A 56,999-nucleotide genomic window follows, 5' to 3' on the forward strand; every position below is an offset into this window, starting at 1 on the left:
CGTCTTGAGCGTCAACCAGCAGCAGAACGGAGTCGACCATCGACATTACGCGTTCAACTTCGCCGCCGAAGTCGGCGTGGCCCGGGGTGTCCACGATGTTGATGTGGTAGCCGTTCCAGTTGATGGCGGTGTTTTTCGCCAGAATGGTAATACCGCGCTCTTTTTCCTGGTCGTTGGAGTCCATCACGCGCTCGTCGTTGAGCTCGTTGCGCTCCAGGGTGCCGGATTGACGCAGGAGTTTGTCTACCAGGGTGGTTTTACCATGGTCAACGTGGGCAATGATGGCGATGTTACGTAGATTTTCGATCACTTGTGTATCTCGATCAGAGGATTCGGTGTGCTGACAAGTCTTGGCAGCGATTAACAGTAGCGTCCGTGAAAGCCGTTACAGCTTGACGGTGGCATCGGGGGGCCGGTGACGCAGGCCACAGGCAAACAGCCCCGGGCACTTAGCTCGGTCGATAAACGCGCACATTGGCATGCCCCTCACTGAGCAAATGGTGGGCATGCAGGCGACTCATCACGCCTTTGTCGCAATACAGCAGGTACTGGCGAGTAGGGTCCAGTTCCTTGAAACGAGCGTTCAGTGCATAAAACGGCATCGTTTGTACCTCGATGCCAGCAAGGTCCAGCGGGTCATCTTCAGCGGCATCCGGGTGACGGATGTCGATGACGATCTGACCGGCCAGCGCTTCGCTGACTTCTTCAACCTGCAGGTCCTGGCCCAATTCGTCGATCACCCGATCGATCGGCACCAGTCTGGCGTTTTCGAGCGCACGCTCGAGCACCGCCATATCGAATTCTTTCTCTTCGTGCTCGACACGGTAGCGCTTGGCGGCCGTCTTCGGATTGACCGAGATGACGCCGCAGTACTCCGGCATGTGCCGGGCGAAATCGGCGGTGCCGATCTCGTTGGCCGTATCGATGATGTCCTGTTTGTGGCTGGCGATCAGCGGGCGCAAGACCAGTTTGTCGGTCACGCAATCAATCACCGACAGGTTCGGCAATGTCTGGCTCGACACCTGGGAGATCGCCTCACCGGTGACCAGTGCCTCGATGTGCAGTCGATCGGCAATTTGGGACGAAGCGCGCAACATCATACGCTTCAATACTACGCCCATATGACTGTTATCGACTTTGCCGAGAATTTCGCCCAGCACTTCTTCGAACGGCACACTGACAAATAACACGCGCTGGGAGCTGCCGTACTTCTTCCAGATGAAATGCGCGACTTCCATGACGCCCAGTTCATGGGCACGTCCACCCAGGTTGAAGAAGCAGAAATGCGCCATCAGGCCGCGGCGCATGATCTGGTAAGCCGCCACGGTGGAATCGAAGCCGCCGGACATCAGCACCAGTGTTTGCTCCAGCGCGCCCAGCGGATAACCGCCAATGCCGTTATGCTGGCTATGGATCACAAACAACCGTTTGTCGCGAATTTCGATACGGACTTCGATTTCCGGGTTTTTCAGGTCAATCCCGGCGGCGCCGCACTGGCGACGCAGCTGGCTGCCGACGTATTTTTCGACATCCATGGAGCTGAACGGGTGCTTGCCCGCACGCTTGCAGCGCACCGAAAAAATCTTGCCGGCCAGCGCATCGCCGTAGTGCAGTTTGCACTTTTCAAGCACGTCGTCGAAGTCGACGTACGGGTATTCATCGACCTGCAGGAAATGCGCGATGCCCGGCATGCAGCTCAGGCGTTCGCCCATCTCTTTCAGGGCTTTGGGCTCGGTGACGCGGGTTTCCAGCTCGAGGTTGTCCCACACGCCGTTCACCACCACGGCCGGGTCCAGATCGCGGAGCACGGCACGGATGTTCTTGGCCAATTGACGGATGAAACGCATCCGTACCGGGCGGCTCTTGATGGTGATCTCGGGGAAGACTTTTACGATTAATTTCATGGAAACAGCGCGCGCAGGGCCTGCCGAAAAAGGGGGGCGCGGATTATAGCGGAAATTGCTCAAGGTTTAACCAGTTAATGTGCAGAAGGTTTTGCGCGCACCAAAACAGGTCATTTATTGAATTTAGCGCCACATTACAGGGCGAGAATTTCTGCTTTAAAGCGCAAAATACCCTCACAAGCGTGTTTTTGGGGCAAAAAACCCATGGTGGGGCACTGGCATGCAATTTGCTCCCTTGTGAGGCAGGTTGCCTTGGCAGAGTATTCGCGCCGGCATCACCCACATTTAAGGGCATCCATTACTAGCCCGAAGCCACCCGGAGGACACTATGTCGAAGTCGGTTCAACTCATCAAAGATCATGACGTCAAGTGGATTGATCTGCGCTTCACGGACACCAAAGGCACTCAGCACCACGTGACCATGCCGGCTCGCGATGCGCTGGATGACGACTTCTTCGAAGTCGGCAAAATGTTCGACGGTTCCTCCATCGCTGGCTGGAAAGGCATCGAAGCCTCCGACATGATCCTGATGCCGGACGACTCCACCGCCGTTCTGGATCCGTTCACCGAAGAACCGACCCTGATCCTGGTCTGCGACATCATCGAACCTTCGAGCATGCAAGGCTACGATCGCGACCCACGTGCGATCGCCAAGCGCGCCGAAGAACATCTGAAGGCCACCGGTATCGGTGACACCGTATTCGCCGGTCCGGAGCCAGAGTTCTTCATCTTCGACCAGGTCAAGTTCAAGTCCGACATTTCCGGCTCCATGTTCAAGATCTACTCTGAACAAGGTTCGTGGATGTCCGACCAGGACATCGAAGGCGGCAACAAAGGCCACCGTCCAGGCGTCAAAGGCGGCTACTTCCCGGTTCCACCGTTCGACCACGACCACGAAATCCGTACCTCCATGTGCAACGCACTGGAAGAAATGGGCCTGACCGTCGAAGTTCACCACCACGAAGTGGCGACTGCCGGCCAGAACGAAATCGGCGTCAAGTTCAACACCCTGGTGAAGAAAGCCGACGAAACCCAAACCCTGAAGTACGTCGTGCACAACGTAGCCGATGCCTACGGCCGCACCGCGACCTTCATGCCTAAGCCTCTGTACGGCGACAACGGCTCGGGCATGCACGTACACATGTCGATCTGGAAAGATGGCAAGAACACCTTCGCAGGCGAAGGCTATGCCGGCCTGTCCGACACCGCCCTGTACTTCATCGGCGGCATCATCAAGCACGGTAAGGCCCTGAACGGCTTCACCAACCCGGCAACCAACTCCTACAAGCGTCTGGTTCCAGGCTTCGAAGCTCCAGTGATGCTGGCCTACTCGGCTCGCAACCGTTCCGCTTCGATCCGTATTCCTTACGTGTCGAGCCCGAAAGCCCGCCGTATCGAAGCGCGCTTCCCGGATCCGGCTGCCAACCCGTACCTGTGCTTCGCCGCACTGTTGATGGCTGGCCTGGACGGCATCCAGAACAAGATCCACCCTGGCGACGCTGCTGACAAAAACCTGTACGACCTGCCGCCTGAAGAGGCGAAAGAGATTCCACAAGTTTGCGGCAGCCTGAAGGAAGCCCTGGAAGAGCTGGACAAAGGTCGTGCGTTCCTGACCAAAGGCGGCGTTTTCAGCGACGACTTCATCGACGCTTACATCGCCCTGAAAAGCGAAGAAGAAATCAAGGTACGTACCTTCGTACACCCACTGGAATACGAGCTGTACTACAGCTGCTGATCCGGTAGCGCTGCGGCACGCGGCGTGACAAAAAGAGGCCTCCTTCGGGAGGCCTTTTTTATTGCCAGCAATTCAACGGACGATAGAGAACCCTGTGGGAGCGGGCTTGCCCGCGAAGACGTCAGTACACTCAACATCTGCTTATCAGACAGATCGCTTTCGCGAGCAAGCCCGCTCCCACAGGGATTTGTGGCGCCTGGAATATCTCGCAAACCATACCCAAATGTTTAGCGGCTTGGTTCAAACACACGGCCTGACCTATGCTGCAACCCAACGCTTTCGCTTCCGGTCGATTCCATGGGTCGTGGTTTTCTGTTCATCCTGCTGCTGATCGCCCTGCCCGCCATGGCGCAGATCTACAAATACACAGACGCCAACGGCGCCACCGCGTACAGCAACCAGCCGCCTGACGGCGTCAGCGCCCAACCGGTCGTCTTGCCACCCCTCAACAGCATTGAGCGCCAGCCTCCCGGCGAAGCCGCGCCTGTTGCTGAAGCCGTCCGGAATGAGCACCCCCAAAAGCCCTATGAAGTGCTGGAGCTGACAGGCCTGCCGACCACCGAAGCCCTGCGTGCCAACAACGGCACGTTCACCGTTAACGTACAGATCAAGCCACGCCTGCAAAGCCCGCATCTGCTGCGGCTGCTGCTGGACGATCAACCCTACGGCCAGCCAGGCAATGTGCCGATCCTGCAACTGGTGAACATCGATCGCGGCGAACACCGCCTCGCCGTGCAAGTGATCGATGACGAAAACGTTGTGCAGCAGAGCCCCACCGTGACCTTCACTGTGCAACGAGTGCACACGCCTTGAAGGCCTGGTTGCTGATCGCCTGCTTCATCGCGCTGCCCGCCGCGGCGGAGGTCTTTACGTACGTCGACCACCAAGGCAATCGGGTTTTCACCGATCAACCCAAAACCGGCTACGCCAGGCGTGTACCGCTGACAAAGACCAATCGAATAGCGGCCAGCCCCACCAGCGCAGCGCCGTTGATTGCCGAGAGCAATCCCGAAGAACAAGCGCTGTTCCACTATGACGTGCTGCGCATCCTGGTCCCGGAACCCGACGCGACCATCCACAGCGGCGCCGGCGAAGTCATCGTCAGCACCACCAACGAACCCGCCCTGCAACCCGGTCACCACTACCGGTTGCTGCTCGACGGCCAGCCCACCGCCGAACCCGGCCCGAGCCCGGTGTTCCCGTTGAGCAACATCGATCGCGGCAGTCACACCCTGTCCGTGGAAATCCTCGACGAACAGGGGCGCATTGTCGAACGTACTGCCAGCCAACCCTTCCATATGCAGCGCACGTCTCTTGCCCAGAAGCGCAAGATCAAACCCTGCTCCCTCGAAGACTACGGTCAGCGACCGGAATGTCCGCCCGGCGACAAACCCGCCGAAGAAAAAAATCCTTTCCTGCGACTTTTCTAACCTCGTTCAGGTTTGCGCACTATATTGGTGCAATTACTTGCACCGTACTCACATTCCAACCCATTTTGGTTCGAAAGTACCCGTGAAAGCCGGCAGAACGCCACGCAAACGAGCGTCAAACGCCTGTTTCAGGCGCTGAACGCTTCTTTTCGGAGCCTTGGTTTGGTTTTTGCATTTTGCCCGTACCAGCGCTTTTTTCTTGCGCATGCTCTGCTCTAAAAGAGGTCCCGATGACCATTAGCGACGCACTCCACCGTTTGCTACTCGACAACCTCACCACCGCCACCATCCTGCTCGACGCCGGACTGCGCCTCGAGTACATGAACCCGGCGGCGGAGATGCTGCTGGCCATCAGCGGTCAGCGCAGCCACGGGCAGTTCATCAGCGAATTGTTTACCGAATCGGCCGAAGCGCTGAACTCGTTGCGCCAGGCTGTCGAACAGGCCCACCCGTTCACCAAGCGCGAAGCCATGCTCACCGCCCTGACCGGCCAGACCCTGACCGTCGACTACGCGGTAACGCCGATTCTGAGCAACGGCGACACGATGCTGCTGCTCGAAGTCCACCCCCGTGACCGCTTGCTGCGGATCACCAAGGAAGAAGCGCAGCTGTCGAAGCAGGAAACCAGCAAGATGCTGGTGCGCGGCCTCGCCCATGAAATCAAGAACCCGTTGGGCGGGATTCGCGGCGCGGCACAGTTGCTGGCCCGGGAACTGCCGGAAGAAAGCCTGCGCGACTACACCAACGTCATCATCGAAGAAGCCGACCGCCTGCGTAACCTGGTGGATCGCATGCTCGGCTCCAACAAGTTGCCGTCACTGGCGCCGTGCAATGTCCACGAAGTGCTGGAGCGCGTCTGCCATCTCGTAGAGGCCGAAAGCCAAGGCTGCATCACCTTGGTGCGTGACTACGATCCAAGCATCCCCGACGTGCTGATCGACCGCGAGCAAATGATCCAGGCGGTCCTGAACATCGTGCGCAACGCCATGCAGGCCATCAGCAGCCAGAACGAGCTGCGCCTGGGGCGCATCAGCCTGCGCACCCGCACCATGCGCCAGTTCACCATCGGCCATGTGCGCCATCGTCTGGTGACCAAGATCGAGATCATCGACAACGGCCCGGGCATTCCTGCGGAACTTCAGGAAACCATCTTCTTTCCCATGGTCAGCGGTCGTCCGGACGGTACCGGGCTGGGCCTGGCCATTACCCAGAACATCATCAGCCAGCACCAGGGCCTGATCGAATGTGACAGCCACCCCGGCCACACCACTTTCTCGATCTTTCTGCCACTGGAACAAGGAGCCACATCGACATGAGCCGTAGTGAAACCGTGTGGATCGTCGATGACGACCGTTCTATCCGTTGGGTCCTGGAAAAAGCCCTGCAGCAGGAAGGCATGACCACGCAAAGCTTCGACAGCGCCGATGGCGTGATGAGCCGCCTGGCGCGCCAGCAGCCGGACGTGATCATTTCCGACATCCGCATGCCCGGCGCCAGCGGCCTGGACCTTCTGGCGCGGATTCGCGAGCAGCATCCACGGTTGCCGGTCATCATCATGACCGCTCACTCCGATCTGGACAGCGCTGTCGCGTCCTATCAGGGCGGCGCCTTCGAGTACCTGCCGAAGCCGTTCGATGTCGATGAAGCCGTCTCCCTGGTCAAACGCGCCAACCAGCACGCTCAGGAGCAGCAAGGCCTGGAAGTCGCCCCGACACTGACCCGCACGCCGGAAATCATTGGTGAAGCGCCGGCGATGCAGGAGGTGTTTCGCGCCATCGGCCGCCTGAGCCACTCCAACATCACCGTGCTGATCAACGGCGAATCCGGTACCGGTAAAGAACTGGTGGCCCACGCCCTGCACCGGCACAGCCCGCGCGCCGCTTCGCCGTTCATCGCGCTGAACATGGCGGCGATTCCAAAAGACCTGATGGAGTCTGAACTGTTCGGCCACGAGAAAGGCGCGTTCACCGGCGCGGCCAATCTGCGTCGCGGGCGTTTTGAACAGGCCGACGGCGGCACGCTGTTCCTCGATGAAATCGGCGACATGCCCGCCGACACCCAGACCCGTTTGCTGCGGGTACTGGCCGATGGCGAGTTCTACCGCGTCGGCGGCCATGTGCCGGTGAAGGTCGATGTGCGCATCATTGCTGCGACCCACCAGAACCTGGAAACCCTGGTGCATGCCGGGAAATTCCGTGAGGACTTGTTCCATCGCCTGAATGTGATCCGCATCCACATCCCGCGCCTGTCGGACCGTCGCGAAGACATCCCGACCCTGGCCAAGCACTTCCTCGGCCGCGCCGCGCAAGAACTGGCCGTCGAGCCAAAACTGCTGAAAAACGAAACCGAGGAATACCTGAAGAACCTGCCGTGGCCCGGCAACGTGCGGCAACTGGAGAACACTTGCCGCTGGATCACGGTGATGGCGTCGGGTCGCGAAGTGCACATCGGCGACCTGCCACCGGAGCTACTGAGCCTGCCGCAGGATTCGGCCCCCGTGACCAACTGGGAACAGGCCCTGCGCCAGTGGGCAGACCAGGCGCTGGCCCGCGGCCAGTCGAGCCTGCTCGACAGTGCCGTGCCGGCCTTCGAGCGGATCATGATCGAGACCGCCCTCAAACACACCGCCGGTCGCCGCCGCGACGCCGCCGTCTTGCTGGGTTGGGGGCGTAACACACTGACGCGCAAGATCAAGGAATTGGGGATGAAGGTGGATGGTGGGGATGATGACGAGGGCGACGAAGCCTGAGTAATCACTGATTACTCACTGAGCACACGACCCTGTGGGAGCGGGCTTGCTCGCGAAAGCGGTGTGTCAGTCGAAATTGATATGGCTGAACTGACGCCTTCGCGAGCAAGCCCGCTCCCACATTCAAAGCTGCGTGCACCGCCTGAATGCACCGTGAACCGCAATCGCGCACAAAAACAGCTTCGAATCTCCACCTGCTTTCACAATCGAATCCCTTTCGAAAAAACACGAAAGCCCCGAATCTCGGGGCTTTCAGCGTTTCAAACCGGTTTTTTGTTTCTCATTGTGAAAACTGGCACGCCCCCTGCAATAACCCTTTCAAGTGAATCAGTTCACCTACCCGGTTTCGGGGACCTTGGTACAGGCAGGCCGGGGATTCCCCTCTTTAACACCGGGCTCACACCGCAGCTGCGACGAGCCCGACCGTTTTGGGGCCCTTGATACAGGCAGGTCAGGGGTTCCTTCTTTACACCAGGCTCAAACCGCACTCGCGACGAGCCTCCCGTTTCGGGAACCTTGGTACAGGCAGGCCGGGGATTCCCTCTTTTATTGCTCCCGGAGATGGATCTCCAGCCGCCAGCGGTCATCGACCTCGCTACCTGCCCACTCGCCCTGCAGGGGCCGGGCCGCCACCAGGGTCAGCAGCAACCCCCCATCACTCAAACGTACCCGCCAGTTCACGTCCTTGCCGCCGAGCTTGAGCTGGCCTTTCTGCGCCTTGCCCTCGGCGCCAAACAGCAGCGCGACACTGCCGTCCACCATTTCGCCGTGGGTCTCGGGTTCGTTGTTGAACCACACCACCAGTCCATCGCTCGTCACTTCAACCTGCTGCAACTGACTGGGGTCTGGCGCGGTCAGGCGACCGATCATCATCCCGACCATCATCCCGACAATCGCCAGCGAGCCCATCACCCGCAGGAATAGTTTCGAACGCACGCCGGCTTGCGGCGTAGAATGCGCGTCATCTTTACCTTCGGAGCCGTGCATGTTTCACGTCATCCTTTTCCAACCAGAAATTCCGCCGAATACCGGCAACGTTATCAGGCTGTGCGCCAACAGTGGCTGCCACCTGCACTTGATCGAACCGCTGGGCTTCGAGATGGACGACAAGCGCCTGCGCCGGGCCGGTCTCGACTACCACGAGTATGCCACTCTGCAACGCCATGCGGACCTGGCCAGCTGCCTGGAAAGCCTCGGTCACCCGCGGGTGTTCGCGTTCACCACCAAAGGCTCGCGGCCGTTCCATGATGCCAGCTTCGCCCCGGGCGACGCGTTCCTGTTCGGCCCGGAAAGCCGTGGCCTGCCGGCCGAGGTGCTCGATGCCCTGCCCGCCGACCAACGCCTGCGTCTGCCGATGCGCGAGGGCTGCCGTAGCCTGAACCTTTCGAACACTGTCGCAGTGGCGGTCTACGAAGCCTGGCGCCAAAACGGCTTCAAGTAACACCGCATAACAAATGTGGGAGCGGGCTTGCTCGCGAAGGCGTCGTGTCAGTCAACATTGTTGTTGAATGATCAACCGCTTTCGCGAGCAAGCCCGCTCCCACATTGGACTTGCCTCGACGTTCAGGAATGTTTACTGAACGGTCGGCGTCTCGCCGGCAGCCTGCATGCGTTGCAGCTCTTGTGCGTACAGCGCATCGAAGTTCACCGGGGCCAGCATCAGTGCCGGGAACGAACCGCGGGTCACCAGGCTGTCCAGGGTTTCGCGAGCGTACGGGAACAGGATGTTCGGGCAGAACGCACCCAGGGTGTGGCTCATCGAAGCGTCATCCAGGTTCTTGATCAGGAAGATACCGGCCTGCTGCACTTCGGCGATGAACGCCACTTCGTCACCGTTTTTCACGGTAACCGACAGGGTCAGCACGACTTCGTGGAAGTCAGCTTCCAGCGTCTTTTGACGGGTGTTCAGATCCAGGGCGACGCTCGGCTCCCACTGCTGGCGGAAGATCGCCGGGCTTTTCGGAGCTTCGAAGGACAGGTCACGCACATAAATGCGCTGCAAGGAGAATTGCGGTGCAGTTTCTTCTTCGTTCGCAGCAGTGTTCTGTTGGTCAGTCATCGCAGATCCTTCTTGATCCAGGGTTCTTTTAGGTTTGCTTGTTTGGGGTATAACCGTCAGGCCTCGAGCAGCGCGTCGAGTTTGCCGGCGCGCTCCAGGGCGAACAAATCATCACAACCGCCCACGTGGGTGCTGCCGATCCAGATTTGCGGCACGGACGTACGTCCGGCCTTCTGGGCCATTGCAGCGCGCACCTGCGGCTTGCCATCGACCTTGATCTCCTCGAAGGCCACGCCTTTGTTCTCGAGCAGGTACTTGGCTCGCGAGCAGTAAGGGCAGTAATCGCTGGAATAGACGACGACGCTACTCATATCACTTCACCAGCGGCAGATTGTCGGCTTTCCAGCTGGAGATACCGCCGGACAGCTTGGCGGCAGTGAAGCCGGATTTCATTAATTCGCGGGCGTGGGTGCCGGCGGTCTGGCCCATGGCGTCGACCAGGATGATGGTCTTGGCCTTGTGCTTTTCCAGTTCGCCAACACGGGCGGCCAGTTTGTCCTGGGGAATGTTCACCGCACCGACAATGTGACCGGCGGCGAAATCCTTGCTCGGACGGATATCGACTACGACGCCAGCGTCCTTGTTGACCAGGCCGGTCAGTTCGCCGGTGCTCAGGCTACGGCCGCCGCCCTGCATTTGATAGGCAATCAGCAACGCCAGCAGTACGACGAAGATACCGACGAGAATGTAGTGGTTAGTGGCGAATTCAATCAGGTGAGCAACCATCGAAGGAGGTTCCAGGGCGTTAAAATGTCGGCCAGTATACACAGCCACTATGGTGGGCCAAACCCCGTCCGGCGGTGACGCGGCCGGAACTTCGCTTTAAACTGCGACTCCCTTTTCCATCGCCCCTTTTTAACCAGCCAGAGCGGATTCCATGACTACCACGCCTAAACCTTTGGTCCTGATGATTCTCGACGGCTTCGGTCACAGCGACAACCCCGAATCCAATGCCATTTTCGCGGCGAAGAAGCCTGTACTGGATCGTCTGTGGGCCACCGTGCCAAACGGCCTGATCTCGGGCAGCGGTATGGACGTCGGTCTGCCGGATGGCCAGATGGGCAACTCCGAAGTCGGCCACATGAACCTGGGCGCCGGCCGCGTGGTGTATCAGGACTTCACTCGCGTCACCAAATCGATCCGTGACGGTGAGTTCTTCGAGAACCCGACCATCTGCGCCGCCGTGGATAAAGCCGTCGCCGCCGGCAAAGCCGTGCATTTCATGGGCCTGTTGTCCGATGGCGGCGTGCATAGCCACCAGGATCACCTGGTCGCCATGGCCGAACTGGCCTTCAAGCGCGGCGCTCAAAACATCTACCTGCACGCCTTCCTCGACGGCCGCGACACTCCGCCGAAAAGCGCGCAGTCGTCGATCGAACTGCTCGACGCGACTTTTCAGGCCCTGGGCAAAGGCCGGATCGCCAGCCTGATTGGCCGTTACTACGCCATGGACCGCGACAACCGTTGGGACCGCGTGTCCCAGGCCTACAACCTGATTGTCGATGGCCAGGGCGAATTCAACGCCGCCACCGCTCAGGAAGGCCTGCAAGCGGCATACGAGCGTGGCGAGAGCGACGAGTTCGTCAAGGCCACCTCCATCGGTGAGCCGGTGAAAGTCGAAGACGGCGATGCCGTGGTGTTCATGAACTTCCGCGCCGACCGCGCCCGCGAGCTGACCCGCGTGTTCGTCGAAGACAACTTCAGTGAGTTCGAACGTGCCCGCCAGCCGAAACTGGCCGGTTTCGTCATGCTGACCCAATACGCCGCCAGCATTCCTGCGCCGTCGGCTTTCGCTGCCGGCAGCCTGGAAAACGTGCTGGGCGACTACCTGGCGAAAAACGGCAAGACCCAGCTGCGTATTGCCGAAACCGAAAAATATGCCCACGTGACCTTCTTCTTCTCCGGCGGTCGCGAAGAACCGTTCCCGGGCGAAGAACGCATCCTGATTCCGTCGCCGAAAGTCGCTACTTATGACTTGCAGCCGGAAATGAGCGCACCGGAAGTCACCGACCGCATCGTCGACGCCATCGAAAACCAGCGTTACGACGTGATCGTGGTGAACTACGCCAACGGCGACATGGTCGGTCACAGCGGCGTGTTCGAAGCGGCGGTCAAGGCTGTTGAATGCCTCGACCTGTGCGTGGGCCGCATCGTCGATGCCCTGGAAAAAGTCGGCGGCGAAGCCTTGATCACCGCCGACCACGGCAACGTCGAGCAAATGTCCGATGAAACCACTGGCCAGGCGCACACTGCGCACACCTCCGAGCCGGTGCCGTTCATCTATGTCGGCAAGCGCGACTTGAAAGTCCGCGAAGGTGGCGTGCTGGCGGACGTGGCGCCAACCATGCTGAAGTTGCTGGGCCTTGAGCAACCGGCAGAAATGACCGGGAGTTCGATTCTGGTCTGATCGGATTTCCAAAACGCCACAAAACCTGTGGGAGCGAGCTTGCTCGCGATAGCAATCTGACAGCCAACATCTATGTTGAATGATCGGACGCCATCGCGAGCAAGCTCGCTCCCACAGTGGTTTTTGGAGTTTTCGAAATGGAATTCAGTCTGTCGCTTGCTCCAGTTATCACACAGTCAGAAATGGGCATTTTTTTTGCCGCCCATGGCGGGCATACTAGGCCGTCCCTTTCCCTGGTGCCGCCCGCCCCTATGCTTCGCGTCCTGATAGCCCTAGCCCTGACATGCCTGCTCCAACCGGCCTTTGCCGACGAGCGCGCAGACACCCAACAACAGTTGGACGCCACGCGTCAGGACATTGCCGAGCTGAAGAAACTGCTGGGCAAGCTGCAGGAAGAAAAGTCCGGTGTGCAGAAAGAGCTCAAAGGCACCGAAACCGAAATGGGCAAGCTCGAGAAGCAGGTCGAAGCCCTGCAGAAAGAGCTGAAGAAAAGCGAAGCCGAGCTGCAGCGGCTCGATGCGGAGAAAAAAAAACTCCAGAGCGCGCGTACTGAACAGCAACGACTGATCGCCATTCAGGCCCGGGCGGCCTACCAGAACGGTCGCCAGGAATACCTCAAGCTGCTGCTCAACCAGCAGAATCCGGAAAGATTCGCCCGTACCCTCACCTATTACGACTACCTGAGCCAGGCTCGCCTGGAGCAGTTGAAGAACTTCAACGAAACCCTGCGCCAACTGTCCAATGTCGAGAAAGACATCGCCATGCAGCAGGCCCAACTGCTGGTGCAGCAAAGCAGCCTCGACACCCAACGTGACGAGCTCGAGAAAGTCCGCAAGGAGCGCCAGCAAGTCCTGGCCAAACTCAATGACGACGTAAAGGCCCGCGATCAGAAGCTGGCGGCACGCGAGCAGGATCAGGCAGACCTGTCTAAAGTTCTTAAAACCCATTGAGGAAACCCTGGCCCGCCAGGCCCGTGAGGCAGAAGAAGCGCGGCAAAAAGCGCTGATTGCCCAGCAGGAAGCCGAAAAAAAGCGTTTACGTGAGGCCCAGGCGCAGGCAGATGCCAGCGACGACGCCCCGCGCAAACCGGTCAAGTCGACACCTGGCGCACTGGTTTCCAGCTCCGGCGAGACCTTTGGCGGTCCGTTTGTATCAGCCCGCGGCAAACTTCCCTGGCCTGTCGATGGTCGACTGTTGGCGCGCTTCGGTGAAAACCGTGGCGACGATGCCCGGACCAAGTGGGATGGCGTGATGATCGGCGCGTCTGCCGGCAGTGCGGTGCATGCCGTGCACGGTGGCCGCGTGGTGTTCGCCGACTGGTTGCGTGGCGCCGGGCTGCTGGTGATTCTCGACCACGGCAATGGCTATTTGAGCCTGTACGGTCACAACCAGACGCTGCTCAAGTCTGCGGGTGACGTTGTAAAAGCCGGTGAACCTATTTCCACTGTCGGTAACAGTGGCGGGCAGGACACACCAGCGCTGTATTTCGCAATTCGTCAGCAGGGTCACCCGAGTGACCCTGCGCAATGGTGCCACGCGCAAGGATAAGCGCGTCGCCTAATTCAGGAGTTCGTTCGACATGCTGCATTTGTCCCGCCTTACCTCGCTGGCCCTGACGATCGCCCTGGTGATCGGCGCGCCTCTGGCGTTTGCCGCTCAACCAGCCCCGGCGGTTGCGCCTGCAGGCACTGCTGCGACCACCAAGGCGCCACTGCCGCTGGACGAGTTGCGCACCTTTGCCGAGGTGATGGACCGGATCAAAGCCGCTTATGTCGAACCGGTGGACGACAAGACCCTGCTGGAAAACGCCATCAAGGGCATGCTCAGCAACCTCGACCCACACTCCGCCTACCTGGGCCCTGAAGATTTCGCCGAGTTGCAGGAAAGCACCAGCGGTGAATTCGGCGGCCTGGGCATCGAAGTCGGCGCCGAAGACGGCTTCATCAAAGTGGTGTCGCCGATTGACGACACCCCGGCTTCCAAGGCCGGCATCCAGGCCGGCGACTTCATCGTCAAGATCAACGGCCAGCCCACCCGTGGCCAGAGCATGACCGAAGCCGTGGACAAAATGCGCGGCAAGATCGGCCAGAAAATCACCCTGACCCTGGTGCGCGACGGCGGCACGCCGTTCGACGTGACCCTGTCTCGCGCCGTCATCCAGGTGAAGAGCGTGAAGAGCCAGTTGCTGGAATCCGGCTACGGCTACATCCGCATTACCCAGTTCCAGGTCAAGACCGGCGAAGAGGTTTCCAAGGCCCTGGCCAAGCTGCGCAAGGACAACGGCAAAAAGCTCAAAGGCATCATCCTCGACCTGCGCAACAACCCGGGTGGCGTGTTGCAGGCAGCGGTGGAAGTGGTCGATCACTTCATCACCAAGGGCCTGATCGTCTACACCAAGGGCCGCATCGCCAACTCCGAGCTGCGTTTCTCGGCCACCGGCAAGGACGAAAGCGAAGCCGTGCCAATGGTCGTGCTGATCAACGGCGGCAGCGCCTCGGCTTCGGAAATTGTCGCCGGCGCCCTGCAGGATCAGAAACGCGCCGTACTGATGGGCACCACCAGTTTCGGCAAGGGCTCGGTGCAAACCGTGCTGCCGCTGAACAATGAACGCGCCTTGAAGATCACCACGGCGTTGTACTACACGCCGAACGGCCGCTCGATCCAGGCCCAGGGCATCGTCCCGGACATCGAAGTACGCAAGGCCAAGATTACCAGCGAGCAGGACAGCGACTACTTCAAGGAAGCCGACTTGCAGGGTCACCTGGGCAATGGCAACGGCGGTGCGGACAAACCGACCGGCTCCAGCAAGGCCAAGCCGATGCCACAGGACGATGATTACCAACTGGCCCAGGCCCTGAGCCTGCTCAAAGGGCTGAGCATCACGTCCGGCCGCTGAGATGCTTCTGCGGTTGTTGATCGGTCTGTTGTGTTGCCTGGCGGGTGTTGCTCACGCAGAACCCGCCGAATCAACGCCCCACAAAGCCTACCTGAGTCTGATCATCGATGACCTGGGACAGAACCTGCCCCGGGACCGTCGCGTGCTGGCCCTGCCCGGCCCGGTGACCACGGCGATCATGCCCGACACGCCCCACGCGACCGAATTCGCCCGGGAAGCCCATCGCGCCGGCAAGATCGTCATTCTGCACATGCCCATGGATCCGGCCACCGGACCGTTCGCCTGGCATCCCGAGCTGTCGGTCAATGAGCTGGAAAAGCGCCTGAACGCCGCGTTCAAAATGGTCCCGTACACCAGCGGCATCAACAATCACATGGGCAGCCGCATGACCGCGCAACCAGCGGCGATGGCCTGGTTGATGGCGGAATTGCAGCGTCGGCACAAGTTCTTCGTCGACAGCCGCACCAGTGCGCAAACCGTGGCGGCCGCCGAGGCGCAGAAGATTGGTTTGGCGAGCGTTTCGCGGGATGTGTTCCTGGATGACGAGCCCACTGAAACGGCGATTTTCACTCAATTACAGACCGCGATCAGCCTTGCCCGCAAGCAGGGTTCGGCGGTGATGATCGGGCATCCGTATCCGCAGACGCTTGCGGTGCTGGAGCGTGAGTTGCCCAAGCTCAAGGCGCAGGGGATTGACTGGATCGACATCAAATTGATGATCAGCGTGCGCGGCAATCGTGCGACGGCGGCGCATGGCTCGGATGGCCAGTACCGCCTCCCGAGCGCCCGGTAATTCCTCTCAGCCCACTCCCTTTCGCGATAACTATTTATACCTGTCGGCACACAGACGCGTGCCACGATAGCGCTCACCCCGAATTTCATCACCAAGGAATGGACATGAAATATCTCAGCTTCTTTTGCTTCACCGGCCTGATTGGCCTGTTGGCTATTTCCGCCGCGCAGGCCCGCGACCTGGGCGAAGGCGCCGTCAACGATTCACCATCAAGAGCCCTGCAAAACAGTGAGCATTTTTATGAAATCTGGAGCGGCGTGGGACGGCTCAGCCTCCAATCGGGCGAGACCTGCAGCGCCGTGCTGCTGGACACGCGCAACAGACAAGGCCAAGCAACTGGCCCTGCTTACCTGCTCACCAGCGGCCATTGCGTGTTCTTTGAGTACGGTTCGGCGCGGACCAATCTGCCTTTGAAAGCCAGCGTCACCTTCCACTACTTTCATGACGTGCCACAGCGTAAGCGCCAATACGCCATCCGAACGGCCCGATGGAGCAGTCTGGTCGGGACCGATCTTGCAGTATTGGAGATCGACGCGACATTGGCGTCGCTGATACAGGCCGGGGTCAACCCGCTCAAACTGGCCTCCCATCAAACCTACGAGAGTCAGGATGCACTTAACGTTGGCGCGCCGGCCGGCTTTACCGAAGACGGGCTTCGATTGAGTGCCTGCGCTGAACAAACCGCCGGAACGTTCATCGATCACCCCGGGGTGTTCCCTTTGGCCATGAAAAACAGCTGCGATCTTTACGCTGGCAGCTCCGGTAGCCCGATGCTGAATCGCCGCACCAATGAAATCACCGGCATCGTCAGTAAAATCGCGATATGGCGCAATATCCCGGTGCCGCCCGATTGTGAGTATTCGACGTCTTGCACGGCTGCGCGTTTCAACTACAGCTACTCGGCTAACTTCCTGCACAAGTGCTTTATTGACGGCGTCTTCACCCGCGATGGGGCGGACTGTTCGTTGGAGCCGGTCGAGCTGACTGTCATGGAGCCCTGGAAACTCAAGTCATACGTTCATAGAACGCAAAACACGGTTGGGCAGATCGTATTGCCTACGTGGGACTTCAGATTCTCCCTCGAGGCGCCCTTCTATCGCTATAAAACGGTCCATAACGCTCGGGATTGTCTGGTGCCAGGTAACTTTAGCGCCGCGATCAGCACTGAAGATGCTTACATCAATACTGAGATCGGCCCACAAAGCGGCGCATCTGCGCTCTGCATTATTGGTGTCACCTCAGGGGAACAGCAGCTGACAAGGGCGACGTTGAACAACGTGTTTACAAGTGCCGTGTACTTGAGCACGACACCGGACACTCCATCTCAGGCTGTATCGAAGCGATGATTACAGATACCGCGCCATGATGTCTTCCACCACGCCTTCCTTACGCATCTGATCCAGTGCCGCTTGCAGCTTGGCCACGACCTCATCCGGCACATCTTTATTCAACGCCAGGTACAACTCGGCACTGTTGAAGCGCAGTACGGTTTTCAACCCGTTAACTCCTTCCTGACGCGCCAGATAGCGCCCGGCCGGGTCACCGGTGGCCCACAGGTCGATTTGACCGTTGACCAGTTTTTTCGCGTTGTCCTGATCGCGCAGTACAACAATCGGATTGAGCCCCTGCTTGGCCAGCGTCTCGGCAATCGCATCGCCCTTGTAGGCGCCGATCTTGTATTTGCGCGCGTCATTCAAGGTTTCGAGGGTGATCTTGCTGTCCGCCTTGGCCAGCATGATCCAGTCGTCCGGGCCAATTGGGCCGACCCATTTGAATAGCTTCTCGCGGTCCGGCAGCCGCGCCATGACGAATACGCCGTAACCGGGCTTTTCCAGGGTGAGTTTGTAGATTCGCTCCCAAGGGAAACGCAGCGTCAGGCTGTAGGTAATGTCGGCGCGCTTGAACATCTCGCGGACGATATCGGTGGCAATGCCATTGATGTTCTCGTCCTGAGCGAAGTTCTTGCCGTTCTTCGCCATGTTGTACGGCGGGAAGTTTTCCGTCAGTAACACCAGGTCTGTATCGGGGCTGTCTTTAGCGTGTGCTCCGTTGATCAACAACAGAGAAGCGCTGGCAAGGACGAGAAGAAAGCGTCTGAGCATGTCTGGCTACCGAAATCCATGGCGTACCCAAGAGTGCCTTGGGCCCGCCATGGTGTCCACTGGCCTGTATCGTTTTTGGCGTTTAGCGCATCACAATTCCGCGATGGGCCATGTAAGCCTTGGCTTCCTGCACCGTGTATTCGCCGAAGTGGAAAATACTCGCCGCCAGTACAGCGCTGGCGTGGCCTTCGATAATGCCGTCAGCCAGGTGCTGCAGATTGCCAACGCCGCCAGAAGCAATCACTGGAATGCCCAGCGCATCACTGATCGCTCGGGTAACGCCCAGGTCGAAACCGTTTTTCATGCCGTCCTGGTCCATGCTGGTCAGCAGGATCTCACCGGCGCCCAGACCCTCCATTTTCTTCGCCCACTCGACCGCATCGAGGCCGGTCGGCTTGCGCCCGCCGTGGGTGAAGATCTCCCAGCGCGGGGGTTCGCCCGGACCGGATACCTTCTTCGCGTCGATGGCAACCACGATGCATTGCGAACCGAAATGCTGCGCCGCTTCGCCGACGAATTCCGGGTTGAACACCGCGGCGGTGTTGATCGAGACCTTGTCCGCACCGGCATTGAGCAGGTTGCGGATGTCCTGCACGGTACGCACGCCACCGCCCACGGTCAGCGGGATGAACACCTGGCTGGCCATGCGCTCGACGGTGTGCAGCGTGGTGTCGCGGCCGTCGACGCTGGCAGTGATGTCGAGAAAGGTAATCTCGTCGGCGCCCTGTTCGTCGTAACGACGGGCAATTTCCACCGGGTCGCCGGCGTCGCGGATGTTTTCGAATTTCACACCCTTGACCACCCGGCCGTTGTCTACGTCCAGGCAAGGGATGATGCGTTTGGCCAGCGCCATGATCAGTCCTCAGCCTTTGTACGAATCGCAGAAAGCTTGCGCTTCGGCGACATCGAGGGTGCCTTCGTAAATCGCACGCCCGGTAATGGCGCCGATGATGCCCGGCGCCTTCGCGTCGAGCAGGGTCTTGATGTCGCCCAGGTTGTGGATGCCGCCGGAAGCGATCACCGGGATCTTCGTTGCAGCAGCCAGCGCAGCGGTGAACGGAACGTTGCAGCCCTGCATCATGCCGTCTTTGGCGATGTCGGTATAAACGATGGCGGAGACACCGTCGGCTTCGAACTGCTTCGCCAGGTCGATCACCTGGATGGTGCTGATTTCAGCCCAGCCGTCGGTGGCAACGAAACCGTCCTTGGCGTCCAGGCCGACGATCACCTTGCCTGGAAACGCACGGCAGGCTTCGGCAACGAAGGCCGGATCTTTCACAGCCTTGGTGCCGATGATCACATAGCTCACGCCCGCTTTCACGTAGTGCTCGATGGTTTCCAGGGAACGGATACCGCCGCCGATCTGGATCGGCAGGTTCGGGTAGCGTTTGGCAATGGCGGTGACCACTTCGCCGTTGACCGGCTGGCCTTCGAATGCGCCGTTCAGGTCGACCAGATGCAGACGGCGGCAACCGCCCTCCACCCACTTGGCAGCCATGCTCACCGGGTCATCGGAGAACACCGTGGAATCTTCCATGCGGCCCTGGCGCAGACGAACACAGGCACCGTCTTTAAGATCGATAGCGGGAATAATCAGCATCTGGCAAACCTTCAGAATTGAATGTTCAGCTTGGCTCGGAAATCAGTTTTTCTCGAGCGCCCACAGGTCGCTTTCGATGCTTTCGAACCTCTCTTTGAGGTGCGCCTGCACATCGAAAATCGCCCTGTTGTAATAGTACGGAGCAATTTCACGGGTAAACAGCTCAAGAATCTCAGCCGCCTCGAACGAGCCGAGGTCCAGCTCGAAGCGGTCTTCCATGAACCGCTTGATCTTGCTGTTCGCCTCGTTTTCCTGCTCAGGCGTGAGGGTCAGGATCGGCGGCTTCTTCTTGACGGCCATTTACCAGCGACCGTCCCACGCAGCGAAGTTCTGCAGCAACTGCAGGCCATGGGTATGGCTTTTCTCCGGGTGGAACTGCACGGCGAAACGCGAGCCTTCGGCCAGCGCCGCGGCGAAATCGACACCGTAGTGACCGCCACCCACGACCTGACGCGCGTTGGCGGCAGCGATGTAGTAGCTGTGCACGAAGTAGAATCGCGCCAGGTCCGGAATGTCGTGCCACAGCGGGTGACTCACCTTCTGCTTCACTTCGTTCCAGCCCATGTGCGGGACTTTCAGGTGCTCACCGTCCTCGACCAGATCCTTGCCGAAGAACTTCACCTGGCCCGGGAACAGGCCGATGCAGTCGACGCCGTCGTTCTCTTCGCTGGTGTCGAGCAAGGCTTGCATGCCGACACAGATGCCGAGGAATGGACGGTCCTGGCTGACTTCACGCACCAGCGAATCGAAACCGAGGCGACGGATCTCCGCCATGCAATCGCGAATGGCGCCGACACCGGGGAAAACCACCCGGTCGGCTTCGCGAATCACGTTGGCATCGCTGGTGATCAGCACCTTGCCGGCACCCACGTGCTCGAGGGCCTTGGCCACCGAGTGCAGGTTGCCCATGCCGTAATCGATAACCGCGACTGTCTGCATTACAGGACGCCCTTGGTCGAAGGCATTTGCCCGGCCATGCGGTCATCGAGCTCGACGGCCATGCGCAGGGCGCGGCCGAAAGCCTTGAACACGGTTTCGATCTGGTGGTGGGTGTTGTGCCCACGCAGATTGTCGATGTGCAAGGTGACGTTGGCGTGGTTGACGAAGCCCTGGAAGAATTCCTGGAACAGGTCAACGTCGAAGCCGCCGACGGTGGCACGGGTGTACGGAACATGCATCTGCAGGCCGGGACGGCCGGAGAAATCGATCACCACGCGCGACAGCGCTTCATCGAGCGGCACGTAGGCATGACCGTAGCGACGGATGCCTTTCTTGTCGCCGATGGCTTTGGTGAAGGCCTGACCGAGGGTGATACCGACGTCTTCCACGGTGTGGTGGTCATCGATATGCAGGTCGCCCTTGCTGACAATATCCAGGTCGATCAGCCCGTGACGGGCGATCTGGTCCAGCATGTGCTCAAGAAAAGGTACACCGATATCGAATCGGGCCTTTCCGGTGCCATCGAGGTTGATCGAGGCTTTGATCTGGGTTTCCAGAGTGTCGCGCTCGACAGACGCCTTACGTTCGGCCATCACCAGCTCCGCAAAATCATTGGGCGAAAAAGGCAGCCATTATAGGCTTGCGGGCGCCAAACAGAAACACGGGAGGTGATATCCCTGACGGAGTGAATCAAGCACAGCCGAGGGTGTACATGTCAGTACAAGCTATTTGAGGTCACACAGAACAAATGTGGGAGCGGGCTTGCTCGCGAAAGCGGTGGGTCAGCCCACACTTATGTCGACTGATACCCCCTCTTCGCGAGCAAGCCCGCTCCCACAGGGACCTGCGTTAGTGGAACAGTACCGCAGTTTTCTGCAGGGTCACCCACACCCCCCACGCCAGCGGAATGCCCACCACCAGCCACGCGGCAATCGCCAGCGGCTTGGTGCCCGGCGCGGCTTTCCACTCCAGCACGGTGCTGCTGTCAGCACCTTTGTCATGGCCCAGCGCCTGTTCGGCGGCCAGTTCGGCGTCGGTCATGAAGTATTTGTCCGCCACCGGACGCACCAGCAGGTTGCACAGGAAACCCAATACCAGCAGGCCGGCGAGGATGTACAGGGTGATGTCGTAAGCCGCCGCACGCTCGACACCGATGCTCAACTGATATTCACGCAGGTAGTTCACCAGCACCGGACCGAGCACACCGGCAGCAGCCCACGCCGTCAGCAGACGACCGTGAATCGCACCGACCATTTGCGTACCGAACAGGTCCGCCAGATAGGCCGGGACCGTCGCGAAACCACCGCCGTACATCGATAGGATGACGCAGAACGCCGCCACGAACAGCGCAACACTGCCCAGGTGACCGAGGTTTGGAATAAGTCCGTACAGCGCAAAACCAAGGGCGAAGAACACGAAATAGGTGTTTTTACGGCCCAGATAATCCGAGAACGAAGCCCAGAAGAATCGGCCACCGATGTTGAACAGACTGAGCAAACCGGTGAAACCGGCAGCGATGGCGGCAATCGAAGCCAGTTGCGAAGCATCGAGTTGGCCGAACGCCAGGTCATTGCCCAGCAACTTGCCAGCGAACACTTCCTGCAACAGCGGTGACGCCATGCCGAGGATGCCGATACCGGCCGATACGTTCAGGCACAGCACCAGCCACACCAGACGGAACTGCGGCGTTTTCCAGGCCACATTCACGTGAACATGGCGATGGGTGATCATCGCGTTCGAGGCTTTTTTCGCCGGTGCCGTCCAGCCTTCCGGCTGCCAGCCGGTTGGCGGAACGCGGTAGGACAACGCGCCACCGATCATGAATACGAAGTAGATCGCGGCCATCACCAGGAAGCTCTGCCAGACACCGACGCTGGTTGACGAGGCAAAATGCCCCATCAGCGCCGCCGCCAGCGGAGCGCCGACCATTGCGCCACCGCCGAAGCCCATGATCGCCATGCCGGTGGCCATGCCGCGCTTGTCCGGGAACCACTTGATCAGGGTCGACACCGGCGAGATATAGCCCAGGCCCAGGCCGATACCGCCAATGACCCCGGAGCCGATCCACATCAGCCAGATCTGGTGGGTATACACCCCCAGCGCCGAAATCAGCAGGCCGCCGCACCAGCACAATGCCGACACTACGCCAGCCTTGCGCGGCCCGGCATGTTCCAGCCAGCCGCCCCAGATGGCGGCCGAGCAACCCAGGAAGATGAAGAACAGCGTGTAGATCCAGCCGAGCATCGAGATCGGCCAGTCACACTGGGACGAAAAGACTTGTGCGACAAAACTCATGTCTGGCGCGCAGGCCACTGGAGCCGTGATGCCCAACGCCTTTGACAGCGGCAACCAGAACACCGAAAAGCCGTAGGCCATGCCGATGCACAAGTGGATGGCCAACGCGGCCGGTGGCACCAGCCAACGGTTGAAACCAGGCTTGGCGATGATCCGCTCCTTGGACAGGAACGCAGGCTGGTCGGCGCCGAAGCCGTCCGCCGTGATGCTCGTGGTCATTGTGTATCCCCCAATTATCAGTATGGTTCGCCAGCCACAGTTCACTCCCGGCCTTTATGCACGCAGACATGACCCTTTTTTCGGTGGAGCACCTTGTTGTGCGACAACAGGTCGCAGAAAGACGGACGAACGGGCAAAGGTTACCATCTGCAAGTGACAGAAAAACCAAACTGACATCACCTTTTGTACGTCATCTGATCTCCCTCGCCTCATGACCTCACAGGAATCACCATGCCGATCATTGTCGAGCCGCTGAACCAAGCCACTTCCCAGGATCGGCAGGATCTGCAGAAGATCTACTGCGATGCCCCGGACTGGCTGTTCGCCCCTTTTTCCGGGGCCGCGCAGTTAATCGAAGACTGTTTGCGCGACGGCACACTGATCGCCGGACGCTTCAATGATCGCCTGCTGGGCGCCGCCCGCTTGCAACGGCACCAAGACGCCTGGCATTTGTCACAAATTTGTGTGCGAAAAATTACCCGTCGCCGTGGTGTTGCCGAGCGACTGGTTGCCGAAGCCCAAAAAATGGCCACGCAGTCGGGCACGACCTTGCGTTTGCTCGCGCCTGCCGGGCATCTGGAGGCTCAGGCACTGGCCGCCAAGCTGAAACTGCCGCTGGATGTACTGCCGGCGTGATCACTGACCGGTCGTCCGCTCCGGAGCGCTATACTCCTCGGCTAAATTTTGAATTCGATTAATTACAAGGACTCGCCCATGAAAGCGTTCGGCAAAATCCTGGGTCTGGTACTTCTCGGGCTGTTGCTGATCATAGTGGCGCTGGGCTTTGCCCTGACCCACCTCTTCGATCCCAACGACTACAAAGACGAGATTCGCCAGATTGCCCGCGACAAGGCCCACATCGAGCTGACGCTCAATGGCGATATCGGCTGGAGCCTGTTCCCGTGGCTGGGCCTGGAGCTGCACGACGCCAGTGTGGCGACCCTGATCAAGCCGACCGAACCGTTTGCCGACTTGCAGATGCTCGGCCTGTCGGTGCGCGTAATACCGCTGCTGCGCCGTGAAGTGCAGATGAGCGACGTGCGCGTCGAAGGCCTGAACCTGCGCCTTAACCGCGACAAGGACGGCCACGGCAATTGGGAAGACGTCGGCAAGCTGCCGGCACCGGCCAACTCCGGCGCGACCAGCACTCCGCCCGCTGCGGCTGAACCTGCACCCGCAGCCAGCGTCGCGGCGGAAAAACCGCCTCAACCGATCCGTCTGGACATCGACAGCCTGACCGTGAACAACGCACGGGTCGAATACACCGACGAACGAACCGGCAAGAGCTTCAGCGCCGAAAGTATTCAATTGAGCACCGGTGCGGTTCACGACTCCGTCAACATCCCGCTCAAGCTCACGGCTTTCCTGTCCGCCAACCAGCCGGCATTGCGGGTTCGTACCGAGCTCAATGGTGAGCTGCGCATCGCACGTGCCCTGCAGCGCTATCAGTTCGAAGACATGAGATTTTCAGGTGAAGTGACCGGCGACCCATTGCAAGGCAAGACCATGACCTTCTCCGCCCAGGGCCAACTGGTGCTGGACAAGGCCGCCAATGTCGCCGAGTGGACCGGCATCAAGATCTCCGCCAACCAACTGCGGGCACTGGGTGAACTGAAGGTCAACGACCTCGACAAGACCCCACAAGTCAGCGGCGGTATCTCGATTGCCCAGTTCGACCTGGCGAAATTCGTCGAAAGCATTGGCCAGAAGCTCCCGGCCATGGCCGAAGGCAGCCTGAGCAAGGTCGAGCTGGTCAGCCGACTGGCGGGCACACCGACCAGCCTGGCGCTCGACGACATCAGCCTGAAGGTCGACGACAGCACTTTCAGCGGGCGCATTGCCATCGAAGACTTCGCCAGGCAATCGCTACGCGCAGTACTCAAGGCCGACACCTTCAACGTCGACCGTTACCTGCCGCCGAAATCCGCCGAGGCCAATAGCGCGACGCAAGTGCGTCAGGCCGAAGTCGCCAGCACCGAAGCCGATGCCATGGTCGGCGCCGGCAACTCGCCGTTGCCACCCGCGCCGACCAAGGACGCGTGGAGTAGCGAGCGCCTGTTGCCAGTGGAACGCTTGAGCAAGCTCGATGTGGACGCCGACCTGACCTTCGGCCAATTGACCCTGCAAAAACTGCCGATCCATAACGCTGCGCTCAAGGCTACCGGCCAGGGCGGCCTGCTGACGCTGGCCAACCTGCGCGGCGACCTGTACGAGGGCAACTTCGAAACCACCGGCACACTCGACGTACGCCAGCCAGTGCCAGCGCTGAACCTGCAGACGAAGATCACCCGCGTGCCGGTGGAAAAAATCCTCGAAAGCCAGGGCAAGAATCCGCCGGTCAAAGGCCTGGTCACGCTCAACAGCAGCCTGACCGGCAACGGCAACAGCCAGAAAGCGTTGATCGAAACCCTCAATGGCAATGCCGGTTTCGTCATCAACAATGGCGTGCTGCTCAATGCCAACCTTGAACAACAGCTGTGCAAAGGCATCGCCACACTCAACCGCAAAACCCTCAGCGGCGAACCCCGGGGCAAAGACACACCGTTCCAGGAACTCAAGGGCAACCTGACATTGCGCAACGGCGTGGCCAGCAATCCGGACCTGAAAGTGCGCATCCCGGGCATGACCGTCAACGGTGACGGCGACATCGACCTGCGAGTGCTGGGCATGGACTACCGCGTCGGCATCATCGTCGAAGGCGATACCAGCGCCATGCCGGACCCGGCATGCCAGGTGGGTGACAAGTTTATCGGCATCGAGTGGCCGCTGCGTTGCCGTGGCCCGCTGGAGCTGGGCGCCAAGGCTTGCCGCGTGGATAACGAACGCATGAGCCAGGTCGCGACCAAGTTGGCTGGCGACAGGATCAGCGAAAAAATCGACGAGAAATGGGGCGACAAGGTCAACCCGAAACTGAAAGACGCGCTCAAGGAGCTGTTCAAGCGATGAGAGCCGAGCAGTTTTCAACGGCGGTGCTGGACTGGTTCGACCGCCACGGCCGTCACGATTTGCCCTGGCAGCAGGACATCAACCCGTATCGGGTGTGGGTCTCGGAAATCATGTTGCAGCAAACCCAGGTCAGCACCGTGCTGAACTACTTCGACCGCTTCATGGCCTCGTTGCCAACGGTCGAAGCCCTGGCTGCGGCGCCGGAGGACGAAGTGCTGCACCTGTGGACGGGCCTGGGTTACTACACCCGCGCGCGCAATTTGCAGAAGACCGCGAAGATCGTCGTCGAACAGTACGGCGGCGAATTTCCCCGGGACGTGGAAAAACTCACCGACCTGCCGGGAATCGGCCTGTCCACCGCCGGTGCCATTGCCAGCATCAGCATGGGCCTGCGCGCACCGATCCTCGACGGCAACGTCAAACGCGTGCTGGCGCGCTTTACCGCGCAAGAGGGCTACCCCGGCGAGCCGAAGGTCGCCAAACAGCTCTGGGCCAACGCTGAGCGCTTCACGCCGCACGACCGCGTCAACGCCTACACCCAGGCGATGATGGACCTGGGGGCCACGCTCTGCACCCGCAGCAAACCGAGCTGCCTGCTGTGCCCGCTGGAAAAGGGCTGTGAGGCGCACATGCTCGGCCTGGAAACACGCTACCCGATCCCCAAGCCGCGTAAAGCCGTGCCACAGAAGCGCACATTGATGCCGATGCTCGCCAACGCGCAAGGCGCGATCCTGCTTTACCGTCGCCCGTCCACGGGCCTGTGGGGCGGTTTGTGGAGCCTGCCGGAACTCGACGACCTCGACGACCTGCCGCATCTGGCATTGCAGCACTCGCTGGAGCTGGGCACACAACAGGCATTGCCAAGCCTGGTGCACACCTTCAGCCATTTTCAGTTATCCATCGAACCCTGGCTGGTTCAGGTCCAGGAGAGCGGTCATCACGTGGCCGAGGCTGACTGGCTCTGGTATAACCTCGCCACCCCGCCGCGCCTGGGCCTTGCCGCCCCGGTCAAAACCTTGCTCGAACGCGCGGCCGCCGTATTGAACGCAGGAGAGTCGTCATGACCCGCACCATCATGTGCCGCAAGTACAAAGAAGAATTGCCAGGCCTGGAGCGCGCTCCCTTCCCGGGCGCCAAAGGCCAGGACATTTTTGACCACGTCTCGGCCAAGGCCTGGGCCGACTGGCAAAAGCACCAGACCCTGCTGATCAACGAAAAACGCCTGAACATGATGAACGCCGAAGATCGCAAATATCTTCAGGGCGAGATGGACAAGTACTTCTCCGGCGAGGATTACGCCAAGGCCGAAGGCTACGTACCGCCATCGGAATAACCCCGATTTATCGGGGGGCGGAACGTAAGCGACGGTAATAATTAAAATTTTTTTGAAAACTTGCTTGACGACCCCCTGAAAAACCCGTTTAATGCGCCCCGTTGCCCAGATAGCTCAGTCGGTAGAGCAGGGGATTGAAAATCCCCGTGTCGGCGGTTCGATTCCGTCTCTGGGCACCAAATACCGAAAACCCTGAATCGAAAGATTCAGGGTTTTTTTATGCCTGCGATTTGAAGAGCCTCTCGTTAACTCGCATCATTCCAATGAAAAACCAGGTTACGGGCTGCACCACTGCCAACATCGGCAACGTCCTGCCGTGTTTCGCCGTTGCGCGTCGCAATGACGGTGTATTTACCGGCAGGTAGTTTCACGTAAACCAGCGGACCGGCGTCATTGAGCGTCAGCACGGTTTGCCCCGGGGCTTTCTGAATAACGACGGTCACGCCAGGAGCGTATTCATTCCCCGACCCGACAGAGAACGTCATGTGCAGGTTATAGCCAGAGGTCTGCTGGATAGCCTTGGACTCATCCTCGCCGATACCGCCGGACAGGTAGGCGATGCCGTTTTGCTCCTGGCTTTGCACCTGCACGCCCGTGCTGTCGATGGGCTCAAGACTGGTGGCGGGCGACATCGCTGGAAACATCAGCACGCCTACGGCGGTGAGGGGTAACAGGAGTGAATGGAGGTATTTCATGATGACGACTCCCGGGCTCTACAGAACCCAATCGTTACTTCCTTTGGATTTCCAGCCGGAGTGAGGGGTTTTAGATTGATTTGGCCTGAGTACGAAACGTACTACGCCATTTGTTCCTCGGCCCTCGCCTGTCCTCCGATACGTCCTGCCTGCTAACCGGGTATTTCCTGCCGGTTTTTCAGTCATTCCCGGCATCTTCGAAGGGTGCTCACTTGCCATTCTCTTTCGCTGTCCAATCTGCTGCGGAAGACCTCATGACGGCCCTCATACCCAACGACACTCACGACCCCTATCTGGCTTCACTGCTGGGTAACCTTGGCAAATTGATCCATCAGGCACGTCAGAAGGTGCTCCGGGCGGTCGATACCGTTCAAGTGCAAACCTGTTGGCAGATCGGGCGACATATTGTCGAGTTCGAGCAGGAAGGGGCTCGGCGGGCGAGGTATGGCAAAGAGTTACTATCGACTCTGGCCAAAGTGCTAACGGCGGAATTCGGAAAAGGATTTGACGCTTCCAACCTTCGGTATATGCGTCTGTTCTATCAAGCCTTTCCAATTCGTGACGCACTGCGTCACGAATTGAGCTGGACCCACTACCGCCGCCTGCTTCGGGTCGACAACGACAGCGCCCGTCTCTGGTACATGAACGAATCAGCCACCCAAAACTGGTCGAGCCGCGCCCTGGAACGCCAGATCAATACGCTGTACTACGAACGCCTGCTGGCGAGCCGCGATCGCGGCAGTGTCAAACAGGAGGCCGCCACCAACATTCAAAACATGAAGGCCAGCCCTCGGGATTTCATCCGTGATCCGGTGGTACTGGAGTTTCTGGGTTTACCCAATGCCGGCAAGCTTCAGGAAAGCGAGATCGAACAAGCGTTGATCGAACAACTGCAAGACTTCTTGCTGGAGCTGGGCAAGGGCTTCGCGTTCATTGCCCGCCAGCAACGCATCAGTACCGACAGCAAAGACTTCTACATCGATCTGGTGTTCTACAACTACTTGCTCAAGTGCTTCGTCATCTTCGATATCAAGCGCGGTGAACTGACCCATCAGGATGTGGGGCAGATGGACATGTACGTGCGCATGTACGACGACCTGAAACGCGGCGTGGAAGACGGCCCCACTGTCGGCATCATCCTCTGTGCGCAAAAGGATGAATCGGTGGTGCGCTACTCAGTGCTTGAAGGAAATGAACAACTGTTCGCCAGCAAGTACAAGCTCGTCCTGCCGAGTGAAGAGGAACTCCGTAACGAACTGGATCGGGAACGGGCAGCACTTGAAGAACGACTGCTCGATCAATCACTGCGTTGAGGCCAATGGATTGTTCATCAACGACATCAAGACTATCGTTGGCAGCTACCCGCAAAGGTCCGACGCCGATGAGTTTGCAGGACACGCCTTCACTCGTTCCAACTCAAATCGAGTTGCCATTGCAATGCGTCGCGTCCGGCGAGCCGTTCAAGGAAACCGCTGCAGACGGCTTTGTCCTCGGTGGCTTCACCTGGCGACACCCTTCTCGACACACCACTCGTCCGATCGTGATCATCAACGCCGCCACCTCGGTCCGTTGTCGCCATTACTCGCGCTTCGCCGACTACCTGTTCGATCATGGCTTCGATGTCATCACCTACGACTACCGCGGCATCGGTGAGTCGCGGCCGGCATCGCTCAAAGGTCTCAAGGCATCATGGACCGATTGGGGAGCGCTGGATTTCGAGGCGATGCTCAAGCGCGCACAGCGTGAGTTTCCCGGACAGCCTATCGATGTGGTCGGCCACAGCTTTGGCGGCTGTGCAGCGGGCCTGGGGGCGTCCGGGCACCTGATCCGGCGCCTGGTGACGGTCGGTGCGCAATTCGCCTACTGGCGTGACTATGCGCCTGCCCATCGCTGGCGGATGTTCGGCAAGTGGCATGTGCTGATGCCGCTGGTGACGATGATCTATGGCTACTTCCCGGGCAAACGCCTCGGCTGGCTGGAAGACACACCCGCTGGCGTGGTCCGTGACTGGAGCCTCTCCACGGCCCGTTACGAAAAACGCCCCAGCGGCCACGCGATCAGCACAACCTCCGGACAACTGCCCTTTGCCGGCGTCACCGCGCAAACCCTGGCCATCAGCATCAGCGACGATCCCTATGGCACGGTCCCGGCCATCGAACGCCTGCTCGGCTACTTCACCGGCAGCACAAACTCCCACCTGCGTATCCATCCCGAAGACATCGGCGAAGAAGAAGTCGGACATTTCGCCTTTTTTCGCAGCGCATACCAAGCCACACTATGGCCCATTGCACTGTCCTGGCTGCAAAACGGCGAACTGGCCCCCGATACCCCCGGGCGGCGAGTACCGCGCAGCTAAGCCAATTGCCCTTTCAACGAATACGGAACGATGCCCATGGCCTCCGCCAACAAGCAGCAAAAACGCGCCTCCCGCGCCAAGGCCAAGGCCAAGCAGAACCGCACCCAGCGGGCTGCCGCGCCGGTCGAACTGGACCCGAACGACGATCGCATCGACTTCGAATCGGTGGACCTGACCGAGTTGTTCAAGAAAATGATCGACGCCGAAAAAGTCAGCCAGCAAACCATGTGCACCGCCTTCCTCGAAGACCCGCTGCTGGAACTGGTGTACGAGCAGGAAGGCGAGGAAGGCGCAATGGACTTCATCCTTGCCGCGCTGATCGAGTACCGTCAATGGTCCACTGAAACCGACGAGGCCGGCGCCCTGGCGTGGATCGAATCACCGGCCTTCCAGGCCGACTACGTGGCGGCGTCCGACGCCATTGCCGCGCAAACCCAACAGAATCCGAACTGAGTTCCCATGGCCTCCCTGAACAAGCAACAGAAACGCGCCAAGCGTGCAAAAGCCAAAGCCAAGCAGATCAATATCCACGGCAGAAAACCCGCTGCACTGGACGATGATGAACTCGGCCACCTCGCCGAACCGATCCCGGAATACACTCTGGCGATGTTCAGCAAAATGCGCGACGCCGAAGCCGTCAGCCGCAGCGAAATGCTCTCGGTCCTGCTGACGAACCTCGCCTTTATCATCATCGACCATCCAGAACTGCTGGACATGGAAAACGCCGACGACGAAGGCATGGCCGCCACCCACCTGGCCGCCGATATGCTGATCGACTACCGCATGTGGGCCGACGGCATGGACCGCGACGCCGCCCAGGCATGGCTGAGCGAGCCACAGTTCATTGTTGACTTCGGCACTGCGCTGGACGCCTACCGCGAGTCGCTGGAAGTACCGGAAGAAAAAGCCGAGTAAGTGTTGCTGCTTGAACAAACACGGCCGCTTGTCATCACTGACAGCGGCCGTTTTTTTTTGCTCTGAATTGGGCGCCTTCCTTCCGTCAGGCACCGCGTATATCCCATTGACATATCCAACACAAAACCTATCCTTTGGACTCATCGCACCAGCAAAGGCGCAGGAGGTCCAGATGGAACAGACAACCCTTTTCATGAGCAATCGAAGCCAGGCCGTTCGCCTGCCAAAAGCCGTGGCCATGCCAAGCGACGTGAAACGGGTCGACGTCGTCGCCGTCGGCAGAACCCGCATCATCACGCCCGCTGGTGAAACCTGGGACAGTTGGTTCGATGGCGAAAGCGTCACGGCAGACTTCATGACCGATCGCGAGCAACCTGCCGAACAGGAGCGTGAGTCGTTCTGATGATCAAGTACATGCTCGATACCAACATCTGCATCTTCACCATCAAGAACAAACCACAGGCGGTACGGGAGGCGTTCAACCGTCATCACGGCCAACTGTGCATCAGTGCGATTACGCTGATGGAACTGATCTACGGAGCGGAAAAGTCAGCAGCGCCCGAAAAAAACCTGGCGGTCATCGAGGGCTTCGCTGCCCGACTTGAGGTCCTGCCCTTCGGCAACGAAGCGGCAGCACACACCGGAATGATCCGATCCGAACTGGCAAAGGCCGGCACCCCCATAGGCCCGTACGACCAAATGATTGCCGGGCACGCACGCTCACGCGGGTTTATCGTGGTCACTAACAACCTGCGGGAGTTCGAGCGCGTTCCGGGGTTGCGTGTAGAAGACTGGGTTCATGTCGAATAACACAAAACAATCGATAGAAACAAAAACGGCCGCTTGTCATCACTGACAGCGGCCGTTTTGCATTACGCGATATGGATCAGTTCAGCACTACCGCGCCACGCTTTTCCAGTTTGCGACGGCGCGCAACCAGCAAGCCGGCCGCTACTACCAGAGCGCTGAGCAAGCCGGTCGCGAGGATTTCCACACGATGGGCATCCTGGAACAGCATGATGGTCAGGGCCGCAACGATGAAAACGATCACCGCGTAGGTCAGGCCCGGGAACAGCCACATGCTGAAGACGATTTTCTCACCACGAGCCATACGCTGCTTGCGCATGCGCAGTTGCGAAATCGCGATCACCAGGTACACCAGCAGCGCGATGGCGCCGGAGCTGGCCAGCAGGAACTCGAACACCGCAGCCGGGGCCACGTAGTTGGCGAATGTTGCCAGGAACGCTGCGCCAGTGGACAACATCACCGCCCAGTAAGGCGTGCCACTTTTGTTGGTGCGCGTGGACATGGCCGGTGCATCACCGCGCTTGCCCAGGGAGAACAACATACGCGACGAGGTGTAGAGCGCCGAGTTCAGGCAGCTGGTCACTGCAACCAGTACCACGATGTCGACGATGATCTTGGCATTCGGGATGCCCATGCGCTCAAGCACAGTCTGGTAGGAGCCGAGGCTGGCCAGAACCGGGTCGTTCCATGGCACCAGGGCCACAACGATGAAAATCGACACGAGGTAGAACAAACCGATCCGCCAGATCACCGAGTTGGTGGCCTTGGAGATTTGCTTGCCAGGGTTTTTCGATTCCGCGGCCGCGATGGTCACGATTTCGGTGCCCATGAAGGAGAACATGGTGGTCAGGATCGCGCCCAGTACCGCGCCCATGCCGTTTGGCAGGAAGCCTTGGGTGTCGAACAGATGCGAAACACCACTGACCTGGCTGTTCGGCAGGAAGCCGAAGATCGCCGCTACGCCGAGAATGATGAAACCGATGATCGCCAACACTTTGATCAGGGCAAACCAGAACTCGAATTCACCGTAGTTCTTCACGCTGAAGAGGTTGGTCACAGTCAGCAGCATCGTGATGACCAGAGCGAAGGCCCAGATGTCTACGCCAGGGAACCAGGCATGCAGGATGGTCGCGGCGGCGTTGGCTTCCAACGGGATCACCAGAACCCAGAACCACCAGTACAACCAGCCGATGGTGAAACCGGCCCAATGACCGATCGCGCGGTCGGCGTAAGTCGAGAACGAACCTGTGTCCGGCGAGGCAACGGCCATTTCGCCGAGCATGCGCATCACCAACACCACTAACATGCCGGCGGCGGCATAAGCCAACAGAACAGCCGGACCTGCAGCGGCGATGGCGTGACCCGAGCCGACGAACAAGCCGGCGCCGATAACCCCGGCAATCGACAGCATGGTCACGTGGCGCGGTTTGAGCCCCTGTTCGAGGCCGTTAGAGCTTTGGGTACTGCTCATTGAAACTACCTTTGTAAGGAAAAACGAATGCGTGCATCCCGTTCAGCGATCCTTCTCGTAAAAAGAAGCCAACGGGGCGTTCTGGATTCTGCACGCAATAATTGCGCCAAAATGTTTCAAATCCCTCTAGCCCGGCGATCTCACTTCGACCGGACAGTCATCGCAACCCATTGAATTTAATGGCACTTCGCCAGAACGTTACCCTGCGACCCACTTTGCGTGACAAATCAGAGCACCGGAAACACACCTGAAAATGGCCCTGCGCACATTAAAAGTGCACAACCGCTGCATTTGGCCGGATAGCGCTTCCAACACCCCGTCAAAGCTGGCAACATCGCGCCTTTTTTTGCGACAGCCACCGCGCTTTTTATCGACGAGCAAGGTTCAAACGGCTGTTCGGTTGTTGATGGGGCGACAGTCTGCTGCGCCGATGCGACAACCTGCCACACGCCAGCCGTTTACCGTCCGTAGCGCTGTTGGCTGCCATTGAAACGCTATGCTAGGTTGGCCGCCTCGTCAGGAAAGCCGCCAACAGCAGGAGCGCAACATATATGAGGAACGCACATGGCTGAGGCCACGCCCGCGCTTGAAATCCGCAACTTGCACAAACGCTACGGTTCGCTGGAGGTGCTCAAAGGCATCTCGCTGACCGCCCGCGACGGCGATGTGATCTCGATCCTGGGTTCCTCCGGCTCCGGCAAGTCCACGTTCCTGCGGTGCATCAACCTGCTGGAAAACCCGCACCAGGGCCAGATCCTGGTGGCCGGCGAAGAACTCAAGCTCAAGGCCGCGAAGAACGGCGAACTGGTGGCCGCCGACGGCAAGCAGATCAATCGCCTGCGCAGTGAAATCGGTTTTGTGTTTCAAAACTTTAACCTGTGGCCGCACATGAGCGTGCTCGACAACATCATCGAAGCCCCGCGCCGCGTGCTCGGTCAGAGCAAGGCCGAAGCCATTGAAGTCGCCGAAGCCCTGCTGGCCAAGGTCGGCATCGCCGACAAGCGCCATGCCTACCCCGCGCAACTGTCCGGTGGCCAGCAACAACGGGCGGCTATCGCCCGCACCCTGGCCATGCAGCCCAAGGTCATCCTGTTCGATGAGCCCACCTCCGCGCTTGACCCGGAAATGGTCCAGGAAGTACTTAATGTCATCCGCGCACTGGCCGAAGAAGGCCGCACCATGCTGCTCGTGACCCACGAAATGGGCTTCGCCCGTCAGGTCTCCAGCGAGGTGGTGTTCCTCCACCAGGGCTTGGTAGAAGAGCAAGGATCGCCACAGCAGGTGTTTGAAAACCCGCTTTCGGCACGCTGCAAACAATTCATGTCCAGCAACCGCTAACGGAGCTATCCACATGCAGAACTACAAAAAGGTCTTCCTGGCTGCCGCCGTCACCCTGGCGTTCAGCGCCGGTGCCATGGCCGAGACCCTGAAGATGGGCATCGAAGCGGCTTACCCGCCGTTCAACAATAAAGATGCCAGTGGCAATGTCGTCGGCTTCGACAAAGAGATCGGCGACGCCCTGTGCGCCAAGATGAAAGTCGAGTGCTCGGTCGTGACCTCCGACTGGGACGGCATCATCCCGGCCCTCAACGCCAAGAAGTTCGACTTCCTGATTTCCTCGATGTCGATCACCGACGAGCGCAAGCAAGCGGTGGACTTCACCGACCCGTACTACTCCAACAAGCTGCAATTCATCGCCAAGAAAGACGTCGACTTCAAGACCGACAAGGACTCCTTGAAAGGCAAAGTGATCGGCGCCCAGCGCTCGACCCTGGCAGGCACCTTCATGGAAGACAATATGCCGGGCGTTGAAGTCAAACTCTACGACACCCAGGAAAACGCCTACCTCGACCTGACTTCCGGCCGTCTGGACGGAATCCTGGCCGACAAGTACGTCAACTATGAGTGGTTGAAAAGCGACGCTGGCCGTGGCTACGAGTTCAAGGGCGATCCAGTGGAAGAAAGCGACAAGATCGGCATTGCCGTGCGCAAGAAGGACCCGATCCGCGAGAAGCTGAACGCTGCCCTGAAAGAAATCGTTGCTGACGGCACCTACAAGAAAATCAACGACAAGTACTTCCCGTTCAGCATCTATTGATCCTGACTGCCTGACCGGCACCGTCCTTTGGCGGCGCCGGTTCTCGGCCTTGCCTGCCGCGATTTGAAAAGAAATCCATGACTATCGACCTCTACGGATTCGGCCCGGCGCTCGCCGCTGGCGCGCTGATGACTGTGAAACTGGCACTCTCGGCCCTGTGCCTGGGGCTGGTGCTCGGTCTGCTCGGCGCCTTGGCCAAGACTTCCCCGTACAAGCCGCTGCAATGGCTTGGCGGCACTTATTCGACCCTGGTTCGCGGCATCCCGGAATTGCTCTGGGTGCTGTTGATCTACTTCGGCACGGTCAACCTGATGCGCGCCCTGGGCGAGTTCTTCGGCAACCCCGACCTTGAACTCAACGCCTTCGCCGCCGGCGTGATCGCGCTGGGCCTGTGCTTCGGCGCCTACGCCACGGAAGTATTTCGCGGCGCGATCCTCGCCATTCCCAAAGGCCACCGTGAAGCCGGCGTGGCCCTGGGCCTGTCGAAATGGCGCATCTTCACCAAACTGATCATGCCGCAGATGTGGCGCATCGCCCTGCCCGGCCTGGGCAACCTGTTCATGATCCTGATGAAAGACACCGCACTGGTGTCGGTGATCGGCCTGGAAGAAATCATGCGTCACGCGCAAATCGGCGTGACCGTCTCCAAACAACCGTTCACCTTCTATATGGTTGCCGCATTCATGTACCTGGGCCTGACGGTACTGGCGATGACCGGCATGCACTACCTGGAAAAACGTGCCGCTCGCGGCTTCGCGAGGAGCACCCAATGAACTGGGAAGTCATCATCAAGTGGCTGCCGAAACTGGCACAGGGCGCGACCCTGACCCTGGAACTGGTGGCGATCGCGGTTATCGCCGGTTTGCTGCTGGCCATTCCACTGGGCATCGCCCGCTCGTCGCGCCTGTGGTGGGTGCGGGCATTTCCCTACGGCTACATCTTCTTTTTCCGGGGCACGCCGCTGTTGGTTCAGCTGTTCCTGGTCTACTACGGCCTGGCGCAGTTCGACGTGATCCGTAACAGCTCGATGTGGCCATACCTGCGCGATCCGTTCTGGTGCGCCACCGCCACCATGACCCTGCACACCGCGGCCTACATTGCGGAAATCCTGCGGGGCGCCATTCAGGCGATTCCACCAGGCGAGATCGAGGCGGCGCGAGCACTGGGCATGTCCAAACCCAAGGCGTTGATTTTCATCATGCTGCCCCGTGCCGCGCGCATCGGCCTGCCGGCCTACAGCAACGAAGTGATCCTGATGCTCAAGGCCAGTGCCCTGGCCAGTACCGTGACGTTGCTGGAACTGACCGGAATGGCCCGCACCATCATTGCCCGGACCTACCTGCCGGTGGAGATATTCTTCGCCGCGGGCATGTTCTACCTGGTGATGGCCTATGTGCTGGTGCGCGGTTTCAAGCTGCTGGAGCGCCGGTTGCGCGTCGATGCCTGCCAAGGGCGTTGAGGATGGCGTGTTGACGGGCGAGGCCCTGCTCGCCCGCTTCACCGCGCTGGATGCTTTTCTGACAGAGCATCAGGCACTGTGGAAACCTCGGCCGTTTATTCATCTACAGCTTCCCTGGGAAGCGTCCTACCCCGCTCTGGCCGAATGGCTACGCGAGCGCTCGTTGGAAGACGCGGAAAACGCTCACAACCAACCTGCCCTCCTGAATGCACCCGAACCCTTTGCTTCGTTGGCGGCAACATCCGTTGCCTTGAGTGCTGTGGATGAATTGCCCACACGCGTACTCGAAGCGGCCGGCCATCGATTGAACGTCGATGTTCCGGGGCGTAAATGGCAGCAGATCGAAGCCTTCTCCAGTCGATTGCAATTTTCCGAAGCACCGAAGCATTGGCTGGACTGGTGCTCGGGCAAGGGACATCTGGGGCGCCGCCTGCTGCAACCGGGGCAACAACTGACTTGCCTGGAATACGACTCGGCACTGGTAACCAGCGGCCAGGCACTCAGCCAACGCCATCACCTGCATGCGCTGCATATCGAACAGGATGTGCTCACGACAGACGCAGCTAATTTACTGAGCGCATACCACACACCCGTCGCGCTGCACGCCTGCGGTGATTTACATGTGCGGCTGATTCAACTCGCCAGCGCGACAGGCTGCAAACAACTCGCCATTGCGCCGTGCTGCTACAACCGGATCAGTCTCGCCGAATACTCACCGATTTCCTCGGCCGCCAAAGGCTCCGGCCTACAGCTTTCCCTCGACGACCTTGCGTTGCCAATGAGCGAAACCGTTACCGCCGGCGCCCGTGTGCGACGTCAACGCGACACCTCCATGGCCCGGCGCCTGGGTTTCGACCTGCTGCAACGGCAACTGCGCGGCATTGACGAATATCTGCCAACCCCTTCCCTCCCCAGCGCCTGGCTGGACAAACCCTTCGCCGATTACTGCTATCACTTGGCCGCACTAAAAGAATTATCCACAATCGGCCCGCAAGATTGGCCGGCCCTCGAAGCCGCCGGTTGGCAGCGACTGGCCGAAGTGCGCAACCTCGAGCTACTACGCGGACTTTTCCGACGTCCTCTGGAGCTTTGGCTGGTTCTTGACCGGGCACTTTTCCTCGCCGAGCAGGGATACAGCGTCCGCGTCGGCATCTTCTGCGAAACCCCGCTCACGCCGCGTAATTTCCTGCTTCTGGCCGAACGCGCTTAAACACACCCAGCCTGTGGATAACTCTGTTGATGGAATTATCGTGGATCCAATATCCACGCCTGCTTCAGGGCTAAAACCACACTGTTCAATTTTTGTACGACTACATAAAAAATCATAAAAACAAGCATTTGCGAACAAATGAGAACGGGTCCACAAATTCGGGTTTTATCTAGTGCGCTATAAATCGCATTGTGCATAAGCACTCAGCGAAAAGGACATAAATGCCTAATCCCGGACCGCAAGCAGGGGAAATTGCACCGTTTCATTACTCTTGCTATACACACACGCTAGGGCGCCAGCAGCGCAGCCACGAACAAGAACATTCTTCCGACAGGATGCGCCAGTGACGTTCATTTCTTACGCACAGAATTTCGAAGACATACGCCTGTGGCGCGCCCTCAAAACCGTCGAGAACGGCTTCTACATCGACGTCGGGGCAAACGATCCCACCCATGACTCAGTCACCAAGGCGTTCTACGACAACGGCTGGACCGGCATCAACGTCGAACCGATGCCCAATTACTACGAAGCCTTGTGCCAGCAACGCCCCAAGGACACCAACCTGCAATGCGTGGCCGGCGAAAGCGCCGACAGCCTGACCTTCTACGGCATCGCCGGCACCGGCCTGTCGACCGTCGACCCGGCCATGGCACAGATGCACAAAGACGCCGGCATGGACGTGCGCAGCCAAACCGTCCAATCCCGCACCCTGACGTCCATCTGCGAAGAACACGCCCAGGGCCGCGCTATCCACTTCCTGAAGATCGACGTCGAAGGCCACGAAGAGACCGTTCTGCGTGGCATGGACTTCACCCGGTGGCGGCCGTGGGTCATCCTCATCGAAACCCCGTGGGAGCGCGACCAAACCTGGGAAACCCTCGTCACCGGCGCCGGCTACCAGTCCATCCTGTTTGACGGTATCAACACCTACTACCTCGCCGAAGAACACCTGAACCTCAAACCCGCCTTCGATATCCCGCCGTGCAACCTGGACGAATTCCAGTTCTGCAAAGGCCACAACTTCAGCCACCCGATCAGCGACACCGAAAACCAGCTCGCCGCCGCCCTGCAACGCGCCGAACAGGCCGAAGCACAGCTGCGCGCAATGCAAAACAGCCGAACCTGGCGAGCCATCCAGAAACTCAAGAAAACCCTGCTGCGCGCCTGACCCGAAGCCCGCGTAAAAATAGTCAAAATTCAGGGGTTTACAGAACCTATCCAATCGCTATAATCGTCGCCCTGACACGCCGGTATAGCTCAGATGGTAGAGCAACTGACTTGTAATCAGTAGGTCCCGGGTTCGATTCCTGGTGCCGGCACCATACAAGGTTCCAGAGAAGGCTTTCAAAATCTCTGAAACCCCCGAAAAACCCGCCTTCTGGCGGGTTTTTTCGTTTTAGCGTTCCATCGGTTTCCGTCAGAAACTGGTGGATTCCAACCGTTTTAAGGGTAGAGTTTGGGATACAGGTCACTTCGATAAAAGGGAGTACCCTTATGTCGCGCACCACAGCTCCGCTCTCCGACGCAGCTTGCCGCTTGGCAAAACCTACAGACCGCGCCTACAAGCTTTTCGACGGCGACGGCCTCTACCTCCTAGTCCAACCCAATGGCCGCAAAGGCTGGCGGCTCCGTTACGTCAAACCTGACGGACGCGAAGGACTGACCTCGTTCGGCAACTACCCCGTCATTGGCCTCGCCGATGCGCGCCGCAAGCGCTTGGAGGTCAAGCGAATGCTGGCGGATGGCGTTGATCCTATAGAGACCAAGCACCAAGCCAAGGCGGAAGCCGTAATCAAAGGCAGAACCTTTGAAAGCGTTGCGCTCGACTGGCATACGGAAATGGCGGCCAAGTGGGCACCAGGCCATTCCAAGACAGTGATGAGCCGCCTCAAAACCCACGTATTCCCGCTGATCGGCGCAAGCGCCATCGTTGATCTCGACACCCATGACCTTATGCAGCCCTTGGAAGCGATCAAGAAGCGCGGAACGATCGACGTTGCTTTAAGGGTACAAAACTACCTGCAGAGCATCATGCGCGAGGCAAAACGCCTCCGGCTTATCACCGCCAACCCTGCTTACGACCTCGAAGGCTTGATCAAAGCCCCGCGGGTGGTACATCGCCCCGCTCTACCCTTATCGCGACTGCCGGAACTACAGGAGCGGATCGACACCTATAAAGGCCGCGCACTTACCCGCCTGACGGTGATGCTATCGCTGCATGTGTTTGTACGATCCAGCGAACTGCGTTTCGCCCGCTGGAGCGAGTTCGACCTCAAGCGCGGCACCTGGGAGATACCGGACACTCGACCCGCGTTGGAGGGAGTACCCTTTTCCACAAGGGGTACGAAGATGGCAGGGGATATCCATTTAGTACCCTTATCGCCGCAAGCAGTGGCGCTACTCGAAAAAATCCATGCACTCACAGGCAAATTCGCATTGGTCTTCGCAGGGGATGCCAAACCTTGGAAGCCCATGTCCGAAAATACCGTGAACAACGCGCTTCGGACGATGGGATACGACACCAAAACCGATATCTGCGGGCATGGATTTCGTTCGATGGCCTGCAGCGCACTGATCGAGTCAGGATTGTGGTCGGAGACAGCCATTGAACGGCAGATGAGCCACAAGGAGCGCAACAACGTCCGCGCCGCTTACATCCACAAGGCAGAGTTCATCGAGGAGCGCAGGCTGATCATGAACTGGTGGAGCCGGTACCTGGAGGCCAACCGGCAGGAGCATGTCACTCCACACGAATTCGCGAACCAAACCGGAGCGAACGTCACTCGCCTAAAAGCAAAACGTGGCGCAACCGAGTAAGCGCTCGGTCTTCATATCTCAGTGATCCGCTTGTCCACGCGGGTCCATCCAAACAGGGCTGCAAAGCCGCCCTGCTTGGATGGACCTCACTTAAAAAATCTAAAGCCCATACAGCTGTCTGTGGAAAACCACAGATTTCCACCGGTGGATAATTTCATCCACCGCCGCAGAACTCCCGATAATTCGAGCCTTGACCCGAATTATCCACAGGCGTAGAAAAGATCGGGCAAAGCGCTGTCGTTGACAGCAACCCAGGTAGCCAGAACCTTTAAGGCTACGCCACACCGTGGTGGTTCTCCCAAAGTGCGATTAGCGTCCGGCGGCTCGCACGGTCACAGTGATGTGATGGATGCCTACTTTTACCAGTGTGCCCACTGCGGCAACTCATCCCTCTTCATAGCTGCCCTGCAGCAACCTATCCGCTTGGCCATTCCCGTGCGCCAACCTGCGCCCGTCTCTTTCTCCCGGAAAGAGACGGGCGCTCCTACCGCTGCTGCAGCCCAACTCGTACAAGGCTTTGCGGCATTCCCCCTCGTGACAATCGGCGTGACAAACACCGAAGCCACTAGCAACAGCGATGCCGATGATGGTGCCGCAGCCCACGGAATGGACTGCACCTGACTGACAGTCAGGCATGCCCCTGTCATCGCTTCGCTGCCTTCACCCGACTCAGGATCCCGCGGCACCGGTCTCGTCAGCCAGTGCAACCTCCACCCGCCCACTTCTCCGGAAGTGTTCAGGAGGCTAGATCTTGAGATGCCCAAGCTCCCGGTCGTAAAGAGCCGCCAGTCCCGCGTTAGTGGACAACCCTCACAGGTCGCAGGGGCCTTGATCCCTGATAACACTCAACATTCTTGGCGGGATGACGTGGGGAGCGATTTAAAAATTTGGCCTCGGAAGAAGCCTTATTATGGAATTGGTAGCTAAACGGGATGAACGGAGTATTTGGTATGCTCGGCAGCAGAGCTATGCTGGGACCACAAGCGCTAAATCGGTGGGGAGCACTATGGGGCAGCCAACGCAACCCGTAATCGATGGTTGGAGGCTTGTAACCCAAGCTGAATCACAATAAGCAATGAGCTTCGTATCCGGAAGATTTAGTAGCAATACGCATTCAGCGAAGTGTACTCGGTCGAGCTAGCTGCACCGCCACCGCCAACCCCGCCATCTGTAGTCAAGGCCCCTCTCAACCAACCCGCCCGGATATATGCAAAATACCATGCATCCGCTAGTATCAAAGCGCCATCCAACAGCACCAATTCTCCGGGTGATTGGATCTCCGAGTTTTTAGTTAAAGGGACCATAAAGGTTATGCGCGTTAAAATATTAGGTGGAAATGGACTACATAAGAGTGAAGTGCGCGCCGTAGAACGAATGGAGAAAGAACTTAGAGACAGCTGGTTTTCTTATGCATCGCTTCTAGTGGTGGACAATCAAGGATCTATGGACATAGATCTTTTGATAATCACCCACGACAGACTATTGTTGGTCGAGCTAAAGGAGTGGAGCGGGAAGTTGGAAAGCCTTGACGGGCAATGGTATATAAATGGAAAAAGAAGAAGCAAGAGCCCCTACGAAACCAAAAGGGTTCATGCTTTAAGGCTAACAAATATCCTTCAGCAAGAACTTGAACATAAGCTTGGATATTATCCTCTTGTAGAGGCGCATGTGGTGCTGTGCGGAAGCGCTACCCCAGAGCTGTTAACTAGTACAGAAAAAAGGTACGTGCACACTCTGGAAGAGTTTATTAAAATCAGAGAAGCTTCTGACTATGAGCGTATCACAGAAGACAAGAGCAAATATATCTATGCCGTCTTTGAGAAATTAGGTAAACCTAGACCTAATTCGGAGAAGGTACTACCTTTTATTCAAAGTTTTTTTAGCGGCCACATGGTCAAACCTAAGGGATTTGTTTCACATCATTATATAGCAAATGAAAACCCTTGGTACACCCACAGCAAAGGCTTATATGTTGAGTATAAGGGGTTACACGAAGAGGACTCAAATGATCAATCCTTGATGAGACGGTGGGACTTTTCAAGATTGGGAATTGGGCATGCGACTCAAGATCAATGGGCTAATATAGCGCTAAGAGAACATCGAATATTTCGCCACGCCAGAGCAGAAAATAGCAAATTAGAGCAGTATATGCTAAGGCCGTTAATTTCACTTGGTGAAGAAGACATCTCCGAAGATGCGACTGAACTATACGAATTACGTCGCACGACAAAACGATTAGATGAGTATCTAGCTTCCAATGCAAAAAAATGGAGCACAGAGCAAAGGCTTGATCATGTAAGAGCTTTATTAGCACCTTTTTCTGAATTACATGGTTTAGGCATTGGACATAGAGATATTGATTGCCACAATCTCTGGTACGCAACAGACCAAAAAAGCATAATGACCTCTGGATTCGCAGCTGCTTTTTTTCCAGAAAAAGGAACTATCGGCGATTTACGAGCAATTCTCAAAAGTTCAGAGTCCATTTTACCTGAGGATGAGTTTGGCCTAGATGGGGATATACTTGACCCATTCAGACAGGATGTATTTCTACTCGGGCAAGTTGCTTACCAAATATGCTTCCTTGGACAATTTCCACCGAGAGAGAATAGCGTGCCCATTTGGAGCCCTCCCAAAGAGGATCCCTTCAATGGAGCATTGAATGATTTTTTCATAAAGGCATTAGACTGGGACTACACCGCAAGGCATGACACCGCCGGCGAAATGCTAGCGGAGTTTAACTCTATTACAATGGGAGTATCATTAAGCTACGATGACACTCAGGAAGTTATAGATCAGATCATGTCTGGTACATTTATAAAGCGTGAGTGGAGTCCATTCTCGCTCTATCAAAACTTCCCCCCACTTCCGGGCCAAAGTATGAGCGCCGGCGCTAAAATTTCTTACCAGTTTGCCTACGACGGAGGGAAAGGAATTTGCAAGTTCTGGCAAAAGGCATATGTAGGCCGTGATACGCCGGGCATGAATCGAAGGATACTCAGGCTACGTAAACGTATCGAAGTTGCGACCACACATAATCTTCCTATAGCGAAAATAATTGACTACGGCATCCTAGAAAGCGGCGGCTTTTTTATTGCCACGGAATATGAAGAAGGTAATATTTGGAATGAGGCTATTTCGACGTTCGACGCCACTTCGAAAATAATAATTTCTGAGATATTGGTGTCCTCGCTTATAAAAATGCATGGTCACGGGCTAGCCCATGGGGATTTACACCCCGGAAATATTATTGTAAATCTCGACTCATGCGGCGACGAGCTTCCAGACACCCTTATAACGCCGAAAGTAACACTTATCGATTTGATTGATTTAGGGGATAACAGTGACCCATTTAACGTCGAATATGGTCCCAAAAACCCAGCGATAACAGATAGCTTTGGAAGGGACCGCTACGCGGCATATAAATTAGTAGCGGAAATATTTGGAGATAGTATACCGCAAGAAATAAATGCCGAAATTGAAAGGGCGAATAAACAGCCAAACAATATACCGGTATCTCTAGATCCTTTATTGGAAAGCATCAGAGACCAAAAAAAATCAGATGCCAAAGTTGAGAGCACTACTACTGATAGCCCGATAATTCTTATTTGGGCCCACAGTTCGTTCCCAAAGGAAGCTGTAAAACTGGAGCCTGATGGTAACTCGTACCATTTCAACTGCAAATGGGATCAGAGAGCGCCAGAAATCCTAAACTGCTACATAACTTCCACTAACATTGTATTAATGGTTGCACTAGACCCTGAGCAACGACAAATAAGAAATATTAAAGCCGACAGGGACATTGCACTAAGCGAGCTAGTCTCGGCCAGCAATAAATCGCAAGTTACTATTCAACAAAAAATTGTCATTCAGCAAGGCACTTCACAAGTCGATGCATCGCGTGAGCTAGTGAACTTATTGTTCTCTCTCTCCCCGGTCATTGACGCACTTGACGAAAAATATTCTTGCGACGATGAATTGGAGGACGATATACCTGAGGGGGTATATGTAGCTCCAAGCCAGATATGGCGCACCCTTTTGGATAAGGAGGGCGAGCTTCTAATCAAGATCGAAGTAACTGATGACGATGTCGAAGAAAACTCAAATGGCAGGCTCCTTATTCCATATAGCTTATCTCATGGAGACACTCTAGATTTTGAGATTGATGATCAAGTTTTTGCGTCTTTTTCCGAAGATGAAAACCCTTTTGGGGAGTTGGATCTTCTTGAAACCAATCCAAACTTTCTCGCAGTTAAGCCAAATTGGCAAGGAGTGCGAAAAAAAATAAAAAAGGGAGTCGAACTAACGTTAGAATCTCTGAAAAGCAAAGCGTCTCGAGATAGACGACGGCGAGCTCTTGACAAGGTATTAAATGGCGGAGCTACGATTAGTGAATTGCCGTCATATTTTGATTTCAACGCATGCAATAAGTCGACTATCACTGGCGATATCCCCTCTGAAGAAATCATCCGAGATCTATATGATGTCCCTGGATCAGATACCGAAAAGCTAAATAGCCAACAGGTAGTTGCCTTTCAGCGAGTCATCTCTGAGGGCCCAATTAGTGTATTACAAGGACCACCTGGGACAGGCAAGACGGCATTTGTGAGCAAACTGATCCATTATCTATTCCACACGGGGGGCGCAAAAAATATCTTACTCGTGGGCCAATCACATACTGCCGTTGATAACGTTGCAATTAAAGCGCGCGAGGTGTGCGCAAAGCACTCTACCGATATCAGTATTGTAAGACTTGGGCAAGAGCAGATGATCGATGAAGATCTACTCCATGCGCACCCGGGAGCTATTCAACGAAAAATTCGTCATAAGTTTCATCGCGAGTATGATCAACGTATTAATGCGCTATCGTCTAGAATAATGCTGCCAACCGATCTAGTCGAAGAGCTATCTAGGCTTCATCGCAGTATTTACCCAATGGTTGAAAATGTAAGACATTTGGTAAAAAGCTTAGACAAGATCCATCGCCACGCAGAAACCGATGATAGGCGTGCAGAAATATCTAACCGGATCAAAGACACAATCGAACGTATAACTAGCAATGTTACAAATAGGTACCCCGAACTACGAATTGAAAAAGTAGAAGAAGAAAGCTTTTGGTCAGAACTCTCGTTATCCATAGCACAGCAGTTTGGAGTAAATAACCCTGTAGGCTTAAGAAAATTAAACAATTTACTCAAAATAAGCCAGGACTGGATTGACGTTCTTTCGAGCGGCGAAGCCAACTATGACAAATTTCTGGTTAAAACTTCCCAGCTAGTTTGTGGAACCCTAGTAGGCATGGGCAACAAGAGACTGAGCATCGAAGAGTCTGTTTTTGACTGGGTAATCGTTGATGAAGCAGGTAGAGCACAAGCATCAGAGTTGATGATCCCTCTTCAATCAGCCCGAAAGGTACTCTTGGTTGGAGATCATCGTCAGCTCCCGCCGTTTTATGAAAAAAGCCACCTAAAATCGGTTGCTGCTAGCTTGGGTATAAGTAGCGCCGACGTTTCTAAAACGGACTTTGAGCGCGCCTTTACAACTAACAACGGAATAACCTTAAATACGCAGTACAGAATGACCTCTGAAATAGGCGAAATAGTATCTCGTTGCTTCTATAGCGACACGGATGGAGGCCTAAAAACTGGCAGAGGCTCTTCCCCGGAATGGTATAGCTTATTGCCTGCACCATGGAATCACCCGGTGACTTGGATCGACAGCGGTGCCGGCGAGCTTTCCTCTGGTGAGGAAGAGGTCGCAAAAAACAAATACATTAATAAGCACGAGATTGAAGTTTCACTTCACATTTTAAAAACTCTAGCAACGACCGAAACAATAGCGCTCTTAAGCAAATCCGTCACTAATGAGCAGCCATTTCCCATTGGTATTATCACAATGTACCGGGCGCAGAAAGAGCTGTTTGAAGTTGAACTTAGTAAAAGCGAATGGGCCGCACCACTTCGCCCCTTCATAAAAATAAACACTGTTGATTCGTATCAAGGGCAAGAGAACAAGATCATCATCTTAAGCTTGGTGAGAGACAACACTAGTAAAAACCAAGGTTTTCTAGGTGATCAACCTCGTATCAACGTAGCGCTTTCTCGAGCACAAGAACGACTGGTAATTTTGGGGGCGAGGAGGATGTGGAACAAGAGCAATACAGACTCTGCATTGAGCCTCGTCCTAGACTATATTGAGGGGCAAGTTCATAACGGAACTAAAGGTTACGAAATTACAGATGGAACTGGCGTAATTAGAGGTATGGCAAATGTTTGATTTCGAAACCGATGAAGTTGAATCCGAACGTAAGCTCGGAAATGTAATTTCACTATTGCTACCAGCCAGAAGTTATAAACTTAATTGTTCTTGGACTCAAGAGACCCCTCTTCCAGCGATCGAGGAATTTTCTTGCAGGTTGCTTTTGGCGCTGGGAGAGGTGCTCCCTGGAGAACTTCAAGAATATTTTGGGTTAACCACGAGAGAGTGTGAAGTCCTAGTTCAAAACTTGACCGATAACAAACTAGCCACATATACCTCGGAGGGTCTTCTTTCCCCATCTTCAATGCTACAAACTAAAACAAATGGCAACGCGGACGTATTACCTAGCCTGACAAAATATGAAGAAAAAGAGGAGAATCCAGTATTTGATCTCTTGACTCTAACCATTTTATCAAGACGCTCCTACGACAAAAGCAAGTATGGCCTTCCTGAAATCCCTGTTACAGAGGAAAGAAGCTTAAGCCAACTTGAAATCTTAGAAGCATTCGGAAAACAATATCGCGCCCACCTTGAATACACTCGCAAAAACGAAATAGACATAAAGAAGACTCGACTATACAAAATAAGCACTTGCGAACAGGATCGCACTTTACAAATCCCTATAGACTTAGATATACATGTAGAAACAACCCCTAACGGCAGGGTCAATGTCATCAAAGATTCATCAGAAAAGCTAGGGGATTTGAGAAGACGCCCTTTATCTAACAAATTAGAATCAAAAATATCAGACTACTTAAATAGCCTACAAATGCCTAGTGGCGGGCTTTCTCTGGAGGAATATTGCCACATAGTCGATGACAAAATTCTCCTCCGCTATGCATCGAATAATTCATTCGATTTAAATTCTTGGCTTTTGGACAGGGCTGAGAAAAAAACTGGCTATGGAAGCCCTCAAACCCGTGCAATGCTTGGGCCGATTTATCTGGATAATAACCGCATCCTTCTTGAACGCCTCTTAAAGGATAACTCTAGAGACTGGAAGCCTAAGACAATTCATTCCGCGTTATGGCTTTCTAGCTTTGCTCCTTTATGGGGGGAGAATGGGTCATTGCTGGGTGAGTTCTCCCGAAAAATCGAACCACTGCTCGCGGAAGATGAAAGCGTGAAGGGGAATATAGTCGCACTATTTCCATTTAATGATTATAAGGGCGTAGCCGAGTTAAAACGACGATTTGGGACGCGTATCCCTTCTGCGGTCTGCTTTGGTGGCGATCTGTTGCAAGATAGAAGCGAAATATTTTTGATTCCGGGACAAGTCGCAATTTCGCAATTTCACATTCATCCAAGCCCAGACAGCTCAATCACCATCCCTATAGGATTTATCACTACAGACGTAGAAAGGCTGACACGCATCCATTCTATATTGTCATATCGGCTTGAAAACCGTCCTCCCCCCCAGCTCGCTTGGACAAATGGCAAAATGTCTGCGAGCGAACTACTACGATTTGCTTTACACGACGAAGAGCAATTCGAAGGAGAGGTGCCAAAAAGACAAAACGAAACTGTAATTTACTACAAGCCTAAACCAAAAAGGATCAGTGAGTAAATTCAACTTACATTTCTGAGACATTTAAAGCTCAATACCGATTCGCAGATGTAGGATAAGCGTTTACATAAAACCCCACGATAACAAAGTGGGGTTTTATGCAAATCTACTAGTTGCAACTAAAACTTACCGCATAATAGATTCAACAAACCCTACAAGACAATTATGGAGCTATACTTAGTAGCTTCAGCCACATTAAAAAATCTACTACCGAAACCTGGTAAAAACAAACCCTACAGCGCCGGTAAAATCCAGTTGCTCTATGCCTCTAAAACATAACTTATACATTCCACATACATCCGATGCAGCGTAGGTACTCAACAGATAACCAAAAATATATGCAGAAAATAGGAAATTGATTAGGGTAGTCCTAGGGATAGAGATTTTATCTTCATGTACAATTCGATGCGAAAACAAAAAGTTATCTTCTTATTCGACTCCTGGTGCCGCACCCTACAAAACAAAGCCCCTGCAGAAATGCAGGAGCTTTGTTGTTTCCGGGGTTTGAAAAAACGCTTTCAGTGACCCGCGCTCTGACCACCGTCCACGTGCAGGATTTCGCCAGTAACAAACTTGGCGCCGTCCAGATACACGACCGCCTGCGCAATATCATCGATCTCGCCCATGTGTCCGACCGGGTGCAGATTGCCCAGCGCGGCATGGGTTTCCTCGCCATGCATCGGGGTCTTGATGATGCCCGGGCTGACCGCGTTCACCCGAATCCCGCGTTTGGCGTATTCGATGGCCAGGGATTTGGTTGCCGCGTTGAGGCCGCCCTTGGTCAGTGAAGCCAACACCGATGGCACGCCGTCGATGGCGTGGTCCACCAGGCTGGTGGTGATGTTGACGACGTGACCGCTACCCTGTTTTTCCATCTCGGCGATGGCGAGTTGGGTGATGTAGAAGAAGCCATTGACGTTCACCGACAACACATTGGCGTAGTCTTCTGCGGTGTACGCGGTGAACGGTTTGGCGATGAAGATCCCGGCGTTGTTGACCAGGGTATCGATGCGGCCGAAACGGGAAATCGCTTCACGGATGACGCGTTGAGCAGTTTCCGGTTCGCCGATGTCACCGGCCACGGTGTGAATGTCCGGATCGGTGGACGGCTTGATCGAGCGCGAAGTGGCGACGATCCGGTAGCCGAGTTCACGAAAGGCTTTGACCATACCGTCGCCGAGACCTTGGGATGCGCCGGTGATTACGATGACTTTTTTCGAAATGCTCATGATGAAGACCTCTGACAATAAAGAATGGGGTAGAAAATCTGTGATCAGGCGTCGGCCGATGCCTTGGCCATTTCTCTCAACATTTGTTCGTAGTACTCGACCGATTGCGAACCGGACACTAGGTGGCGACCGTTCAGCACCATGGCCGGGACCGAATTGATGCCACGCTGCTGGTAGTACGTTTCAAGTTCCCGCACCTCAGCGGCGAACGCACCGGACGCCAGCACCTCTTGTGCAGTTGCCCCGTCCAGCCCTGCTTCAACCGCCAGACGCACCAGCGCCTGGTGATCACTCGGGTTCTGGCCTTCGCTGAAATAGCCCCGCAGCAGCACCTTCTTCAGCTCGACTTGCCGCCCTTCCTGCAACGCCCAAAGCAACAAGCGGTGTGCATCAAAGGTGTTGTAGAAATGCGTGCGCTTCTCCAGATCGAATTTGAAGCCGATGGCCTCGCCGCGAGCGATCTGCATGGCCTTGCCGGCGGCGACGTCGGCGGCGGTTCTCCCGTACTTGCGCATCAGGTGCTCGACCGCTTGCTCACCTTCGGCCGGCATGTCCGGGTTCAATTCGAACGGCTTGTAGGTCAGCTCGACCAAGACTTCCCCGGCCACGTTCTCGATCGCCTGCTCCAGAGCCGTCGCCCCCAGTGCGCACCAGGGGCACACGACATCGGAGATGAAATCGATGGTGACGGAGGACGTCATGACTTGCCCTCCGCCTCAGCCAGTTGCTTGCGGTACTGGGTGGTGGTGATTCCGGCGTAACCCCAGTTATCGGTGTCGACTTCCTCGATCACGATGTGGGTCAGGTCAGGGCGCTTGTTGAGGACGCGCTCCAGGGTTTCAGTGATTTCGGCGATCACCTGAGCTTTCTGCTCAGTGGTAACGCCATCGCGAGTGATGCGTACGCTTACGAAAGGCATGAGGGAAACTCCAGTGACCTTCCCGTCGGGATGATGGGAGAGGCGTTGGAGATGAATGTATGAGGTTGGCGGGAGGGGATAAAGGTGGGGACGGGAACTTCATTCGTTACGTGGGGTAATGAATATAGTAGAACGCCATGTCGTTTTTCTGTCTTTACTTTCCGATATGACCAACACCATCACAATGCTGTCGCTCAGATTGACACAAGCACCAAGGGTGACAGAGAATCTGCACAAGAGCGCGAAACCGACTGCCTTCAGGTGGCAATAGTCGGCGTTAGGAACCCCGTTGATGACCTGAAAATCAGCGCTCGGGTGAGACCTCTTCTCCCTTGCTTGAGGGAGCACAATATCAAGCAAGCTTCTCAAAAAAAGCAGCCTACTCAGGCTGCTTTTTTTGTTTAGGGTGTCTCAGGCTCTTTAACCATCGTAATGCTTGAATTCGTTACTGTCGCGGCTGAGTAACTTCATCAGTTTCGGATGGATAAATAGCTTCTCTTTACCCACCTGAATCTCTTCCAGCACCCCAATGGAAATCAGTTCCTTGAGGTGACGTGACGCGGCCTGACGTTGAGCAACTTTCTTGTCGACGACGTTACTGATGCGGCAGTAGGGCTGTTCAAAAATGACGTCGACCAGTTCCCGTGAGTAGGTTTTTGGCAATTGGGCGCGCACAAACAGAGTGGTGTGCTCGGACAATGCACGGATGGCAGCAATCTTGGCTGTCGTCCAGCGCGCGGTCTCTTCTACTGCATTCAACATAAACAGCAACCATGGCTCCCACGCCTGTTTGGTCGTCACCTCCAGCAGGAGCCGGTAGTAATCGGCACGTTGGGCAATGATGTAGCGACTGAGGTAGAGGATCGGCAGGTTCAGCAGTCCTTCCTGGATCAAAAACAGAGTATTGAGGACCCGCCCCGTCCGGCCGTTGCCGTCGACAAAAGGATGAATGGCCTCAAATTGGTAGTGCCCGACTGCCATACGAACGAGGGGGTCGAGATCGGTTTCGTTGTGCAGAAAACGCTCCCAGTTGGCGAGTAGGTTGCGCAAGTGTTCCTCCCCTTCTGGTGGTGTGTAGATAACTTCACCCGTTCGGTCATTCGCAAGCTGTGTTCCCGGCGTACGGCGGATGTCCAGTTGCGCCCCCTTCAGCGTGCGGCAGATTTCTACAGCGGTGTTGGTCGACAGCGGTCTTTCCGTTAGAGACAGGAAGCCTTGATTGAGCGCCGTTCGATAGCGCAACGCTTCCTTGGTCGCAGGGTCTGCATGGTTTTCTGTGTCTTGGGCATGCTGGAATAGCAAATCCGTGGTGGTGACGATACTTTCTATTTCCGAGCTGTCTTTGGCTTCCAGCAGGGGAATTGTATTGATCAAGACCGTCTGGTTTGGAATCAACTCTGCTGCCTGTTTCAACTCGGCCAATGCGGTGCGTGCCTCAATACATTTTTTGAGGACGGCACGTGTTTCTAGCTCGATTCCCGGGGGCAGCAATGGAAGTTGGTTGTATGGCCTGTCAGCCTGCCATGGCAGCAGCGGTTCGGTCATGGATGCGATCCTGATCATTTTGTATGCTTTTTGAGCAGAAGAAGGCTTCTCTCATGTCGCTAGTGTAGACATGGGGCCTTAACGTGTCGCAATTTTCCACTTTTTGCGACACGTCTTCCGAACATGTCGCCGCGGACGACACATTCGCAAGACGTGTTACCGAAATCGAGTTTCGGCGACATGAACACATCAAAAGCAAAAAAGCCCCAAACCAGTCGGGGCTCTTTCTTTTCTCAGCCTTGCATCAGGCCTCGATACCGCAACCCATCATCAGAAGATGTTGATCGGGTAATCCACGAACACACGCACTTCGTTGCCGCTGACGTTGTATTCGCTCGACTTCTGCGACACGCGCAGGACCGAGCTGCGCAGTTTCACGCTGAGGTCTTTGGCCGGGCCGCTTTGTACGACGTATTTGATCTGGTTGAAGATCTCGCGCTCGGTGCCGCCTTCGCTGGTGGACGTGGTGATGTTGTCACCGCGCACGTAGGCCACGTTGTAGCTCAGGCCCGGTACACCGAAGGTGCTGAAGTCCAGGCCGTAGCCCAGCTGCCAGCTGCGTTCGTCTTCGGCGTTGAAGTCGGACCAGTAGGAATTCGCCAGGTAGATGGTGTTGCCACCGTCGCCGACGCGACCTTGGTCTTTCTGGTAGCCGCCATAGGCGTAACCCAGGTTGCTGTCGCCAGTGCTGCGCTGGTGCGCGAGGGTGAACGAGTGTGGGCCGGTGACGAAGGTGGCCGCCAGGCTCCAGATCTTGTTGTCGTCGCCGGTGATAGCGTTTTCGCGAACGTAGGAGTCTTCCAGCTTGGTGCGGTAGCCGTTGAAGTCCAGGGTCAGGGACTGATCCTTGTCGATCGGGAACACGTAGTTGGCGTTCACGTATTGTTTCTTCAGCACGTCTTCGACGTCGGAAGCGTACAGCGCGGCCTTGAACTGTTCAGTGAACTGGTAGCTACCGCCCAATACGTTGATCGACTTCAAGCCACCGCTGTCACGGCCTTCGGCGCTTTTACGCGATTCGGCGGTGAAGCGACCGGCATCCAGTTGCAGGCCTTTGATCTCTTTGGAAGTGATCAGCGTGCCGGTGTAGCTTTCCGGCAGCAGGCGCGAGTTGTCGTAGTTCAGCACCGGCAGGGCCGGCATCTGGTCGCCGTAGGTCAGGGTGGTGCTGGACAGGCGGAACTTGATCGCTGCGCCGCCCTTGGACAGGTCATCTGCCGGCTGGCCGCTGTCGCCCTTTTTGAAGAAATCGATACCTTGCGCGCCGCTACGGTCTTCGCTGCGCTCCAGGTTCAGTGCATACAGGCCGAAAGCGTCCACACCCACGCCCACGGTGCCTTGGGTGAAGCCGGACGAGAACGTGCCGATGGCTGCCTGGCCCCACTCGGATTTATCCGGGTTGCCGTCTTTGAAGTCACGGTTGATGTAGGCGTTGCGCAGCAGCACTTTGAGGCTGCTGTCTTCAACAAAACCCTTGGATTCGGCCTGGTCGTTCGCCATGGCCTGTGTAGCGCTCAAAATCCCCAGTGCGATCAGGCTGATTCGCTTGTTCAACATTTTATTTTTTCCTTGATACGGTTAATACGCGCTGTGTCGAACGGCCGAAACGGCGCTATTGCGCTCTTATTTCAAGGCGAAAACAAAAAGGCCCGCCCACGATTTCTCGCGGCGGGCCTTTTATTGTTTTGAGTCGTGGCAGTCGGCCACAGGCGTTGGGCCGAATCGTAGCTGCGTGCTCAATGACGTGTCAATTTCATGAATCTTCTACAAATAGGCGAAAAACGTCTAAGAAACTGCTTTACGCGGCAGGAATATTCAATCAATGCAGCTATCGAGACCACAAGCTGCTACAGAATTGGATGAGTCGTGCTCGGGGAGCGACTGACCCAGCCACTGCGCGAATGCCTGGGGTTTGCCCAGCCACGGCCCGATATCGATCAAAGTGAATTGGTCATTGTGCTCAAGTGCCAGGGTCGGAAAACCCTGGCCGCCCACCTTGGCCAGAAGCACCCGGCTGTTCCTGATGTGGCCTTCGGTGTCGGCAGCCATGAAGGCTCTTTCGAAGCCTTGATGGTCCAGCCCCATGTCGTGGGCCAGTTCAAACAGTACCGATTCGTCGGCGATGCGGCGCCCCTCCACGTAGTGAGCACTTTGTAAACGCCCCAGCAACTCCAGCCCGCGACCTGCCATTTGCTCGGCAGCCAGCACCGCAGCGATCGGTGGCGTCGAGTCGAACACGGCGCTGTGATCACGCAGCAAACCTTCGAAATAGGCTTCACCGAACGGCTGCCCGCTGTATTCGGCGATGCGCCGGTCGTGAGGCATGACGTAATTGCGCAGTTGCGGCGAGACCCGTTGCCGATTGACCCCCGTCATCATGCCGCCGCCGTGGGCAATCACGGGCAGCACAGCCTGGGCGGCTTGCACCAGTGGTTTGGCGCCGTAGCACCAACCGCATAACGGGTCGTAAATGTAATGCAGGATCATGGAAAAGCTCCGATAGAAATTCAGGAAAACTCGATGTCGGCAGATTAGTGCCGCAGCGCCCCCGGAAAAACGCCGGATTGGCTTCCAGTCTGTTGCCTGAATCGGTCGAATGGTTGCGTCACAAACCCCGTAGGAGCGAGCTTGCTCGCGATAGCGGTGGGTCAGTCGACATTTACATTGACTGGCACGACGCCTTCGCGAGCAAGCCCGCTCCCACAGTCGATCTCCCGTGTTTGGGAGATTTGTTTCAGGCAAAAAAAAACGCTGCCATCCCGGCAGCGCTTTTCTTGATCAATCCGTTGTTATTCTTCTTATCCTTCCATCACATCCCACAACGCATCCAGTTCCGCCTCGCTGAATAAACCAGCGGGGTAACGCTCGATCATCGTCCGGCGCGGATCAGTTTCGCTGATCTGACGCATTCCATTGGACTTGAACCAGTGCGCCAGAATCTGGAGCGATTCGCTGTTTACTGCCAGGGGATGCAACGCCTTGTTGCTCACTACATTCGCTTCGGCGTTCATTTCAGCGCTCTCTCCCGGTTTGTGAGCGGCTAACTTATCCAAGGTTTATGACAGAACATCGAAGTCCTCTCCCTCCCCGAGTTACAAAGGCAGAGATACAAGAGCTGTGCCAAGGTTTCTGAATGTGGCCAGGCGGATACAAAAAAGCCCGCAGCCCTTCAGGGCTGCGGGCTCTGCGTAACGCAGGAGGCAGATCGACAGCCTGAGGGATTTCGCAATCAACTCAAGCTGTTACGACCGCACTCACTCCTTGTGCGGGGCGGGTTGCTGCTGGGTAAGGCAGTGAATATTGCCGCCACCCAGTAACAGTTCACGACCGGGCACCATCACTACTTCATGCTGCGGGAACAGATTCTGCAGGATTTCCTTTGCCGGGCCATCCTGCGGATCGTCAAAGCTCGGCGCGATGATGCCGCCGTTGACGATCAGGAAGTTCACGTAAGAACCGGCCAGACGCACAGTCGGGTTACGTTCCTGAGTACCGTCCACCGGATCGACTCCGGCACATTCTTCCTCGGTCGCAAACAGCGGGCCCGGGATCGGCATTTTGTGCACCGTGAACGGGCGGCCCTTGGCGTCGGTGCTGCTTTGCAGCACTTTCATCGCCGCCTGGCAGCGCGGGTAGTTCGGGTCCTGCGGATCATCGGTCCAGGCCAGCAGCACTTCGCCCGGACGCACGTAGCAGCAGAAGTTATCCACATGGCCATCGGTTTCATCGTTGAACAAGCCATCCGGCAGCCAGATGATTTTATCCACAGCCAGGTTCGCACTCAGGATCGCTTCGATTTCCGCACGATTCATGTGCGGGTTGCGATTGCGGTTGAGCAGGCATTCTTCGGTGGTGATCAGGGTGCCTTCGCCGTCGACGTGAATCGAACCGCCTTCAAGCACGAAGCCTTCGGTGCGGTAACGCGGGCTGCGCTCGATCTCGAGGATCTTGCCACCGACCTGCGAATCACGGTTCCACGGCGAATACAGACCGCCGTCAAAACCGCCCCAGGCATTGAAGTCCCAGTTCACACCACGGACTTCGCCACTGTTATTGATGACGAAGGTCGGACCGGAGTCGCGAACCCAGGCGTCGTCGCTGGACATTTCCACCACGCGAATATTCGGCACGTCCAGACGGGCACGGGCGTTTTCGTACTGGCCGGCGGAAACCGCCACGGTTACCGGTTCGAAACGGGCGATGGCCTTGGCCACGGCCACGTGCGCGGCTTGTGCCGGTTTGCCAC

Annotated in this window: 53 protein-coding genes, 2 tRNA genes and 1 pseudogene (2 of these 56 cut by a window edge); 32 read left to right on the plus strand and 24 right to left on the minus strand. The window is 56.9% G+C overall.

The features are described 5' to 3' along the window. Both typA and thiI read right to left on the minus strand, forming a co-directional pair. A protein-coding gene (typA, locus tag ABIA48_RS13300) for a translational GTPase TypA (protein WP_007989225.1) crosses the window boundary here: on the minus strand, positions 1-310 show its 5' portion. The gene continues 1,511 nt to the left of window position 1, outside the view; only the first 310 of its 1,821 coding nucleotides appear in the window; it begins with the start codon at positions 308-310; its stop codon lies off the left edge, out of view. A 139-nt stretch (positions 311-449) separates the two neighbouring features. After that, positions 450-1,904 (minus strand): tRNA uracil 4-sulfurtransferase ThiI, encoded by a 1,455-nt coding sequence (gene thiI, locus ABIA48_RS13305; RefSeq protein ID WP_429489183.1) that lies wholly within the window; start codon positions 1,902-1,904, stop codon positions 450-452. Positions 1,905-2,232: 328 nt separating this feature from the next. Here thiI and glnA point away from each other — a divergent pair, with 328 nt between their 5' ends. From glnA to ABIA48_RS13320, 3 genes are all read left to right on the plus strand, one after another. Continuing rightward, positions 2,233-3,639 (plus strand): glutamate--ammonia ligase, encoded by a 1,407-nt coding sequence (gene glnA, locus ABIA48_RS13310; protein ID WP_007970634.1) that lies wholly within the window; start codon positions 2,233-2,235, stop codon positions 3,637-3,639. A 297-nt stretch (positions 3,640-3,936) separates the two neighbouring features. Further along, positions 3,937-4,452 (plus strand): DUF4124 domain-containing protein, encoded by a 516-nt coding sequence (locus tag ABIA48_RS13315; protein ID WP_429489186.1) that lies wholly within the window; start codon positions 3,937-3,939, stop codon positions 4,450-4,452. After that, entirely contained in the window at positions 4,449-5,069 is a 621-nt protein-coding gene (locus tag ABIA48_RS13320) for a DUF4124 domain-containing protein (RefSeq protein ID WP_429489188.1), read from the plus strand. The genes ABIA48_RS13315 and ABIA48_RS13320 overlap by 4 nt, the downstream gene beginning before the upstream one ends. 48 nt (positions 5,070-5,117) lie before the next feature. On the opposite strand, the gene ABIA48_RS13325 is transcribed toward ABIA48_RS13320, so the two are convergent. Next, a complete protein-coding gene (locus ABIA48_RS13325) occupies positions 5,118-5,276 on the minus strand; it encodes a hypothetical protein (RefSeq protein ID WP_157395778.1) in 159 nt (52 codons plus the stop codon). Between the two features lie 23 nt (positions 5,277-5,299). On the opposite strand from ABIA48_RS13325, the gene glnL reads away from it, so the two are divergent. Together glnL and ntrC are read left to right on the plus strand one after the other, a co-directional pair. Continuing rightward, a complete protein-coding gene (gene glnL / locus ABIA48_RS13330; protein ID WP_007989221.1) occupies positions 5,300-6,385 on the plus strand; it encodes a nitrogen regulation protein NR(II) in 1,086 nt (361 codons plus the stop codon). Next, entirely contained in the window at positions 6,382-7,818 is a 1,437-nt protein-coding gene (ntrC, locus tag ABIA48_RS13335) for a nitrogen regulation protein NR(I) (protein ID WP_429489191.1), read from the plus strand. The genes glnL and ntrC overlap by 4 nt, the downstream gene beginning before the upstream one ends. Before the next feature lie 546 nt (positions 7,819-8,364). Here ntrC and ABIA48_RS13340 read toward each other — a convergent pair. Continuing rightward, positions 8,365-8,805 (minus strand): hypothetical protein, encoded by a 441-nt coding sequence (locus ABIA48_RS13340; RefSeq protein WP_429489193.1) that lies wholly within the window; start codon positions 8,803-8,805, stop codon positions 8,365-8,367. On the opposite strand from ABIA48_RS13340, the gene trmL reads away from it, so the two are divergent. Then, positions 8,804-9,259, plus strand: coding sequence for a tRNA (uridine(34)/cytosine(34)/5-carboxymethylaminomethyluridine(34)-2'-O)-methyltransferase TrmL (gene trmL / locus ABIA48_RS13345; RefSeq protein WP_429489195.1), 456 nt, complete (start codon positions 8,804-8,806; stop codon positions 9,257-9,259). The two genes, ABIA48_RS13340 and trmL, sit on opposite strands and share 2 nt — an antisense overlap. A 132-nt stretch (positions 9,260-9,391) precedes the next feature. Here the strand turns inward: trmL and secB are convergent, their stop codons facing one another. Genes secB through ABIA48_RS13360 form a run of 3 tightly spaced genes read right to left on the minus strand, consistent with a single transcriptional unit; the run spans position 9,392 to position 10,603 of the window. Next, a complete protein-coding gene (gene secB / locus ABIA48_RS13350; RefSeq protein WP_057397192.1) occupies positions 9,392-9,877 on the minus strand; it encodes a protein-export chaperone SecB in 486 nt (161 codons plus the stop codon). A gap of 56 nt (positions 9,878-9,933) precedes the next feature. Further along, on the minus strand, positions 9,934-10,188 hold the full coding sequence (grxC, locus tag ABIA48_RS13355; RefSeq protein WP_007989217.1) for a glutaredoxin 3: 255 nt from the start codon (positions 10,186-10,188) through the stop codon (positions 9,934-9,936). A 1-nt stretch (position 10,189) separates the two neighbouring features. Continuing rightward, the gene (locus tag ABIA48_RS13360; protein ID WP_007989216.1) at positions 10,190-10,603 is read right to left on the minus strand and encodes a rhodanese-like domain-containing protein; all 414 of its coding nucleotides are present in this window, start codon (positions 10,601-10,603) and stop codon (positions 10,190-10,192) included. 151 nt (positions 10,604-10,754) lie between these two features. Between ABIA48_RS13360 and gpmI the strand changes: the two genes are divergently transcribed. The 5 genes and pseudogenes from gpmI to ABIA48_RS13385 all read left to right on the plus strand — a co-directional run bounded on the left by gpmI (position 10,755) and on the right by ABIA48_RS13385 (position 17,319). After that, positions 10,755-12,284 carry a 2,3-bisphosphoglycerate-independent phosphoglycerate mutase gene (gene gpmI, locus ABIA48_RS13365; RefSeq protein WP_429489198.1) on the plus strand — a complete coding sequence of 510 codons (1,530 nt, stop codon included), beginning with the start codon at positions 10,755-10,757 and terminating at the stop codon, positions 12,282-12,284. 251 nt (positions 12,285-12,535) lie between these two features. Next, positions 12,536-13,832 (plus strand): annotated as a pseudogene (locus ABIA48_RS13370) (murein hydrolase activator EnvC family protein). 31 nt (positions 13,833-13,863) lie between these two features. Continuing rightward, positions 13,864-15,180, plus strand: a complete 1,317-nt coding sequence (locus ABIA48_RS13375) for a S41 family peptidase (RefSeq protein WP_310060678.1) — start codon at positions 13,864-13,866, stop codon at positions 15,178-15,180. Position 15,181: 1 nt separating this feature from the next. Further along, positions 15,182-15,973: a divergent polysaccharide deacetylase family protein gene (locus tag ABIA48_RS13380; RefSeq protein ID WP_429489200.1), complete on the plus strand. Its 792-nt coding sequence runs from the start codon at positions 15,182-15,184 to the stop codon at positions 15,971-15,973. A 104-nt stretch (positions 15,974-16,077) separates the two neighbouring features. Next, positions 16,078-17,319 (plus strand): trypsin-like serine peptidase, encoded by a 1,242-nt coding sequence (locus tag ABIA48_RS13385; protein WP_429489202.1) that lies wholly within the window; start codon positions 16,078-16,080, stop codon positions 17,317-17,319. On the opposite strand, the gene ABIA48_RS13390 is transcribed toward ABIA48_RS13385, so the two are convergent. The 7 genes from ABIA48_RS13390 to ABIA48_RS13420 form a co-directional block, all read right to left on the minus strand. Next, positions 17,320-18,075, minus strand: coding sequence for a substrate-binding periplasmic protein (locus ABIA48_RS13390; RefSeq protein ID WP_429489204.1), 756 nt, complete (start codon positions 18,073-18,075; stop codon positions 17,320-17,322). A gap of 82 nt (positions 18,076-18,157) precedes the next feature. Then, positions 18,158-18,928 (minus strand): imidazole glycerol phosphate synthase subunit HisF, encoded by a 771-nt coding sequence (gene hisF, locus ABIA48_RS13395; protein ID WP_046052187.1) that lies wholly within the window; start codon positions 18,926-18,928, stop codon positions 18,158-18,160. A gap of 9 nt (positions 18,929-18,937) precedes the next feature. After that, positions 18,938-19,675 carry a 1-(5-phosphoribosyl)-5-[(5-phosphoribosylamino)methylideneamino]imidazole-4-carboxamide isomerase gene (gene hisA / locus ABIA48_RS13400; RefSeq protein WP_007972753.1) on the minus strand — a complete coding sequence of 246 codons (738 nt, stop codon included), beginning with the start codon at positions 19,673-19,675 and terminating at the stop codon, positions 18,938-18,940. Positions 19,676-19,717: 42 nt separating this feature from the next. Then, positions 19,718-19,975, minus strand: a complete 258-nt coding sequence (locus ABIA48_RS13405) for a DUF2164 domain-containing protein (RefSeq protein WP_429489207.1) — start codon at positions 19,973-19,975, stop codon at positions 19,718-19,720. Then, positions 19,976-20,614, minus strand: a complete 639-nt coding sequence (gene hisH / locus ABIA48_RS13410; protein ID WP_007989198.1) for an imidazole glycerol phosphate synthase subunit HisH — start codon at positions 20,612-20,614, stop codon at positions 19,976-19,978. Then, on the minus strand, positions 20,614-21,207 hold the full coding sequence (hisB, locus tag ABIA48_RS13415) for an imidazoleglycerol-phosphate dehydratase HisB (protein ID WP_003186751.1): 594 nt from the start codon (positions 21,205-21,207) through the stop codon (positions 20,614-20,616). The genes hisH and hisB overlap by 1 nt, the downstream gene beginning before the upstream one ends. 256 nt (positions 21,208-21,463) lie before the next feature. Continuing rightward, positions 21,464-23,128 (minus strand): OFA family MFS transporter, encoded by a 1,665-nt coding sequence (locus tag ABIA48_RS13420; protein WP_429489210.1) that lies wholly within the window; start codon positions 23,126-23,128, stop codon positions 21,464-21,466. Positions 23,129-23,359: 231 nt separating this feature from the next. Here ABIA48_RS13420 and ABIA48_RS13425 point away from each other — a divergent pair, with 231 nt between their 5' ends. From ABIA48_RS13425 to ABIA48_RS13445, 5 genes are all read left to right on the plus strand, one after another. Beyond that, a complete protein-coding gene (locus ABIA48_RS13425) occupies positions 23,360-23,764 on the plus strand; it encodes an acetyl-CoA sensor PanZ family protein (protein WP_204931097.1) in 405 nt (134 codons plus the stop codon). Between the two features lie 78 nt (positions 23,765-23,842). Beyond that, positions 23,843-26,074 carry an AsmA family protein gene (locus tag ABIA48_RS13430; RefSeq protein WP_429489212.1) on the plus strand — a complete coding sequence of 744 codons (2,232 nt, stop codon included), beginning with the start codon at positions 23,843-23,845 and terminating at the stop codon, positions 26,072-26,074. Then, entirely contained in the window at positions 26,071-27,138 is a 1,068-nt protein-coding gene (mutY, locus tag ABIA48_RS13435) for an A/G-specific adenine glycosylase (protein WP_204931101.1), read from the plus strand. Before ABIA48_RS13430 ends, mutY begins: the two co-directional genes overlap by 4 nt. Then, on the plus strand, positions 27,135-27,407 hold the full coding sequence (locus ABIA48_RS13440; RefSeq protein WP_007972770.1) for an oxidative damage protection protein: 273 nt from the start codon (positions 27,135-27,137) through the stop codon (positions 27,405-27,407). Before mutY ends, ABIA48_RS13440 begins: the two co-directional genes overlap by 4 nt. A 103-nt stretch (positions 27,408-27,510) precedes the next feature. Further along, positions 27,511-27,586, plus strand: a tRNA-Phe gene (locus ABIA48_RS13445). A gap of 66 nt (positions 27,587-27,652) precedes the next feature. On the opposite strand, the gene ABIA48_RS13450 is transcribed toward ABIA48_RS13445, so the two are convergent. Beyond that, a complete protein-coding gene (locus tag ABIA48_RS13450; protein ID WP_429489215.1) occupies positions 27,653-28,102 on the minus strand; it encodes a carboxypeptidase regulatory-like domain-containing protein in 450 nt (149 codons plus the stop codon). Between the two features lie 254 nt (positions 28,103-28,356). Here ABIA48_RS13450 and ABIA48_RS13455 point away from each other — a divergent pair, with 254 nt between their 5' ends. From ABIA48_RS13455 to vapC, 6 genes are all read left to right on the plus strand, one after another. Beyond that, positions 28,357-29,415 carry a PDDEXK nuclease domain-containing protein gene (locus ABIA48_RS13455; RefSeq protein ID WP_429489217.1) on the plus strand — a complete coding sequence of 353 codons (1,059 nt, stop codon included), beginning with the start codon at positions 28,357-28,359 and terminating at the stop codon, positions 29,413-29,415. A 68-nt stretch (positions 29,416-29,483) separates the two neighbouring features. After that, positions 29,484-30,458, plus strand: a complete 975-nt coding sequence (locus ABIA48_RS13460) for an alpha/beta hydrolase family protein (protein WP_429489219.1) — start codon at positions 29,484-29,486, stop codon at positions 30,456-30,458. 36 nt (positions 30,459-30,494) lie between these two features. Continuing rightward, complete coding sequence (locus tag ABIA48_RS13465) at positions 30,495-30,911, plus strand: hypothetical protein (protein WP_429489220.1); 417 nt, start codon at positions 30,495-30,497, stop codon at positions 30,909-30,911. A 6-nt stretch (positions 30,912-30,917) separates the two neighbouring features. Then, positions 30,918-31,373, plus strand: a complete 456-nt coding sequence (locus tag ABIA48_RS13470) for a hypothetical protein (RefSeq protein WP_429489222.1) — start codon at positions 30,918-30,920, stop codon at positions 31,371-31,373. A 172-nt stretch (positions 31,374-31,545) separates the two neighbouring features. After that, positions 31,546-31,776, plus strand: a complete 231-nt coding sequence (vapB, locus tag ABIA48_RS13475) for a type II toxin-antitoxin system VapB family antitoxin (protein ID WP_007983252.1) — start codon at positions 31,546-31,548, stop codon at positions 31,774-31,776. Further along, complete coding sequence (gene vapC / locus ABIA48_RS13480; RefSeq protein ID WP_429489224.1) at positions 31,776-32,183, plus strand: type II toxin-antitoxin system tRNA(fMet)-specific endonuclease VapC; 408 nt, start codon at positions 31,776-31,778, stop codon at positions 32,181-32,183. Before vapB ends, vapC begins: the two co-directional genes overlap by 1 nt. A gap of 76 nt (positions 32,184-32,259) precedes the next feature. Here the strand turns inward: vapC and gabP are convergent, their stop codons facing one another. Next, positions 32,260-33,651: a GABA permease gene (gabP, locus tag ABIA48_RS13485; protein WP_008046522.1), complete on the minus strand. Its 1,392-nt coding sequence runs from the start codon at positions 33,649-33,651 to the stop codon at positions 32,260-32,262. Positions 33,652-34,215: 564 nt separating this feature from the next. Between gabP and ABIA48_RS13490 the strand changes: the two genes are divergently transcribed. The 10 genes from ABIA48_RS13490 to ABIA48_RS13535 all read left to right on the plus strand — a co-directional run bounded on the left by ABIA48_RS13490 (position 34,216) and on the right by ABIA48_RS13535 (position 49,060). Beyond that, the gene (locus tag ABIA48_RS13490; protein WP_007972784.1) at positions 34,216-34,989 is read left to right on the plus strand and encodes an ABC transporter ATP-binding protein; all 774 of its coding nucleotides are present in this window, start codon (positions 34,216-34,218) and stop codon (positions 34,987-34,989) included. Positions 34,990-35,002: 13 nt separating this feature from the next. Further along, entirely contained in the window at positions 35,003-35,749 is a 747-nt protein-coding gene (locus tag ABIA48_RS13495) for an ABC transporter substrate-binding protein (protein WP_007983246.1), read from the plus strand. Between the two features lie 77 nt (positions 35,750-35,826). Next, positions 35,827-36,522 (plus strand): ABC transporter permease, encoded by a 696-nt coding sequence (locus tag ABIA48_RS13500; protein WP_007983243.1) that lies wholly within the window; start codon positions 35,827-35,829, stop codon positions 36,520-36,522. After that, positions 36,519-37,208 (plus strand): ABC transporter permease, encoded by a 690-nt coding sequence (locus tag ABIA48_RS13505; protein WP_429489228.1) that lies wholly within the window; start codon positions 36,519-36,521, stop codon positions 37,206-37,208. Before ABIA48_RS13500 ends, ABIA48_RS13505 begins: the two co-directional genes overlap by 4 nt. Further along, positions 37,189-38,418 carry a methyltransferase gene (locus ABIA48_RS13510; protein WP_429489230.1) on the plus strand — a complete coding sequence of 410 codons (1,230 nt, stop codon included), beginning with the start codon at positions 37,189-37,191 and terminating at the stop codon, positions 38,416-38,418. The genes ABIA48_RS13505 and ABIA48_RS13510 overlap by 20 nt, the downstream gene beginning before the upstream one ends. A 343-nt stretch (positions 38,419-38,761) precedes the next feature. Beyond that, a complete protein-coding gene (locus ABIA48_RS13515; protein WP_429489232.1) occupies positions 38,762-39,586 on the plus strand; it encodes an FkbM family methyltransferase in 825 nt (274 codons plus the stop codon). A 78-nt stretch (positions 39,587-39,664) separates the two neighbouring features. Then, a tRNA-Thr gene (locus ABIA48_RS13520) sits at positions 39,665-39,740 on the plus strand. Between the two features lie 172 nt (positions 39,741-39,912). Beyond that, positions 39,913-41,235, plus strand: a complete 1,323-nt coding sequence (locus tag ABIA48_RS13525) for a tyrosine-type recombinase/integrase (protein ID WP_429489234.1) — start codon at positions 39,913-39,915, stop codon at positions 41,233-41,235. Positions 41,236-42,546: 1,311 nt separating this feature from the next. Continuing rightward, positions 42,547-47,511, plus strand: coding sequence for an AAA domain-containing protein (locus ABIA48_RS13530; protein WP_429489236.1), 4,965 nt, complete (start codon positions 42,547-42,549; stop codon positions 47,509-47,511). Continuing rightward, positions 47,504-49,060, plus strand: a complete 1,557-nt coding sequence (locus ABIA48_RS13535) for a hypothetical protein (RefSeq protein ID WP_429489238.1) — start codon at positions 47,504-47,506, stop codon at positions 49,058-49,060. The genes ABIA48_RS13530 and ABIA48_RS13535 overlap by 8 nt, the downstream gene beginning before the upstream one ends. A 518-nt stretch (positions 49,061-49,578) precedes the next feature. Here the strand turns inward: ABIA48_RS13535 and ABIA48_RS13540 are convergent. From ABIA48_RS13540 to aguA, 8 genes are all read right to left on the minus strand, one after another. After that, positions 49,579-50,289: an SDR family NAD(P)-dependent oxidoreductase gene (locus tag ABIA48_RS13540; protein WP_223511786.1), complete on the minus strand. Its 711-nt coding sequence runs from the start codon at positions 50,287-50,289 to the stop codon at positions 49,579-49,581. Between the two features lie 44 nt (positions 50,290-50,333). Further along, a complete protein-coding gene (locus tag ABIA48_RS13545) occupies positions 50,334-50,990 on the minus strand; it encodes a DsbA family oxidoreductase (RefSeq protein WP_429489240.1) in 657 nt (218 codons plus the stop codon). Then, positions 50,987-51,208: a tautomerase family protein gene (locus tag ABIA48_RS13550; RefSeq protein WP_111286693.1), complete on the minus strand. Its 222-nt coding sequence runs from the start codon at positions 51,206-51,208 to the stop codon at positions 50,987-50,989. The genes ABIA48_RS13545 and ABIA48_RS13550 overlap by 4 nt, the downstream gene beginning before the upstream one ends. 420 nt (positions 51,209-51,628) lie before the next feature. After that, positions 51,629-52,753, minus strand: coding sequence for a protein adenylyltransferase Fic (gene fic, locus ABIA48_RS13555; protein ID WP_429489243.1), 1,125 nt, complete (start codon positions 52,751-52,753; stop codon positions 51,629-51,631). Between the two features lie 270 nt (positions 52,754-53,023). Further along, positions 53,024-54,310: an OprD family porin gene (locus ABIA48_RS13560; protein WP_429489245.1), complete on the minus strand. Its 1,287-nt coding sequence runs from the start codon at positions 54,308-54,310 to the stop codon at positions 53,024-53,026. A 258-nt stretch (positions 54,311-54,568) separates the two neighbouring features. Beyond that, positions 54,569-55,240 (minus strand): DsbA family protein, encoded by a 672-nt coding sequence (locus ABIA48_RS13565; RefSeq protein WP_429489247.1) that lies wholly within the window; start codon positions 55,238-55,240, stop codon positions 54,569-54,571. Positions 55,241-55,551: 311 nt separating this feature from the next. After that, positions 55,552-55,764, minus strand: coding sequence for a hypothetical protein (locus tag ABIA48_RS13570; RefSeq protein WP_007983210.1), 213 nt, complete (start codon positions 55,762-55,764; stop codon positions 55,552-55,554). A gap of 243 nt (positions 55,765-56,007) precedes the next feature. Beyond that, on the minus strand, positions 56,008-56,999 hold the 3' portion of the coding sequence (gene aguA / locus ABIA48_RS13575; RefSeq protein WP_429489249.1) for an agmatine deiminase. Its footprint extends 115 nt past the window's final position; the window shows 992 of its 1,107 coding nt (coding positions 116-1,107); the start codon falls outside the window, past its right edge; the stop codon is at positions 56,008-56,010.

The sequence above is a fragment of the Pseudomonas sp. S30_BP2TU TE3576 genome, from assembly GCF_050436025.1.
Lineage (GTDB): Bacteria > Pseudomonadota > Gammaproteobacteria > Pseudomonadales > Pseudomonadaceae > Aquipseudomonas.

What these genes read in the sequence shown, in the direction of transcription:
- hisH (WP_007989198.1), bottom strand. Translation starts at nt 20,614, where the DNA reads ATGCAGACAGTCGCGGTTATCGATTACGGCATGGGCAACCTGCACTCG.
- ABIA48_RS13470 (WP_429489222.1), top strand. Translation starts at nt 30,918, where the DNA reads ATGGCCTCCCTGAACAAGCAACAGAAACGCGCCAAGCGTGCAAAAGCC.
- ABIA48_RS13430 (WP_429489212.1), top strand. Translation starts at nt 23,843, where the DNA reads ATGAAAGCGTTCGGCAAAATCCTGGGTCTGGTACTTCTCGGGCTGTTG.
- ABIA48_RS13460 (WP_429489219.1), top strand. Translation starts at nt 29,484, where the DNA reads ATGAGTTTGCAGGACACGCCTTCACTCGTTCCAACTCAAATCGAGTTG.
- vapB (WP_007983252.1), top strand. Translation starts at nt 31,546, where the DNA reads ATGGAACAGACAACCCTTTTCATGAGCAATCGAAGCCAGGCCGTTCGC.
- hisF (WP_046052187.1), bottom strand. Translation starts at nt 18,928, where the DNA reads ATGGCGCTGGCCAAACGCATCATCCCTTGCCTGGACGTAGACAACGGC.
- ntrC (WP_429489191.1), top strand. Translation starts at nt 6,382, where the DNA reads ATGAGCCGTAGTGAAACCGTGTGGATCGTCGATGACGACCGTTCTATC.
- ABIA48_RS13535 (WP_429489238.1), top strand. Translation starts at nt 47,504, where the DNA reads ATGTTTGATTTCGAAACCGATGAAGTTGAATCCGAACGTAAGCTCGGA.
- ABIA48_RS13490 (WP_007972784.1), top strand. Translation starts at nt 34,216, where the DNA reads ATGGCTGAGGCCACGCCCGCGCTTGAAATCCGCAACTTGCACAAACGC.
- ABIA48_RS13530 (WP_429489236.1), top strand. Translation starts at nt 42,547, where the DNA reads ATGCGCGTTAAAATATTAGGTGGAAATGGACTACATAAGAGTGAAGTG.
- ABIA48_RS13565 (WP_429489247.1), bottom strand. Translation starts at nt 55,240, where the DNA reads ATGATCCTGCATTACATTTACGACCCGTTATGCGGTTGGTGCTACGGC.
- ABIA48_RS13505 (WP_429489228.1), top strand. Translation starts at nt 36,519, where the DNA reads ATGAACTGGGAAGTCATCATCAAGTGGCTGCCGAAACTGGCACAGGGC.
- hisB (WP_003186751.1), bottom strand. Translation starts at nt 21,207, where the DNA reads ATGGCCGAACGTAAGGCGTCTGTCGAGCGCGACACTCTGGAAACCCAG.
- ABIA48_RS13570 (WP_007983210.1), bottom strand. Translation starts at nt 55,764, where the DNA reads ATGAACGCCGAAGCGAATGTAGTGAGCAACAAGGCGTTGCATCCCCTG.
- ABIA48_RS13375 (WP_310060678.1), top strand. Translation starts at nt 13,864, where the DNA reads ATGCTGCATTTGTCCCGCCTTACCTCGCTGGCCCTGACGATCGCCCTG.
- ABIA48_RS13420 (WP_429489210.1), bottom strand. Translation starts at nt 23,128, where the DNA reads ATGACCACGAGCATCACGGCGGACGGCTTCGGCGCCGACCAGCCTGCG.
- ABIA48_RS13425 (WP_204931097.1), top strand. Translation starts at nt 23,360, where the DNA reads ATGCCGATCATTGTCGAGCCGCTGAACCAAGCCACTTCCCAGGATCGG.
- trmL (WP_429489195.1), top strand. Translation starts at nt 8,804, where the DNA reads ATGTTTCACGTCATCCTTTTCCAACCAGAAATTCCGCCGAATACCGGC.
- ABIA48_RS13495 (WP_007983246.1), top strand. Translation starts at nt 35,003, where the DNA reads ATGCAGAACTACAAAAAGGTCTTCCTGGCTGCCGCCGTCACCCTGGCG.
- glnA (WP_007970634.1), top strand. Translation starts at nt 2,233, where the DNA reads ATGTCGAAGTCGGTTCAACTCATCAAAGATCATGACGTCAAGTGGATT.
- ABIA48_RS13550 (WP_111286693.1), bottom strand. Translation starts at nt 51,208, where the DNA reads ATGCCTTTCGTAAGCGTACGCATCACTCGCGATGGCGTTACCACTGAG.
- gpmI (WP_429489198.1), top strand. Translation starts at nt 10,755, where the DNA reads ATGACTACCACGCCTAAACCTTTGGTCCTGATGATTCTCGACGGCTTC.
- ABIA48_RS13455 (WP_429489217.1), top strand. Translation starts at nt 28,357, where the DNA reads ATGACGGCCCTCATACCCAACGACACTCACGACCCCTATCTGGCTTCA.
- ABIA48_RS13315 (WP_429489186.1), top strand. Translation starts at nt 3,937, where the DNA reads ATGGGTCGTGGTTTTCTGTTCATCCTGCTGCTGATCGCCCTGCCCGCC.
- grxC (WP_007989217.1), bottom strand. Translation starts at nt 10,188, where the DNA reads ATGAGTAGCGTCGTCGTCTATTCCAGCGATTACTGCCCTTACTGCTCG.
- ABIA48_RS13390 (WP_429489204.1), bottom strand. Translation starts at nt 18,075, where the DNA reads ATGCTCAGACGCTTTCTTCTCGTCCTTGCCAGCGCTTCTCTGTTGTTG.
- ABIA48_RS13385 (WP_429489202.1), top strand. Translation starts at nt 16,078, where the DNA reads ATGAAATATCTCAGCTTCTTTTGCTTCACCGGCCTGATTGGCCTGTTG.
- ABIA48_RS13450 (WP_429489215.1), bottom strand. Translation starts at nt 28,102, where the DNA reads ATGAAATACCTCCATTCACTCCTGTTACCCCTCACCGCCGTAGGCGTG.
- ABIA48_RS13540 (WP_223511786.1), bottom strand. Translation starts at nt 50,289, where the DNA reads ATGAGCATTTCGAAAAAAGTCATCGTAATCACCGGCGCATCCCAAGGT.
- ABIA48_RS13465 (WP_429489220.1), top strand. Translation starts at nt 30,495, where the DNA reads ATGGCCTCCGCCAACAAGCAGCAAAAACGCGCCTCCCGCGCCAAGGCC.
- ABIA48_RS13510 (WP_429489230.1), top strand. Translation starts at nt 37,189, where the DNA reads ATGCCTGCCAAGGGCGTTGAGGATGGCGTGTTGACGGGCGAGGCCCTG.
- ABIA48_RS13360 (WP_007989216.1), bottom strand. Translation starts at nt 10,603, where the DNA reads ATGGTTGCTCACCTGATTGAATTCGCCACTAACCACTACATTCTCGTC.
- mutY (WP_204931101.1), top strand. Translation starts at nt 26,071, where the DNA reads ATGAGAGCCGAGCAGTTTTCAACGGCGGTGCTGGACTGGTTCGACCGC.
- ABIA48_RS13325 (WP_157395778.1), bottom strand. Translation starts at nt 5,276, where the DNA reads ATGCGCAAGAAAAAAGCGCTGGTACGGGCAAAATGCAAAAACCAAACC.
- ABIA48_RS13340 (WP_429489193.1), bottom strand. Translation starts at nt 8,805, where the DNA reads ATGCACGGCTCCGAAGGTAAAGATGACGCGCATTCTACGCCGCAAGCC.
- gabP (WP_008046522.1), bottom strand. Translation starts at nt 33,651, where the DNA reads ATGAGCAGTACCCAAAGCTCTAACGGCCTCGAACAGGGGCTCAAACCG.
- ABIA48_RS13440 (WP_007972770.1), top strand. Translation starts at nt 27,135, where the DNA reads ATGACCCGCACCATCATGTGCCGCAAGTACAAAGAAGAATTGCCAGGC.
- thiI (WP_429489183.1), bottom strand. Translation starts at nt 1,904, where the DNA reads ATGAAATTAATCGTAAAAGTCTTCCCCGAGATCACCATCAAGAGCCGC.
- ABIA48_RS13525 (WP_429489234.1), top strand. Translation starts at nt 39,913, where the DNA reads ATGTCGCGCACCACAGCTCCGCTCTCCGACGCAGCTTGCCGCTTGGCA.
- ABIA48_RS13405 (WP_429489207.1), bottom strand. Translation starts at nt 19,975, where the DNA reads ATGGCCGTCAAGAAGAAGCCGCCGATCCTGACCCTCACGCCTGAGCAG.
- ABIA48_RS13380 (WP_429489200.1), top strand. Translation starts at nt 15,182, where the DNA reads ATGCTTCTGCGGTTGTTGATCGGTCTGTTGTGTTGCCTGGCGGGTGTT.
- hisA (WP_007972753.1), bottom strand. Translation starts at nt 19,675, where the DNA reads ATGCTGATTATTCCCGCTATCGATCTTAAAGACGGTGCCTGTGTTCGT.
- secB (WP_057397192.1), bottom strand. Translation starts at nt 9,877, where the DNA reads ATGACTGACCAACAGAACACTGCTGCGAACGAAGAAGAAACTGCACCG.
- ABIA48_RS13560 (WP_429489245.1), bottom strand. Translation starts at nt 54,310, where the DNA reads ATGTTGAACAAGCGAATCAGCCTGATCGCACTGGGGATTTTGAGCGCT.
- vapC (WP_429489224.1), top strand. Translation starts at nt 31,776, where the DNA reads ATGATCAAGTACATGCTCGATACCAACATCTGCATCTTCACCATCAAG.
- fic (WP_429489243.1), bottom strand. Translation starts at nt 52,753, where the DNA reads ATGACCGAACCGCTGCTGCCATGGCAGGCTGACAGGCCATACAACCAA.
- ABIA48_RS13500 (WP_007983243.1), top strand. Translation starts at nt 35,827, where the DNA reads ATGACTATCGACCTCTACGGATTCGGCCCGGCGCTCGCCGCTGGCGCG.
- ABIA48_RS13545 (WP_429489240.1), bottom strand. Translation starts at nt 50,990, where the DNA reads ATGACGTCCTCCGTCACCATCGATTTCATCTCCGATGTCGTGTGCCCC.
- glnL (WP_007989221.1), top strand. Translation starts at nt 5,300, where the DNA reads ATGACCATTAGCGACGCACTCCACCGTTTGCTACTCGACAACCTCACC.